This window comes from Mergibacter septicus, from assembly GCF_003265225.1.
Classification (GTDB): Bacteria; Pseudomonadota; Gammaproteobacteria; order Enterobacterales; family Pasteurellaceae; genus Mergibacter; species Mergibacter septicus.
The window spans coordinates 57,672-115,342 of the sequence record NZ_CP022013.1; the positions used below are offsets into that span (position 1 = coordinate 57,672).

The window sequence follows — 57,671 nt, forward strand, 5'->3', positions numbered from 1 at the left end:
GACCAAAGGTTGAATCGGTGACAAATTGTGTCCCACAAACCAAACTCAGTGGGCAAATCACGCCAAGGGAAACCCATACGAATATAGTATAAAACCCCTTCAACTGTATTACGATGTTCAGGTTTATTGTAAACACGCCCTATACGATCGAGTAAATAAGTGAAGCGTTTCCAAAGATAGTCTGTTAAAATAGGTCTAAATGACATAGTTTGTACGAGCTTGCTAAGTTGTAGCAAGCTAAATTATACCAAATTTCTATATCGTTTATTTTTTTATGCTTAAAATATCAACACGCCCTATTACTCATACTCAAGCGTTCAAGTTTATTCCATAATTTATTGAGCAGTTGAATTATATAATACATAATGGTAGGATAGGAATGCAAGTTTCAACTATTAATTAAGGTTTTCTATGAAAGATGTGACTAGAATAGCCCCCCCTATGTTTCCAGATGGAATAAGTATAGGTGTTACTGATGATAAAAATATTGTTATCGTGGATTTTTTGTCACGCAAAATTTTATCTAAGAAAGATTCTAGTGAATCTATTTTTTCAGTTGCACTAACAAAAAAACATCTTCGAGCCTTATTGCAGGCTTTGGAGGATATGGAAAATGACGAAACCTGAATACGTTAATCATTTTGAGAATTTATTACTATATTATGACGTAAAGGATTATGGGATCATTTCTAGTCATTTTCAGAATCACTCTTTTTCCGATAGTAAAGATAGTACCGAACGTGTTCAAAATGAACTAAAAAAAGCTATGAATAGTTTTAAACTTAGACTTAGACTAAAGGACATGTTGTATATCGATATAAGTTACAGCACTCCCGAAGATATACAATACCAGAAAAAATCTAGAGAAGATTGGGCAAATGAATATCAAAAGGTCATACAAAAACTATCCGGAATCGTTGGTAAAGAGTCTTTCTTAGAAGATTGTGCTAAAATTCTCAACAGATACCAACTAACAGAACTAGGTAATCTTATACTGAATTATGGGGACAGTATAACTGATAGTTCGGAATTTTTCTATTCTCTATCCAATTTATTGAGCAAATATTCTGAAATAAAAAATATAAGCTCAGAAATGTTTTTTAGTATAGTAAATGAAAATGAAATATCTCTGGTTTTATGGAAAAAAAATGAATGTATATTTGTAAAAAAAGAATACATATCTAAGTTAAATTTAATTTTTACGCCTGAAAATGATGTAAAATTTTCCTCGTCTGATTGTGACGATGAAGACTATTTTATATATGGAAGATATAACGCCCCTAGAAGTTTTATTGCAAATAAAAAAATAAAAAAATTATTAAGGATACTAGATGAATGACTTCCTTATTCCAACAAAAGAAATTCATTTTAGCCCAGATGAAGAGATTAAGTTTAATAAAATAATGCCTAATGTAATACATTTGCTACGCTATTCTAGGTTGGGCGAATGTATTCAAAATAATATTATCATGCCTGATGCTTTTCGTTTAAGAAAATTAAAAAGTGGAAAACTGGAAAAAACAATAAGCCTTTTTCAAATGTTACAAATATTCTCAACTCTAGAAGAAGAGTCTCAGAGTTTTCTTAATTTTTTGTCATCTAAACCCAACACATCCTTTATCTTTGATGATAAAACTCGAACTATACGACTAATAAGGGAAAAATTAAGAAAAGCCTGTATGAAAAACAAAGAAATGCTTGATCTGATTGAAATAACCCAAACCACCCCTTCCAAAAGTTCTCCGATCGCACATCATTGGGATATCAGATCTAATAATTTTGATGCAATTTACCACATATTGTCAGATTGTAGCGAAATAATCGATCATGTTTATTCCTATAATGCAGTAGGATCATCTATTGATAAACTCAAGATCGCCAATTAATGATTTTAGTTTTATTTAATAAATAATTTTCCACCAAAGTGACCTACCTGCATATAATTCTTGTATCGTTTATACTCAGATTTTAATGACAATTTCATTTTAGTCATTACGACTTCTTTATTATTTATAGGTAAATAATTAAACGTTACTTTAACAAGAAATAATTCCTAACATAGAAATATGCTTAAATTTTTTACTAAAAATCGCAGAAATAAAATATATTTAAGAAAAATTTTATTTTATACGCTGATAAATATCTTGTGGTAAGAAATAATGCATCTCTTTAGTTGAATAATATATAACACCATTAAGCTGAAAAATATCATCAAATCTTAGATTCTTAATCTCTATACCATGCAAACTACACAATGCCACATAAATCAACTCCATTTTTTCATTTTCTATGTAATCATCATAGAGTTTTCTAGCTAGTTCTTCTGGTATTTTATATTTCTTAATATATAAAATATTTATGTAGTATAAATCAAGTTTGGTTTCTACAGTACCAATACTATAATAATTAACAGTTTACATAAATTTTCCTATTAGTTAGAGGTGGTGTTCCTTATATTAAACTTATTTTTAAGTTTCCTTTAAATATCCAGTATCTTTTAGATTTGGATATTTAGCTCCATTTTTTGCTAGTCTATCACAAATTTCATTCTCCCTATGACCACTATGCCCTTTAATCCAGCACCATTCAATTTGATGACGAGTAACAGCCTTTTCTAAGGCTATCCATAAATCCTGATTTTGTACTGCTTTTTTCTGGCTATTACACCAATTATTTTGTTTCCATTTCATAATCCACTTTGTTATTCCATTTTTAACGTATTTACTATCACTGTATAGTTTAACTGAACACGGCTCGGTTAAACTATTTAGTGCGATAATAACTGCTCGTAATTCCATTCTATTATTAGTTGTAAAATAGTAGCCATGACTAATTTGTTTTTCTGTATTTTTATAATTGAGTAATATACCGATACCGCCTGGTCCTGGGTTACCTAAACACGAGCCATCAGTAAAAATAGATACATTTTTTAACATAAATTTTCCTTTATAATATGTATTTCATAAAAAATATTGCTATTGTTTTCATTAAAACTATTAACCATAATATTTGTATTGCGAAACGCTTCTTTAATTTTTAATTGGTTAATAGTAATTTGATCTGTTTGTACGTATTCGAGGTATTTAATTGCTATGTAACTTAATACAGCATTAGCATTTGCACTTTTTAGTAAATTTTCATAGTGTTTCTTACTGATTGTAACAGTCTCAATATGTTTCTCAGCCATAAATTAGTTCCTTAAATATTTGTTAATAAATCGTTCTAGTTTATATTTGACGGTATTAAAATTATTATCTTTAGTTTTAATACGTAATGTTCGAATACCACAAGAGTTAAATAATTGATCTCGTTGTATGTCGTATCTTTTTTTACTAGAATGGCTTGTATCATCTAGTTCAACAATAAATACGGTATTTAATCGTTTATCTAATACTACAAAATCAACTCGTTTTTGATTGATTTTCCAAAATAAACGTCGTTCATTGTTAATCGGTCTGATAATGCACGAAAACGGCACTTGAGCTAAAATGATATGATTAGGCAATATATTAATCAAATAACGAAATAGTTGTGATTCAGTTTTGGTTAAAATAAATCTTTTTTTATATTGATTATTACCATTATAATTTTTGGACTGTAATTTTGATTTTAAATAATTAACTATTTCATATAACACCATATATAAAAATATTAATGTTATTGCTATTAGTCCGATATAAATCAAATATTCATTAGACATTAATTATCTCCAGTTATTGGTAGACTTAATTCTCTGAATTTTTTATCAGAATCGGTTGGTGTATTGCTATCATATGAAGTTGATTGATTTGCAAAACGTTTATTTAAAATTACAGTAGCTGTGTTATTTGTTATAGAACGTTGTAAATCCATTTCTAATCTAATTTGTTCAATTTCTCTATCAATTAACATTAATGATTTTTCCAACTCTTTCTGTGCTTTCTCATTTACAGCTACATTAGGTTCACGCATACCTGCTAATAATGTTCTACGTGCTAAAATTGCTTTTTCTAGTATACGAGAAACAGCTATTTCACTGGCTAAACGATTAGATAATACAATTTGATCGGGATCTTCTTTTAATGCTTCAATTAATCCTCTTGTAACAGGAATCGATGCTGAACTCACCGATTTTAAATCTTCAGTGGAGGGTACTCTTTCATGTAATACCTTACTTAATTTTTCAGATACAGATTTTGTTTCTTTTTCAATTAAAGGTGATAAACCTGTCCCAGCTCTTGATTTTTCTTGACCACATTGATTACAAGTATTAATAGTTCTATCGCCGATAACTTCTGTTAGCCATTCGCTAGCTTCTCTTGGATTTTTCCATGTTTCACATAATAGTCCTGAACAGGAAGAGGTCGTAACAGATGCGTTACTCGTTGGTGTTCTACCATTTAGGATGTTAAAACCCGCTTTAGCCGTGTCTAAAATTACATTAATAGGTTGTTGACCACGACCACCTCGTTTTTGTCCACCAATCCATGTAATGCCCTTTTCTCCATCTTCTTTATCCGCATTTTTCGTTGCTCTAACTGCATCTCCACCACTTGATTGAATTTTTTCTTGTAGATTTTCTTTTTTAGCAATTATATTCCAGCCATTATCATCAATATAATCACCCGCTTTTTTAGATAAGGCTTCACAACTAGTTTTGGCATTAGCAAAATCCAATTTTCCTTGTAGTACACCGTTTGTTAGTAAATCGTAAAGCTGGGGGTTTGCTCGTTGAATGACCATTGCGGGTAAACTAGCAACTGCTCCTGTTGCTGATTGAATAATATTTCCCATTAGATCTTTAAATCCTTCAGTTGCATTATTCAACTGATTTCTCACTGTGGTTTTAATGTCAAAATTGCCACAGGTTAAATTCGCATTCCAGCCGAGTCCAACTGATAGTGCATAAGGGTTTTGTCGAGTAGGTGGAGTCATTATTGCATTACCTCCGCCAATTTGATAATAAACATTATCAGAGATTGCTGAGCCAGTAGCTTGAATATAATTTTGTGATGCAAAAGAATAGTTTGTTATAGCTACAATCAAGCTACTCATTAAAATAAATTTTACTTTTTTCATTATTAATTACTCCAATCAGTGGAACCTAAATATGTCTGACCACGACGTTTACAGCATTTATATGGTCTCCATAATGCCCATGTATAGTTACCTGTTTGAGAAAGTTTGTCAGAATACGTTTCATTTGCTGAAGTTCGATCAGGAAAGTTTGAACATGTTCTTTCCATTTTTGGGTATAGCATTTGCCATTTATGTGATGATTTTTTTTGTTCATCTACTGGTGGTGGAGGCCAGTAACCTTTTGATGGTTTGGGTTTTTGGGCAGCTGGTAAATAGATATGGATTTGTCCTGTTCTAGAGATAATATCAGCTGCTCGTTGAGCTACTACAGCCGCCGCTTTATAGTCGTGTATTTGAGTAACTGCTCCTGTTCGCGGATAAATATTTCCCCACAAATCGCCCCCTTTGTTTATTTCTCTTTTTCCTGGGATTAGAGCTTCTGGATAGAATGATTCAGGAATACCCATTCGCCATCCAATTACATCCAATCCACTTAAAAAATGTGTTTTCAATGGGAAACTTTGACTGCTACAGTAATAGCCTAATTTGCTTAATAAATTCGTTATTGCTCCCTGCGGATGCCCAATAATATCAACATTTTTAAATTTTAGTTGACGAGAGTATTGTGGATAACGTTCAACAATGTTACTAGCATTAATACTTCTACCAAAAGAAGCAACTTCTTTCCACGGATTATCTCCGTTATAGTTATAACTAGACACTACTTGTTCAGGTAGATAGTGTTTGACTTTTACAGATGTCTTAATAACGCAACCAAAAACTGAGCAGTATAACCAATAACACACGCCGATAATTTGATATTCAGTGCAAGATCTTGAAGCACTAGATTCCATTATTTTAATGGTATTAATGGTAGCATTTGATGTACCAATTGTTGTTGCTAGTAATATAGCGATACACGAGCGTTTCAATGTCTTCATTTCATCGCTCCCGCTTTTTTATAAATTTGTATTGCTTTTTTTATGTCTGTTACACCATAAATAACAGCATTATTGTGATTTTCAGAAATAAATAATATCGCAGGAACTTTTTTTATTCCGTTTTGAAAACCTTTTATTATCCCTTTATATGCATTAGTCAATTTCGCTTGATATTCATTAAATTCTGGACTGTGTATTAGTTTTCTTGCGATTATTTCCGCTTTCTTTGGATCATTCGGTAAATTAAAATATTGAGAGAAATTGTGCTCTAGTGTATTTAGTTTATCTAACTGATAAACTGCATTAGCTAACTCAGCATGATCAATATGATAATTTTGTGTAGTGAATACCTCAATTTTAATACCATCTATTTGTTCAGCAGACGCAATCTCTGAGAATACGGATGATAGTGAAAATAGCGTAATCAAAAATTGTAACGATTTATTCATTACAGTCTCCTGTATGTAATTTATGGGACTATTAGGATTATTAGTTTGAAGAAAATTTGCTAAAAATATATAGTTTTTTCATTATCCAAAAAAAACAAAAAACTATTGATTTTTAATTTTAAATTGTGTAATACTGGGTAGGACTTATTTATCATCATTTATGATAAATTAAAAAGAAAGGCAGTGTCTTAAAGCCTTTGTTTATCGTTGATAAATGACACGATACGGCACTTGGTCTGGAAAGTGCTATCCAAATGACCGCCCAACTCAACAACGCCTTAAGTTGAGTCTATCTAAAAGATAGTTAGGCGTTATTTTACATCACCCCGTAGGGAGTTTTTATTCCCTGCGGGAGTAAGCTCCCTACATAACCAATGAAAGGAGCTAATAGTGGAGTCAACTATGATAATTCAATTTGATAAACATCGTTTTATTAAAGGATTGTCTCGAGATAATCTCTATACTCTAGAACAAGCCGAACGGATGGCAGAGGAATTAGATGGGGCTTTATCTCAAAGTCAGCGTATGTTGGCGACAAAAGAAGATATTGCAGTAGTAAAAGCAGAGATTGCTGAAGTTCGTAGTGAAATGAAAGCAATGGAATTTCGTTTAGAATCAGCAATAACAAAATCACAAAATCGATTGATTTTAATCATTGGTTCGATGATGGTTGGATTTATAACAATTTTGCCATATCTACAAAAATTGCATTTCTAATTAAATACCATCTTACATTTTTGTATTTTGTAAGATAATTCCACCCTAAGGGGAAATGATTTCCCTATGGGTCGATCATTTTCCCTTTATTTTTTATACTAGGAGAATGATTATGACTCGTTCAATTAATTTAAATGACGACATTCAAAATGCCGTCGAATTTGTTGAATTTGATGAAAACAATTTCAACAGAATTGATTTATTAGATCAATATCAGAATAAAAAATCTCGTTTTTATAAAATGGGATATAAATTAGGTTCTATATTATCTAAATTGAAAGATAGCATGAAAGAGAGTGCTATGGTTCATCTAGGTGTTGATGAACATATATGTAATATTGTTGAGCAAATTCAACACGAATTAGAGCTCACTTATGAAAACCAATATAAAGAGAAACAAAGAGAGATCAAATTACAATATTTGCGAATTTGTATCAGTGTTTCCATTATAACATTTATATTTGGTATTGTAGTGAATAACTATTTAATTCACTAATATTCGTCCTTTCATTTATCTGTTCTCGTTTGTGGGAAATATTTTCCCGCAAGCGAGAAAGTATTTCCTGCATATATAAATAGGAAATACGTATGAGAGTTTCTATTCATCATCGAGTTTTAAGTGACTCTAATAATAACTTCAACTTTATTCAATCGTTAGAATCTGATGCCCTAGCTGCCTGGCAGTCGAGTGTAAACAAAAGGAATGTACGATTTTTGAAACAAATTCCTACTAATTACGGTTTGTATTTGCATTTTTTCTCCGTAATTAAACATTCTAAAAGCGATTGTTTATTAGTTAAATAATCCCAAAAGCCGTAAGATTTTATTTAAACTTACGGCTTTTTAGTTACTTGTATACTATACAAAATTTTCTCTGTAATTAAATAAATAATTTTCTATATATTTCTAACTAATGTTTTTATCTAATAAGTTTTCCCTACATTTTTATAACTTTTTAGATAGAGCTCAGATGAATAAAACGAAATTAGTATTAATTACCCCACTTTTTTTATCTTTATCCACATTGAACGCTACAGCTACAACGAATTTAGAACTAGGCAGAAATTCACTTGCAATTGGTGGGGGAATTTCGACGGGAACAAATACAATTGCGATTGGCAGAAATGCAGTTGCAACTGGCGATAATTTAACAGCAGATCAAATAAAACAACGTTTACGAGAAAACGCTGAACGACTAAACCAAATTACTGCAAAAGAGCGTGAGATCGCTCGATTAGATGCTGATTACAAACGTAAGTACAGAACAGCATTAGAAGTTAAGCAAGCACTGGCTCAAATTGCAGAAAAACGACAATACATTGAAACAGTTTTAAATCCTGCATTAGCTGATGCGACAAAAAATCTGAATGATTATCGTCCAATTTACGATGAAAAACGAAAATTAATTGATGCCAGAACACACGAAATACTAACGCTGGATGGATTCGATCTGGGAAAAGTTGCTCCGGTGGATCAAGGTGGAACAGAAAATGGTTTAGAGCTATTAGCTCAAGAACTAAAATCAAAAGCTGAAGATGGCTATAATGAAATTATTAATAATGATTTGAATTATTATAAAGATTATATTAATAATTACATTAAGGCTAAGGGAGATTTGGTTGATAATAAATTATTATATTCAAAATATTTTGATCATAAAAATTATTTTTTAATTAGTGATGATAATAAAATTTTGGGTAGAATTGGTTATGAAGTGATAAATAATAGAGGGGAAGTATCTAATGAACTAGTAGCAATTAATAATAATAACACCATCGGAGCCGGACATCTAAATTTTTACATTGATATTGATTACAATATTTCTCCTACTAGATTTGGGACTGAAAATTTAAGGTTTGATGAAAATTATCTCAGTAACAACATTAATGTAACAAAAAATAATGAGAAAGTTGGCAGATTATCTGATGAAGACAAAAGTAGCTTAATAAAAAAATTAGAGTCTGTTACAAATACACAGATACAAAATATAAATAAATTCTATTCATTGTCTCCAGCGTTAATTACCTCAGAGCAAAAAGAAGCAGCAAAAAATGCATTTCTAAAATTGAATGATTTTCAGAAACAAATAGCGAATTTGAAAATCGAGATATTAAATCATCAATATCACTATGATAATGATACAACAGAAAATGAGAAATTGAGAGCATTGCAAAAAAAAGTTATTGCTGAAGATGCATTAAGTAAATTGCTCGACGAAACCAGAGTATTTAAAATGGGAGAATTTAAAACCGCATTAATTCCATACAGATACAACCAACAAAATTGGTACAACAAAAATATTAAAGATGTTGAAGAATTAAATAGTAAATTTGTTACAGAATTTAAAGCCAATTTAGAGCGAGCCATTGCAAAAGAAACAGCTAAACTGAATGATTTAACAGAAAAACAAACTGCGGCAAATCGTGCTATTGAGAATGAAAATGCAGCTATTGCACGTTTAGAACCCACTGCGGATCAGAAAGAAACAGCGAGACAAGCTGATTCTGCATTGTCAACGTTAGAACGAGAAAAACAAGCGTTAGCAGCGTTGAAAGAGTCGTTAACGCTCAATAATGTGAATAATATCGGTGAGAACGCAATCGCGATCGGAGTAGCGAACAGAGTAACAGGACGAAACTCAATCAGTCTAGGTAATGCGAGTATTGTCACGAATGAGAATAATATCAGTATTGGCAATTTAAATACAATTACTGGCGTAAATAGTGTTGTTATCGGAAATAATTCAACAATTAATAGTGATGATAATATTGTTATTGGTAGCAATATTACTGTTCCCGCTGATATAACGAATAGTGTTGTTATCGGAAATAATTCAACTGCGAGTGAATTAAATAAAACCGCCAATTATTCTATAAATAATCATAATTATAATTTTGCTGGAGCAAATGCAATTAGTACGGTGAGTTTTGGTTCAGCTAATAATGAACGTATTTTGACAAACATCGGTGCAGGACGTATTTCAAATACTAGTACTGATGCAGTAAATGGTAGTCAATTATATGCAGTGATTAGTTATGCAAATGAATTAAAAAATTATACTGATACAAAATTTACTGCTGCTAAAACGTATGCTGATACTAAAGACAGTGAATTAAAAAACGAATTATTAAGTAAAGTTTCAAATTCAAATAGCTCAAATTCAAATATTAATTCTGATGATTTAAATAATCTCAAAACTGAATTAACAGAATTTGTCAAAACGTCAGATGCTAGTAATTTAGAGAATGCTAAAACACATACTAATAATAGTTTAGCAAATAAAGAGGTTGAGTTGAAAAAATATATTGATATTCATGATAATAAAACGCTAGAGAACGCTAATAAATATACAGACAATAAATTCAATAATTTATTATCTAATTTACCATCAAATACAATAACGCCAGCTCAATTAGATGAAATTAAATCTAATACAAATCGTCAAATTTCACACGCTAAAACTGAGTTAAAACATTATACAGACAACAGAATTAATACTGTACGTTCTGAAATGCACAATTTACATAAACAAAATCGTGCAGGTATTGCGTCAGCACTAGCAATATCTAGTATTCGAACAATTCCATCTCATCGAGTATCACTAGGGGTAGGAACAGGCTATTATCGAGGACAGTCTGCAGTTGCTGTTGCGTTAAATATTACTAGTGATAATCAACGTATTAATCTGAATTTAGCTACTAGTATTGATAGTTATAACAATGTAGGAGGTTCTGCAGGATTTAGCGTTGGTTTTTAAAAAGAAAAGGTAAGGGGAAACCCTGTCGGGTTTAAGGGTAAGCGTTTCCAAGGGAAACAGGCTTACCCGAAAAGGCCAAAAGGCTTTAACGAGAAAAGGCTACTATGTATTGGTTGAGATCATTATTTAAACGTAAAAATTTACCTGTTGCAAATATTAAAAATGAATTATCACCAGGATGGATTTATCCTGAACATGCAACAAAATTATTAGATACTCAATTACGTAAAAAATTAGTACGACTGATTTATCAGAATGTATCAATGTCTGAAAATTTGTTTAATACACTGTATAGAACGGCGATTGAGCGTTATGCTGAATTAGTACAATTATTGCCCGCTTCAGAAAATCATCACCATTCGTATGAGGGGGGAATGTTAGATCACGGATTAGAAGTTGTTAGTATTGCGGTTAAATTACGGCAGAGCTATCTGTTGCCTCCTAATTCGGCTCCTGAGGATCAGTCTAGACAATCTGAAATGTGGACTGCTGCTGTAATTTATGCAGCATTAGTTCATGATATAGCAAAAATTGTAGTTGATATAGAAATTGAGGTGCAAGGAGAGGGACGTTGGTTTCCATGGCACGGTACAATTAAAAAACCATATAGATTTAAATATATTAAAAATAGAGATTACAATTTACATCATGTGATGGGTGCTATGATTGGCAGCTATTTAATTCCCATAACAGGATTGAATTGGTTAGCTAAAAATAATGATGTATTTAATGCGTTAATGTATTTTGCAGCAGGACACTATGATAAAAGCGGTGTATTATCTGAAATAGTACAAAAAGCTGATCAGACTAGTGTAGCTCAATTTCTGGGCGGTGATGTTAGTAAAATTCAGCAACCAACTCGTTCTCTGTCTCAGCAAATTTTAATAGCATTACGCTATTTATTAGAGCACGAATTGCAACTGAATAATTCTAAAGGGGGAAGTGATGGATGGCTAACAGATGATTCTTTGTGGCTAATGAGTAAAACTGTCACAGATAAAGTTCGGGCATATTTACTGCAACAGGGCGTTAATGTACCGAGTCAAAATAGTCGATTATTTGATGAAATGCAATCGCATAATATTATTGAATCAACTCCTGAAAATAAAGCTATCTGGCACTGTAAAATTTCCTCTAATTCTGGTTGGCAACCCGAAAATTCATTTACATTATTAAAATTATCTCCATCAAAAATCTGGACCAATATAGAACAACGACCGGAGCTGTTTAATGGTACTGTTACAGTTGATATAAGTAAAACTGGGTCAGAAGATACAGTTGATATAAGTAAAACTGGGTCAGAAGATACAGTTGATATAAGTAAAACTGAACCAGAAGATAATAGTAAGGCTGAAAATAGTAAAACTGAGTCAGGAACTGATATAGATTTTACCCTAAACCTATTCAAATCTACCAATTCAGAATTAGATGTTGATACCAATTTTTGTGATGGTTCTCAAAATTTTAAAATAAATCAACAGGATATGCTAGAAGTTACATTGAATGATATTAATCATAGTAATAAACTAAATTTACCTGATTTGAATAATACAAATGAATTTCTAAATTGGATCAAAATGGGAATTTCATCTAGAAAATTATCTGTCAATGAAGCTAATGCAAAATTACATATTGTCAATCAATCTGTTTTTTTAGTTTCACCGGGCATTTTCCAAAAATATTCACTAGAAAAATTTGGCACAAAAGAACATTGGAAATGTATTCAAAAAAATTTCCAAAAGCTTGGACTACATAAAAAAAATTCAGATTTAAACATATGGACGTGTGAGATTATTGGACCGAGAAAACGAACTTGTGTTAAGGGATACTTAGTTAGTGATATGTCACTATTTTTCGGAGATAAACAGTGTTTTGATAATATGTATTTAACATTACTGGAGAATACTAATAATGGGTAATAATCATATCACATTTCGAGAATTATTAGATAAATACTGTCACTATAAATATTTACGTCCAGAAACTGAAACGTGTTATAAAAAAGCGGTGAATCAATTATTGAAATATTCATCTGAAACAATTTTAGTTAGTGAAATAACATTAGAATTAGTTATACAGTGGCGTACTGAATTAGTAAAACGAATAAAACCCGTCACATTTAATAATTATTTACGACATTGTAGGGCATTAATGTATTTTGCGATTAAATATAAATTTGTTGATAGAATAGATAATCCATTTAGTGGAGTATCATTACGAGAAGGAAAACGGGCAAAAAAAATTATCAATGATCAAGATTTAACTAAATTAGAATATATTTTAGACAGAGAAATTTTGCAGCCCGCATGGTTCATTAGATCGTTGATAATTACATTTCAGTGCACAGGATTGCGTAGTAGTCAGTTATTACAGTTGAAAATATGTAATATTGATATAAAAAATAGAACGATATTTATTTCCTCAGATATTAATAAAAACCATAATGATCATATTATTCCAATCTCAAATCGGTTATTACCGCATATAAATGAAATACTAATTCAGCACCAGAAATTACGTAGCAATAAACATGAGCAATTATTTAATATTAATAAATTCTCAGCTACTGTTTATAGGAAAAATCAGGATATGAATAGAAATCAATTGGGATATATTTTTAAACAGTTATCAAAATTATGTAAAACAAAAATATCTCCACATAGATTTAGGCATACTGTTGCAACGAATTTAATGCGTGATCCAGAGAAAAATTTATATATTACACAAAAATTATTAGGACATAATAGTATTAAAACAACATTGGGTTATATAGATCACAATGTTGAGATGTTAAGAAATTGTGTAGAAAAATTATAAAATTTTATTATTTTACAAAATAGGGTTTACATACACACAAAATAGTGTAGAATGAATTTCGATCTAAAAGATCGAACAGTCGAAATTAATAATACAGCAGAAAATGTGACTGTATTATAAGACAAAAGGAAATACAAGGGATTTAAAATCCCTCGGCTTTCGAGCTGTGCGAGTTCAAGTCTCGCCCCGGGCACCATTTATTAGTTAATCAGTTCTGCGGGAATAGCTCAGTTGGTAGAGCACGACCTTGCCAAGGTCGGGGTCGCGAGTTCGAGCCTCGTTTCCCGCTCCAAGTTTCTCGGCGTGTTAGCAAAGCGGTTATGCACTGGATTGCAAATCCATGTAGCTCGGTTCGACTCCGGGACACGCCTCCATTAGTAATCCCCCTTCTGTTTGTCTTAAAAGTCATTAAAATAAAAGTATCTTACATTTTTCTTAAATTTAGATCCCATAATTCCTAGATCATTATTTTTTTATTTAAGAAAATAACCCTATATTGTAAAGGGCATTTCTTTAGAATGAATTTAACAGGGGAGTTTGGTGGTACGTTCTCTCTTGCGAAAGATTTTAAGTATTGAAATACTTTAATTTCTACTCTGATGATTTTACTGTTAATTCCATTAAACGTTTAACTAGTGGTCCTGTGATTACAGCAGCAAAAAAAGCAATTGGCATAGCAATACAGTAGCTATGGAACATACGATTAAAGTACATCACATCAATGCCTGTATTGATTGCAACTAAAATTGAAGACATCACAAAAGCCATGATTGAAGCTCGATAAAAAGTAAATACTAGAGATGCGTATTTTTTGGGTATAAATCCTCGATTCATTTATTTTCCTTATTTAATAAAAAATTAATTTTTGAATATAGGGGTGATTATTACATATAAAATTATTTTATTTAAATGTATAATAATGATAGATTAATCTTTATAAGTGATTAATATTATGGAAATACGACATTTACGCTACTTTTTAGCAGTTGCAGAGGAGTTACATTTCGGTCGAGCTGCACAAAAAATGCATATAGTACAGTCTGCATTAAGTATGCAAATAAAAGCCCTTGAAGATGAATTAGGTGGATTATTGTTTGAACGAACCAGTCGTACGGTTTCGCTAACAGAAGCAGGACGTTTATTTCAAATTGAAGCAGAACGAGCTATTAAGCAATTTGAATACAGTCAAACAATTGCTAAATTAGCTATATCGGGTGAGTTAGGGACAGTACGAATAGGGGTGTTTAGCAGTTTGATGATCAATCAAACTTTTATACAATGTTTGCAGTATTTTCAAAAAATGTATCCGCAAGTGAAATTAATACTTAATGAAACTCTTCCTCAAAAAGCACCGCAAGCTTTATTACAAAATGAAATTGACGTTGCGTATATTCTATCTGATGATTTTAATAATAATTTTAATGATAAAAGAATCAAAGTTGATGGATTATCTCAATGGACATATATTGCTGTGTTACCTCATGATCATGCTTTGGTTGGTGCTAAGCATCTATCTCTGGAACAGATTAGCCGTTATCCCTTTGTTGCATATGGTCAAATTGAAAAAGTATTATTAGAACAGTTTAGACAACAAATAAACGTATCCCATTATGTTACGTCAGGTATGTTAGGTGTATTAGCCTGTGTTTCGGCTGGTTTTGGCGTAAGTATTTGTCCTAAAGAAGTTACTTCTTTTAACTATGAGAATGTTTGTTATCGCTCAATTAGTGATAACTCTCCAATCCTATATTTAAAGCAATTATCTCGAATTAATGAAAATAGTATATCAGTATTAAATTTTCTAAACTCAGTGTTATCTATAAAATGGTAAATAGGTATTACAGTATAATGTACATTCGGTACTGATAAGTAACAATATAGTTTAATGTTACGCTACCAGAATAGAATTAGTGACAGGAAGTTGATTAACTTTTCATTTTTATATGAATAATAGATCCGTTTACAACCCCATAATTCCTAGATCATTATTTTTTATTTAAGAAAATAACCCTATATTGCAAGGGTTATTTATTCAGAGTTAATGTAATTTTAATTTAGGGCGGATAATGCGATTAATTTGTCCTGATAGCATAATTAATCCAGTTTTAAAGATACCGTGTAAAGCTATTTGATGCATACGGTAGAGGGAGATATACATTATTCGTGCAAGATGCCCTTCAATCATCATTGAGCCTTTGACAAGATTTCCCATTAAATTACCAATAGTCGAATAATTACTGAGAGAGATTAAGGAACCATAGTCTTTATAGAGATAGTCTTTCTGTGGTTTGTTTTTTAATTTCGCTAAAATATTCTGGTAACAACAACTCGCCATTTGATGGGCAGCTTGTGCTCTTGGTGGTACAAATTTGCCATTTGGTTGTGGGCAAGCGGCTAAATCACCAATAACATAAATATCATCATCTTGTGTTGTTTGTAGTGTTGGTTTGACAAGTAATTGGTTAATTTTATTTGTTTCTAAACCCGGGATATTTTTAATAAAATCAGGAGCTTTGACACCAGCCGCCCAAACAATTAATTTGGCTGGTATGTGAGTACCAGTATGTGTTGTTAAGCCCGTTTGATCGATAGCTGTAACTTTAGTATTGGTATGAATATGAACTCCAAGTTTGGTTAATTCAGTATATACTGCATTTGAAATACGTTGTGGGAGTGCAGGAAGAATTGATTCTCCCGCTTCAATTAAATTAACATTCAAGCGAGAATTATCAAGATCCTTAAGATCATAATATTGGAAGGTATTAATAGAATGGAAGAGTTCAGCGGCTAGTTCCACACCAGTTGCACCAGCACCAACGATAGCAATATCAAGCGTTTTCATTTGTTGATTATTGTGTAATTTTAGAAACTGATTCGTCATTTCTTTTCTAAAATATTCAGCTTGTTCCACATCGTTTAGAAAAATGCAATGTTCTTTTGCTCCGGGCGTATTGAAATCGTTACAAACTGAACCGATAGCTAAGACGAGAATATCATATTCTAATTGCCGTTCAGGAAGGAGTAATTCATTATGTTCATCATACATTGCTGCTAGTGTGATTTTTTTGGCTTGTCGATCAATATTTTGTAATTTCCCGATTTGAAAGTGAAAATGATGTTTTTTGGCATGATCTCTAAAACTAATTGAATCAATATTGGCATCAAGTGAACCCGTTGCGACTTCATGTAATAGCGGTTTCCAAATATGGTTGGGCTTGCTATCTACTAAAGTAAGTTCAAATTCAGGATTTTTTCCCAGTTTATTTCCAAGTTTGGTAATAAGTTCCAACCCTCCGGCACCGCCGCCGACCACGAGAATTCGTTTCATCGTTTTTTCCTCTTAAAATGTAATAAAAAATTTGGTTCTGTCATTTGGCTTTTGGCGCTAATCCTACGCTTTTTAATTATGCTGTAAAGTAAGAAACGATTTATTTACAACTAAATAAAAATATTAAATGTTTTTACATAAGATTAACAAATAGGGTGGTGTGTTTGCAATCAAGCTAAAAGTCAGAAGGAATATCGTTTCCAATAGAGAAAAATAAAGTATTGTAATTAATGTAATAGTTAAAAATAGATAAAGAATAAACTTGTCGATAAAAAGAATTCTTTTTACAATCCCTTAATAATTGATAGTTAAGTTGATGAAATGTTTATGTTAAGTCAAGAAATAGCAGATAAAATTGTTGCTTTAGTACGTAAAGATGTAACACCAGCTTTAGGTTGTACAGAGCCTATCTCACTTGCCTTAGCTGCGGCTATTGCTGCTTCTTATCTTACTGCACCAGTCAAATGTATTCAGGCTAAGGTATCGCCTAATTTGATGAAAAATGGAATGGGAGTAACTGTGCCAGGTACAGGTATGGTTGGTTTACCGATTGCTGCGGCTGTTGGTGCTATTGCGGGTGATCCAAAAGCAGGGCTTGAAGTATTGAAAAAAATTCAAGTTAGTGATGTTGAACAAGCAAAGTTAATGCTAAAAAATCAACAAGTTAGTGTTGAAATAGCGGAGACGGATAATCCATTATATTCTGAAGCACTGCTTTTTTCGCAAGATAATGATTATGTTCGAGTATGTATCCAAGATAATCATACGAATGTGATTTCAATTGAAAAAAATGGTGTATTTTTATATCAACAACCAGTTAAACAAATTGAAATATCCGATCAGGAGAATATTTTTGAAGTGCTGACGGTAGAAAGTTTGTATCAGTTTGCAATCCAAGTTGAATTAGAAAAAATAGCCTTTATTGCTGAAGCAGAAAAACTTAACAGTGCTTTATCTGAAGAAGGTTTAAACCATCAATATGGTTTACATATTGGATTAACCTTGAAAAAACAAATTGAACGTGGCTTGTTGGCTGATGATCTCCTTTCAAAAATTATCATTGGGACAACCGCTGCTTCTGATGCACGTATGGGGGGAGCGTTATTACCTGCGATGAGTAATTCAGGTTCGGGTAATCAGGGCATCACAGCTACTATGCCAATAGTGATTGTGGCACGTTTTGTAAAGGCGAATGATGAAAAGCTAGTTAGAGCATTATTTTTGTCGCATTTAGTTGCAATTTATATTCATAGTAAGTTACCGAGTTTATCTGCCTTATGTGCGGTATCTACTGCAGCAATGGGAAGTGCGGCTGGTATGGCATGGTTGTTAGGCGGTGATTTTAAAACGATCAGTTATGCTATTTGCAGTATGATTGGGGATATTAGCGGAGTGCTATGTGATGGTGCAGCGAATAGTTGTGCAATGAAGGTTTCAACTGGTGTTTCCTCTGCATATAAAGCGGTATTAATGGCATTAGATCATACTCGAGTAACAGGGAGTGAAGGGATTGTAGAGCATTGTGTAGATCGTTCTATTAATAACTTATGTGCGATTGCTCGTCAGAGTATGGTTTATACTGATCGGCAAATTATCCAAATAATGACAGAAAAACCACAGGATTGTTAGCTAAAAAAACTAGCTAGATAACTAGCTAGTTTTTGTCATTTTAGTTTTTATCAGCAAGATCGTGTTGAATAAATGCAAAAAATAATTGAAGTAATTGCGGATAGAATTGGCTTTTTACTTTAATTTTTAATGCTTTTTCAATAAATTCAGGTAACCAACTTAGCAGTTGTTGTTGAATAAATTGCTGTTGTTTAGCTAGAGATTTTTGCTCAATAAGTTTAATCAAAACTTCTAAATAAACGCAAAGATGATCGCTCGGTTCATTTTTTTGTTTATTAATTGCTAGATGGTACTGTTTAAGGTACTTATCCATTGCCTGTAAGTTATCTTGTAATTGTTGCTGTTCAAGATATGCTGAAGCATAAGGTAAAGCACTACTGGTACTATCTAGAAGAAATAATTGTGCATAATCTGCTGCCAATTCTAAATAATTCAATGGCTGATCTTTTAATTCAGTCAATGCAGTTTCTAACGCATGAATCTGATTACTAAATCCAAGTTGCTTGAACAATTCAAATAGCGGTTGAAACATACCGCTATTGTATTGTTGTAATTGAGTTTCACTCAACTCGTTGCCAAGTAGATTGTTAAACCAAGTATAGAGAAAAACTCTTTCTTCACCAGTTAAGTTAATCATAGGGTTACTTCAATTGGACCATGGAAGCCATTTGGCTCTGGTGCTTCACCAATATATTTCTCAATATTTACGATACAGGTATTTGCACTAATTGCTTGTGCTAAGCGAGATGTACCAATATCAAGGGTCATAGTGTTTGGATCACCATAAGTATCAATAGAACCAATTTCTGCATTCAATGGTGAATACCATGCCCCTTCTTGTAAACGTAAAACCCCCGGTGGGAAGTTATCTGAGAGGTGTGCTCCCACAATCGCTTGTCCCCGATCATTATAAACACGGACTAAATCGCCATGAGCAATACCTAAACGTTTTGCATCTTGTGGATTGATATACAGCGGTTCACGCCCTTGAATACTATAAGTTTCACGTAACGTTTTTGACTCACATAATTGTGAATGCAAACGTTTATCTGGGTGTGCAGATTGTAGCCAGAATGGGAATTTATCTGAGTGTGGACCACCGTGAGAGCGTTCTTCTTTTTCAAACCACATTGGGTGTCCTTTACAATCAGGGTAGTTATAGCTTGCAATTTTATTGCTAAAGATTTCAATGAAACCTGATGGTGTACCTAATGCGTGTAATTCAGGATCTTCACGGAAGTCTGCGTGTCTGACCCAAGGTTTTCCTTCAGGGAATAAGACATAACCTTTTTCCCAGAATTCTTTAAATGGTGGCATATCAAATTTACCTTTATTTTCAGTACGACAACCTTCATAAAGGTATTCAATCCATTCCATTTCATCCATATTCCGACTGTATTCTTTTTCTTTACCGAAACGGCGGCAGAGATCTTTAAAAATCTCAAAATCAGGACGTGATGAATAGAGTGGATCGATTAATTTCTGCATTGCAATCACACCACGGTTACTATAAGAGCCATAAGCATCAATATCGTTACGTTCAAATGGTGTACAAGCAGGTAAGACAATATCAGAGAAACGACAAGTCGCCGTCCAACTATAATTGATTGAAACGATGGTTTCTAAACGCTGGAAGGCTTTTTTCATCTTGTTGCGTTCAGATTGGCGATGCCATTGGTTACAACCAGAGAAGATAGCCATTTTATATGGCGCATAAACGATTTCTTTTCCGTTATATTGAATTTTTTCACCCGGATATAACAGAGAATCTGTGACTCTTGCACAAGGAATAACAGGGCTATAACCATTATAATCAGTATTGTTGTAAATTGGTGTTTGCCCTTCATCAATATTGAGTGGGAATGCACCTGGCATTGCAGCACCAGAACTTGGAACACCAATTGAACTATAATGGTGAGCATAACTAATTCCTCCGCCCGGTAAACCAATTTGACCTAACATTGCGGAAAGAACTGCACCCATCCAGTATGGTTGTTCACCATGTTGCTGACGTTGAATTGCCCAACCAAAGATTAATTGGGTACGTTTTCCAGCTAATAAGCGAGCAAATTGACGAATTTCATCTGCTGGTATGCCGCAGATTTTTTCTGCCCATTCAGGTGTTTTAGCAATTTTATCTTCACTTTCACCGAGGAGGTAAGGCACAAATTTTTCAAAACCAATGGTATAAACATCAAGGAATTTTTTATCGTATAAATTTTCGGTATAAAGGGTATAAGCTAACCCTAACATAAACGGAACGTCAGTTTGAGGATTGACATATTGATGTTTACAGCCTAAGAAATTTTGGGTTTTACTTTTAACTGGATCGACACAGATAACATTAATTTCGTTATTTGCTACTTTTTGTTTTAATTGTTCTAAATAAGCGTAAGCTTCGTGGGTTTCACAGTTCCAACCTACTTGTAGATTTTTCACTGGATCACTTGCCCAGAAAATAATGTTGTTACTTTGGTTAAGTAAAATTTCCCACGATGTACCTTGAGAATATACTTCGGTTGAACCAAGGACATAAGGTAAGATGACTTGCCCAGCACCAGTGGAGTAATCACCACTGGTTGTAACGCTATTACCAAACATACTGATAGCACGAATCATATTGTTACCACAGCTATGGAATTGTCCTGTTGATCGCCAGCCAACTAATCCAGTATGTAATGCCCAAGGACCATAATCTTTTTGAATACGGTCTAATTCTTCATAGAAAAGATCAAGGGCTTGATCCCAAGTAACACGCACAAAGCGGTTATCACCACGTTGTGCAGTATTACTATTGTGTCTGTTTTTTAACCAGTCTAAGCGTACCATCGGATAGCGAATACGGCTCTCGCTATAAATTAATCCTTGGATCCCATTAATCATTTCTGTTGGGTATTGATCATATTCAAAAGGCTTAATTGCACTTACTCGACCATTTTCAACTTTGGCTCGAATCGCTCCCCAGTGAGACCCTGTAATTCTCCAGTCTGCTGGGTTATCGTTTTCACTAGCGAACGCTGTTTTTGAAACTAGGAAACTAGGCATTGCAAATGTTGCTGCCATAGCAGACATATTTTTCAGAAATTGACGACGTGATTGTTCCATTATTCGTTCCTATTTTTTCTCGCTATTATGTTGTTCAAAGGTTGATGAATGTAATTGCAAGTAACGCAATACTTCTTTGCTGGTTTGTTTATCCATATTAGTGAAACCAACCATACCGTTGAATAAACCGATCCAAGTATTCGCATCGAAATGAGCTATTTCAGGCTGTCTGTGGCAGGTACTACATTGTGTTTTGTAGTTTTCTGCTGCATCTTGCCATACGGCATGAATATCAGAAATTAAGCTAGATTTAGGCAACCAAATTTGGAGTTTTACATTTTGCCAAGTTAATCCAGTAAGCTCATCTTCTTTTTCACTAATCACTTCAAATTTTGGATTAGATTGCATAAATTCTTTGCTGAAAGTTGCATTGACGATGTTAATACCGAAATTGTTATACCAAACACGACCAAAGCCTTTTTTCTTCCGCCACATATCAATTTGGACTAAATCTGCATTTTTACCAGCTTTAATGAAGGTTACAGGTACAGCACCTTCAATATGTCCAATAATTTGATCAAAATTATCGCCATCAAAGATAGCTACGGTACCTTTGGTGTAGTATTGTTGTTCAGGTTTTAGTGAAGTAACAACTAAACCACCAAATTTATCAATATTGGCATTGTCATCACGTTGTGGTAAATGATGTGCAATTCCTTTATGACAATCAACACAGCTTTGATCACGTTTTGCTGCAGGAATCATCGCTTTTTGAGCGGCTAATGACATTTTGCTGAAGTTCATACGTTCATATTTATGACAAGCTTTACATTCTTTAGAACCATTTGCTGCAAATCTTGCCCACTCTTTTTCGGCGAGTTCACGGCGATGTTCTTCAAATGCTTTAGGATCATCATATTTTCCGCTTAATTCTGCCCAAATTTCTGTTGAGGCTTGAACTTTGCGAGCAAATTTTGCTGTTTTATCATGTGGTAAATGACAACTTGAACATGTTGCAGTTACACCAGAAGCATTTGACCAGTGAACAGTCTGTTTTAATTCTTCATAAGGTTGCTGCATTGAGTGGCAACTAATACAAAATTCTTCGGTAGCTTGTTGTTCTAAAATATCATTAAATTTTTGCCAGCTAATAATACCAGCAATAAAACCGATAAGAATTAAAATTCCTAAACCAAATCGAGCAGACGGTTTAAAAAATAAAGCCTTAAAAAAGGCTAAGATATTTTTGATAAGTTGAAATAATTTTTTCATTGTTGTTCCTATGTTAATTATGCGGTTGGTAATCCAATGACGAAAATTTGTAACAGCCATACCACCAGACCATAAGCACCCACACACATTACCAATAGAAGTGGTAAGATAATAAAAGATAAAAGTGCAATTTTTCCAAGTTCAACACTTAATTTTTCATTTTTGTTGTCTTCAGTTTTTTTCATTTTTACTGTCTCAAGATAGTTATTAAATAGTAATATTATACGTTAGATTACAAATCTTAACTTTGATTTGAAACAATTAGGCGTTAGTTGCTTTTGTAAACTTATTGTTTTGTATAATCAAAATTGAGAGTGATATATATTAGTAATTGATTTATAAATATAATTTTTGATTTTCCGTATAAATAGGAAATTTATGATCGCTTTAGTAGTAACTAAGTAAACTATTTTACGGAAATTTTTGTAAATATAAAAGAATTTTTGTCAAGTTATTAGAGTGATTACGAATATTTTCAATACTTTTTCTTTTAAGGGATAAACGAGGTTTAGATCTTGAATTGACAGCAAGCAGAACCAGTGTATTTGACAAAAGGTGATTTTACTGATTTATTAGAAATTCAATCAAGCTGATTAAATATTTGATTAATAGTGAAAGGTCGTGAACTTTTTTTGTGAGTTTTAATCAAAGTTAATATTGCTGTTAATTTAGGGTTATGTTGTTATGTTATTTTCAATGCGGAAAACGAAGTGGTGTTTATCATCGACTACGTTAATTGCTTTAGTCTCTCTTTATTTTACACTTATATTAAATTATCCCCTGTATAAAGTAATCTTAAAAGTTCACCCGTTTACGGGGTCAGCCGAAGATTATTTTTTATTTACGATTCCTCTTTTTATCTTTTTTACTCTTAATGCCGTTTTTCAGCTTTTCGCTTTACCCTGGTTACATAAGATTATTATGCCCTTACTATTAATAATTAGTGCATCTATTGGTTATAGTGAACTGTTTCTCCATGTTTATTTTAATACGGATATGCTAGAGAATGTTTTACAAACGAATATGGCAGAAAGTGTTAGATTATTGAGTATTCCTTATATCGCTTGGATTATATTATTAGGAATTGTGCCAGCGATATTGTATATAACTGTGAAGGTTGATTATCGTCTTTGGTGGAAAGAGATTTTAACTCGGATAGTGATGATTTTACTCTCTTTTTTAGTTATTTTCGGGATCGCAAAGTTTTTCTATCAGGATTATGCCGCTTTTATCCGTAATAATAAAAGTATTACCCATTTAATTTTGCCTTCTAATTTTATTGCTTCTGGTGTGAATGCAGTCAAAAGAATACGTGAGGCTAACCGCCCTTTTGTTCAGCTTGGACTTGATGCGCAATTAGTCAAAAGTAGTGAGAAAAGAAAGGTAATAATATTAGTTGTTGGTGAAACGACACGAGCTGAAAATTGGGGGTTAAATGGTTATCAGCGACAAACGACTCCGTTACTCAGTAAACAATCTAATGTGGTAAATTTTAAGCATACAATGAGTTGTGGAACCGCAACCGCAATTTCTGTGCCTTGTATGTTTTCTCATTTAGATCGAGTTGATTATGATGCTAGCATTGCTCGTAATACAGATAATGTCTTGGATATTCTCAAGCGTGCAGGATATGAAGTCGTTTGGTTTGAGAATGATGGCGGTTGTAAAGGCGTTTGTAATCGAGTTGAAAGCTATGAAATGACACAGTTAAATTTGCCGCAGTATTGCAAAGATGGTGAATGCTTAGATCAGATTTTATTACAAGATTTTGATAAGACTTTATTGCGTTCTAATCGGGATATTGTGGTGGTCTTACATACAATTGGTAATCACGGTCCAACTTATTATGAACGTTACACCCCAGAGTTCCGTCAGTTTACGCCAACTTGTGATACTAACCAGATTAACCGCTGCACTAATCAAGAATTAGTGAATACCTATGATAATGGGGTGTTGTATATAGATTATTTCTTAAATCAAACAATTGAAAATCTTAAAGTGTTAAGTGATAAGTATCATTGGGATACAGCCTTATATTATCTTTCCGATCACGGTGAATCGCTAGGGGAAAATGGTGTTTATCTGCACGGTACACCTTATGCCATTGCACCAAGCCAGCAAACTCATATTCCAATGATAATGTGGTATTCTGACAACTGGTTACAAAATCAGAAGTTAAACTTAACCTGTTTACAACAACAAGGTCAAAATAATGCTTATTCACAGGATAATTTTTTCCATACTGTCTTAGGTATGGCAGAAGTGGCAACAACGGTCTATCATAAAAATGCAGATATTACAGCGAGTTGTAAAGTGCAGTAGTTCTCTTCTAAACTAATAAAAAATAAAGCTAAGTTTACTTAGCTTTATTTTTTACGGCTTATTAAAATCTAGTGTACCAATCTCAAAATATAGCTTATCAATGATTATTGGTATCCAGTTTGGATAACAGTGCTATCACCTCATAGTGTGAAGTATGAGGAAACATATCAAACAGTTGGATTTTTTCTAGTTGGTAGCCATTCAGTTGGGCTAAATCTTTTCCCATTGTAACGGCATTACAGCTAGAGTAGAGTAAATAGTTGGGTGATAGTTGGTTAAGGTAAGCACATAATTCTTGACCAATACCACGTCTAGGCGGATTAACAATCACCAAATCAGGTTTGGTATTGGCTTGATAAGTGGTGGCATCTAAAGCACGAAAATCAACTTGAGAAAGTTTAAGTGTTGCAACTGAACGTTGTGCAGCGGTGATGGCAGCGGGTGAAATTTCAATACCTGTCAATGGAATAATGCGTGTTTGACCTAAACTGTCTAAATAGTTTTCTCTTGCAACTTTACAATGTAAGCCAAATCCGCCAACACCACAAAAAAGATCCCAAATTTGATAGATAGGTAAAGTTTTAATCCATTGTTGGGCGGTATGGTATAAAGCGGCTGCCACGCTTGGATTAGTTTGAAAGAATCCTTGTGGGCGAATAAAAAGAGGAATGTGATTAAAATTTTCTGCTAAATATTGTTGTTTGGTTAAAAAAATTTCTTTTTCACCTTCAAGAATCGCAGCATGGATTGGTTGAATATTAGCAGTAACGAGCGTAATTTGTGGTAGTTGGTGTAAAAATTGCGGTAACTCACGTTGTAATAAGTCTAATTTTATCTCACTGCGTAAGACAAAACGTAGCATAAAATTTCCACTATCCTGACTTTGAGTTAATAAAATGTATTTGAGTTCACCTTTCTTTTTAGCAGTGTTATATGGGACTAATCCTGCTCGTCCAATTAAGCGTTTCAGTTTGGTTAAAATATCCTGAAATATCGGAGGATAAAGAAGGCAGTCTGAGAGATCTACCGCAGAGGTAGGATCTTTAGGATCATTTATAATCCCTAGAATTGGTCGTTCCACCGTACCTGAAACTGCCATTTTAGCTTTATTGCGCATTGCAATTAAAGGGGAATGATAGGGAGCTAGCCACTGGGTTTGTGGAGTGATTGACGCCTTAATTTGTTGTTTTAAATCAGACTGTTTTTGCTGTAATTGCTGAGCATAGTCAAGGTTTATCCAATGACAAGAACGGCATTTACCTTGCTGGTAATGGTAACACTCAGGCTGAAAAGCAGGCATAAGATTTCCTTGTTAGTTTTCTCGAATAAAGAGACGATAGTTGACACTAATGGGTGTGGCGGGATTAAGTGGAATAGTAATAACTTGTTTAGCGGCTAAGGATAATTCATTCCATTCGATGGCTTGTTGCCAATGAGGCGGCTGAGTTACACCATTTTGATCATACCAAGTTAGTTTATAAGCTAAGCTAATTTGCTTTTCACTTTGATTTTTAATCCGAATATTGTGTTGATCTGTATTAACCTCAATCGCTTCGGCAATCGGAGCCGTGATATTAATCACTGGGCGTGAATAAATCAAATAAGTGTTTGGTGATGAAGTATTACAAGCGACAGTCGTTAGAGTGCAAATAAAGATAAGTAAGATAGCTGTTATTTGTTTCATAATCTTAGCCTTATTTTGGAGAATTAGGCAGTTTTAATCGCAAATGAAATGACATCTGCAATGTTATCTGTCCCTATTGCTAACATTAATAAGCGATCTATTCCTAATGCCACACCAGAGCTGGTTGGTATTCCTGCCTCTAGTGCCGCTAAAAAGTTATGATCAAGTTGTTGAGTTGGTAAACCTAATTTTTCTCTTTGGCGATTATCTTGTTCAAAACGAATTTTTTGTTCTTGGGCATCGGTGAGTTCGTGGAAACCGTTAGCTAATTCTAGTCCCTTATAGTAAAACTCAAAACGTTCGGCAACACGATGATCTTCAGAGCTAATTTGGGCTAAAGCAGCTTGTGCGGCTGGAAAATGGTAAATTGCGGTTGGGCGATCTTTACCGATATTGGCTTCAACAATTTCACTAAAGAGAAACTGTAATAATGTATCTCTTTCTTCTTGTTCAGCGTTTTGTAAACCATGTTTTTTAGCGAGAGTGGCTAATTCTGCGGTTGTTGCTGAGAGTGGATCAACGCCTACATATTCTTGAAAGGCAAATTGATAACTTAAACTTTCTGCTGGTGGGCAATCTAGGATAAATTGGAGTAGATCATCGACTTCATCAATCAGACGATACATATCAAAATATGGGCGATACCATTCTAACATCGTAAATTCAGGATTATGGTGTTTTCCTGCTTCTTCGTTGCGAAATACTTTGCAAATCTGAAAAATAGGTCCACTTCCCTCCGCAAGTAAACGTTTCATATGGTATTCAGGACTGGTAATGAGATGAAGTTGTTCACTTTGTCCAGAAAAAGGAGCAATAAATTGCGTATTGAAGGTAGAAAGATGAATATCTGTAACAGAATAGTGACTTAGGATTGGTGTTTCCACTTCAAGTAAGCCACGTTCAGTGAAAAAATGGCGAATTGCAGCAATTATTTTTGCTCGTTTTAATAAATTATTAATTGTTGAAGTTGATTTCCAATTTAGCGTATTTTCAAATTGTTCAGTTTGTGTCATAGCACGTTATCCCTGATCGTTATCAGCTTGAATTAGAGAAATAGGTTTCAAAAATAAGGAACTATTCTAGCTGAAAGGTAAAAATATACCAACTTTTGTCATTGTTACGAATCATTATCACTGCCTACTTATTTCTCCATTTTATTTTTTTGAGTTAGATCACGAAATCTAACTTTTATTAACATTTATTGACAAAAGGGCTTATTTCAAGCAAAAAATGGTGGCAAAATGCAGTTGCTAAGTTACTCAGCTGAGTAATTTTTTCTACTATACTACGTTAAAATTCTGGAGGAATATCGTGCAGACCGTTAATGTCGATATTGCAATTATTGGTGCTGGTGGTGGTGGCTTGAGAGCCGCAATTGCTGCAACAGAAGCAAACCCAAACTTGAAAGTTGCATTAGTATCTAAAGTTTATCCTATGCGTAGCCATACTGTTGCTGCTGAAGGTGGTGCTGCGGCAGTGATTAAAGAGGAAGACTCTTATGATAAACATTTCCATGATACAGTTGCTGGTGGCGATTGGTTATGTGAACAAGATGTGGTTGAATATTTTGTGAAGCATTCTCCGATTGAAATGACTCAATTAGAGCGTTGGGGCTGTCCTTGGAGTCGTAAGCAAGATGGGGAAGTGAATGTTCGTCGTTTTGGTGGTATGAAAATTGAACGAACTTGGTTTGCAGCAGATAAAACAGGCTTCCATTTACTGCATACGCTTTTCCAAACTTCAATGCAATATCCACAAATTCAACGTTTTGATGAGCATTTTGTGCTTGATATTTTAGTTGATGATCAACACGCTCGTGGTTTAGTTGCAATGAATATGATGGAAGGAACATTAGTTCAAATTAATGCCAATGCAGTCATAATTGCAACAGGTGGTGGCTGTCGAGCATTCCGCTTTAATACGAACGGTGGGATTGTAACTGGTGATGGTTTAGCGATGGCATATCGACACGGTGTACCATTAAGAGATATGGAGTTTGTTCAATACCACCCAACAGGCTTACCGAATACAGGGATTTTAATGACGGAAGGTTGCCGTGGTGAAGGGGGAATTTTAGTCAATAAAAATGGCTATCGTTATTTACAAGATTATGGTTTAGGGCCAGAAACACCAATTGGCAAACCAGAAAATAAATATATGGAACTTGGTCCACGTGATAAAGTTTCACAAGCCTTTTGGCAAGAATTACAAAAAGGAAATACTCTCAAAACCGCAAAAGGTGTTGATGTTGTTCATCTTGATTTACGCCATTTAGGTGAAAAATATCTACATGAACGTCTACCATTTATTTGTGAATTATCAAAAGCTTATGAAGGGGTTGATCCTGCAAAAGAACCGATTCCAGTTCGCCCAGTGGTACACTACACCATGGGAGGGATTGAAGTTGATCAGCAATGTGAAACTCGAATAAAAGGATTATTTGCTGTGGGTGAGTGTGCTTCTTCTGGCTTACACGGGGCAAATCGTTTAGGTTCTAACTCTTTAGCAGAATTGGTTGTGTTAGGGCGTGTTGCTGGAGAACAAGCTGCATTGCGTGCAGTCGAAAAACAACAAATTAATCAAGAAGCAGTTGATGCTCAAGCGAAAGCGGTTGTTGATCGTCTCAATAATCTCTTAAAACAAGAAGGAACAGAATCTTGGTCAACCATTCGTGATGAAATGGGAATGATAATGGAAGAAGGTTGTGGTATCTATCGTACGCAAGAGAGTATGCAAAAATCGGTTGATAAAATTCAGGAGTTGAAAGAACGTTATAAACGGATTGCTATTGCTGATCGTTCAAGTGTATTTAATACTGAAATATTATATACGATTGAATTAGGCTATATCCTTGATGTTGCGGAATCCATTGCTAATTCAGCACTAGAACGAAAAGAATCCCGTGGAGCTCATCAGCGTTTAGATTATACCGAACGTGATGATGTCAACTATCTAAAACATACTCTCGCTTTCTATAATCCAGAAGGTCGGCCGCAGATTGAGTATAGTGATGTTAAGATCACTAAATCACAACCAGCGAAACGTGTATATGGTGCAGAAGCAGAAGCTGCTGAAGCCGCTAAAGTAAAAGAGGGGCAAGCATAATGACACAGATGAATACAATGACGGTTGAAGTGTTACGTTATAATCCAGAAGTAGATGCTGAACCGTATTTAAAATCTTATCAAGTACCTTACGATAATCAAACATCTCTCTTAGATGCTTTAGGTTATATTAAGGATAAACTTGAACCTGAATTATCTTACCGCTGGTCTTGCCGTATGGCGATTTGTGGTTCTTGTGGAATGATGGTAAATAATAAGCCTAAATTGGCGTGTAAGACTTTTCTGCGAGATTATAGTGGCCATATGCGGATTGAACCATTAGCCAATTTCCCGATTGAGCGAGATTTGGTGGTAGATTTAAGCCATTTTATTGAAAGTTTAGAGTCTATTAAACCTTATATTATTGGTAATACTGCACCTGAGTTGCAAAATATACCACAATCTTCTTCTGAGTTAGCGAAATCTCGGACTCGTCAAACACCAGCGCAATTAGAGAAATATCGTACATTTTCAATGTGTATTAATTGTGGCTTATGTTATGCCGCTTGCCCACAATTTGGTTTAAACCCAGAATTTGTTGGGCCGGGGGCTTTAACTTTGGCACACCGATATAACTTGGATAATCGTGATCATGGTAAAGCAGAACGTATGAAAATCATCAATGGTAAAAATGGAGTATGGAGTTGTACCTTTGTTGGTTATTGTTCTGAAGTTTGCCCAAAACATGTTGATCCTGCCGCTGCAATACAACAAGGTAAAGTCGAAAGTACGAAAGACTATGTCATTGCAATGTTGAAACCACAACAATAAGGAGAGGAATAATGAGCGTAGTCAATCATTCAAGCAGTAGTAAACGCAAAAAATATGTGCGTGAAGTAAAAGCTTCTTGGTGGAAGAAACTCGATTTTTATAAGGCTTATATGCTAAGAGAAGCGACTGCTATACCAACAGTTTGGTTCTGTATTGTTTTGCTTTTTGGTGTGATTAATTTAAATACCAATGGATTAGAGGGAATAGTTACCTTTATTAGTTTTTTACGTAATCCAATTGTTATTATTTTAAATATTATTACGTTAGGTATGGTGTGCTATAACACCTATACTTGGTTTAATTTAACACCAAAAGCATTAAATATTATTTATAACAATGAGCGTTTGCCACAATCCTATATCAGAGTGGTAATGTGGGTGATTACAGTTGCAGTAACGCTTTTAACCCTAGTTCTAATTTATTTATAAGGAGAATGTGATGAAAGCAACACCAAAACGTTCTAACGAACCCGTTGTTTGGTTACTGTTCGGTGCAGGTGGAACAATTAGTGCAATTACATTCCCCGTATTAGTACTGATTGTGGGATTTTTACTGCCATTTAATCTGATTGAACCAAGTAGTATTTATAAAATCGCTATTTTTTTACAAACTTGGATAGGTAAGTTATTGTTACTAACACTACTCATTTTTCCAATTTGGTGTGGTTTGCATCGTATCCATCATGGTTTACATGATATTAAGGTGCATTTACCAATGAGTGGTTTTATTTTTTATGGTCTAGCAAGCCTTTATACTGTTTTAACATTCTTTGCAGTTCTAATTTAGAACGACTCTTTGTTATTGTAAAACCCATCGTTATCGATGGGTTTTTTATCAAGTTTGAGTATAAGTTTAAAAAAAATTAACAAAATGTTACATATTTTTAAAAAAGAAAAAACTTTTCATTACCTATTAATTTTATAAAGTAAAATAAATTTTATTACTTAGTTAGGATTAAAATTGTTAATCAAGCTAATTACAATTAGCATAAAAAAATTACCAGAATATTCGTTAGTTGTTTTTTTATACAGTTAATCAGTAAAACTGTGAGCTTTATCTCTTTTTATCAACTGTATTATATCGTTAAAAATAGATTTTCTTTAAAATCATTCCTAGTTCACTCTATTTGAAAAAATTTAAAATTATTAAACTTAAAAACTAAGGAGAAAGCATGAGTATTGCTATTATCATAGCGACCCATGGTGTTGCGGCAGAGCAACTTCTCAGAACAACTGAGATGTTAATTGGGGAACAAGAAAATGTTGCATTTATTGATTTTGTTCCCGGTGAAAATGCCGAAACTATTATGGAGAAATATCAAGCAAAACTTGCTGGTGAGTTATCTCACTGCACGCAAGTATTGTTTATGGTGGACACTTGGGGCGGAAGTCCGTTTAATGCGGCGAACCGTGTTGCTGACGGTAAAGACAATATGGAAATTGTAACCGGTGTTAATATCCCAATGTTGGTAGAAACCTTTATGGCTCGTGATGACAATCCTTCGTTAGAAGAATTGGCTGAAGTTGCATTAGAGACTGGGCGTGGTGGTGTACGTGCTTTGAAGCTAGAACAAAAACCACAAGCTCAAGCAGAAGCAAAAACGGTTGAACCAGCGGTTGTTAAAGAAGTTCCTTCCCAACCAACAACAGCGACAGCCGGGCAACATATGGCTATTGGGTTAGCTCGAATTGATGATCGGCTTATTCATGGACAAGTTGCAACTCGTTGGACGAAAGAAACCAAAGTAAATCGTATCATTGTTGTTAGCGATGAAGTGGTTAAGGATAGTGTACGTAGTACAATGCTAAAACAAGCTGCACCTCCGGGAGTTACAGCTCACGTTGTTGGAGTAGAGAAAATGGTTCGGGTTTATAATAATCCTGAATATAACGATGACCGTGTGATGTTACTCTTTACGAATCCGACAGATGCATTAAAGCTTGTTGAAGCTGGCTTGAATATTACATCGGTGAATATCGGTGGTATGGCATATCGTGACGGTAAAAAACAGATTACAAGTGCGGTATCGGTTGATCAAACTGATATTGATGCATTTAAGAAACTCGCAGAGTTAAATGTTGAGTTAGATGTGCGTAAAGTATCGAATGATCGTAAAGCAGATATGATCGATCTGTTGAAGAAAAATAATTTATTTTAGTTAGTTTACAATGTAAGGAAAACAAAATATGGAACTTACAAGCTTTCAGCTAGTGCTGATTTTTATTGTTGCCTGTATTTCAGGTATGGGATCTATTCTTGATGAATGGCAAACTCACCGCCCATTAATTGCTTGTACCTTAATTGGTTTAGTTTTAGGTGATCTAAAAACTGGCATTATGGTTGGTGGTACGTTAGAAATTTTAGCCTTAGGTTGGATGAACATTGGAGCGGCTTTAGCACCAGATTCAGCGTTAGCGTCTATCATTTCAACTATCTTGGTGATTGTCAGCAAACAAGAAATTAGTACAGCGATTGCATTAGCTATTCCATTAGCTGCTGCAGGACAGGTTTTAACTTATATCGTGCGTACCATTACTGTTGGTTTTCAACATGCGGCAGATAAAGCGGTTAGAACGGGTAATCTAAGTTATTTATCTTGGGTTCATGTTTTAGCATTGTTCCTTCAAGCAATGCGAATTGCAATTCCTGCGATTATCGTTGCATTAACAGCAGGTACTGAAGGGGTTCAAGAAATGTTAAATTCAATCCCAGCAGTGGTAACTAATGGTTTGAAAATTGCCGGTGGTATGATCGTAGTAGTCGGTTATGCGATGGTTATCAATATGATGCGTGCGGGTTATTTAATGCCATTTTTCTATGCGGGTTTTGTTGTTGCTGCCTTTACAAACTTCAACTTAGTGGCTCTTGGTGTATTAGGTGCTGTTATGGCGGTGCTTTATATTCAATTACACCCTAAATACAACCAATCAAAACAAGTAGTTCAGGTCGTTCAAGGTAACGATGATTTGGATAACAGATTAGACTAAGTAAGGATTTGAAAATGACAGAGAGAAAAGTAACAAAATCAGATTTGAATAGTGTTGTTCTCCGTTCAAATTTATTTCAAGGTTCTTGGAACTTCGAACGTATGCAGGCTTTAGGTTTTGCCTTCTCAATGGTGCCAGTAATTAAACGTTTATATCCAGATCCAAACTCACAAGAGCGTAAAGATGCGATTAAACGTCATTTAGAATTTTTTAACACCCAGCCTTTCGTTGCTGCACCTGTTTTAGGTGTTACTATCGCTTTAGAAGAAGAAAGAGCAAATGGAAAAGAAATTGATGATTCTGCAATTAATGGGATTAAAGTCGGTTTAATGGGACCATTAGCTGGTGTTGGTGATCCAATTTTCTGGGGAACAGCACGTCCAGTGTTTGCAGGTTTAGGGGCGAGTTTAGCACTTAATGGTAGTATTTTAGGGCCTATTTTATTCTTCGTTCTCTTTAATCTAGTACGCTTATTAACTCGTTACTATGGTGTACATTATGGGTATAGAAAAGGTCTTGATGTCGTTGGTGATATGGGCGGTGGTTTATTACAAAAACTAACTGAAGGGGCTTCAATTCTAGGTCTATTTATTATGGGGGCATTAGTTAATAAATGGACAACCGTGAATATTCCGATTGTTATCTCTAAAACCACCAACCAAGTTGGTGATGTTACTGTAACGACAGTACAGAATGTTTTAGATAGTTTAATGCCGGGATTAGTACCATTACTGCTAACCTTTGGTTGTATGTGGTTATTACGCAATCGTGTAAACCCATTATTAATTATCCTTGGTTTCTTCGTTATTGGTATTTTTGGTGCTTGGACGAAAATTCTAGCATAAAAATAAAATCATTTATTTTGAAGAGAATTATATTAAGACTTAAACAGCAACAATATTGTTGCTGTTTTTTTATTTTTTAAAAGATAAATGTTACCTAAAATAATAGTATTAATTGAATGGAATATATAAATATGGAGAGATAATTTTTATTTTCATCATTGATGAAGTTTTATTAGGATAAACAATATTTTTAGCTTATCTGATATGTAGATCATTATTTTATTTCTAGTGATTATTATTGTATAAATAGAGATAACATTATAGAATAATAGCTAAGTTGTTGTTTTATGAGGTGGTTATGTATCAAAAAATCCTGATTGTAGTAGGATTATTAGTAGGTGTTTTAGGTGGTGTTGAATATTTTAAACCAAACATACCTGATGAATATAGAAAAAGTTATCAAAATTTTTTAAAAAAATTACCTCAAGAAGTTACCACTTATTCCCAAGATTTATTAGCACGTTATTTTCCTGATTATTTTCATCAACAGACGCAATCCAATCGAAAAAAAGAAACGCATCGACTTGATGTAACAACTTTTAAACCGAAAGGGCACAATTTAGCGTATTGTAAAAATAATATTTACCAACAACAACCATTAATCAATTCAGCTTTCGAGCAAGGACGAGCGGGAAAAAATGAAATTACCACATTATGTTATTATGGTTATGCTTTACAGTATAAAGATGAATTTAAAATTCCATTATGGACGGCAGAAAAATTAACTAGACAACGTATTGAACAGGGTAAAAATGGTAATCGTCCTCCTCATTTTTATTCTGATCCAAATTTAGAAAAAAAATTTAACAGCGTGATCACCCATGAAGATTATACTGGTAGCGGTTATGATCGTGGGCATGTTGCACCTAGCCGTGATATGCCATTAGCTGATCGATTAGAATCTTTTTATATGTCAAATATTGTGCCACAAACAGCACAAAATAATCGGTTTATTTGGGCGAATATCGAACAAATTTCACGTTGTATGGCAACTAAATATAATACTGATGTCTATGTAGTAAATGTACCAGTAATTGATGTTGAGAAGGCTAAAAGAACTAAGAAATTAAAAATATTACAAACTAAAACAGGTAAACAAATCGTTATTCCTGATTATATGGCAAAAGCTATTTATATTCCGAAAAGAAATGAAATTGGGGTTTATTTAACCCAAAATAATACTTCTAAGACAAAGTATAAATTAGTTAGTATCAATCAATTAAAAAAACTTGCTTATATTGATGTTTTTCCAACTTTACCTTCATCATTAAAAAATAAAATAAGTAAATTGCCTAACCCTAATAACGTTGATACCTTTTGTGGATAAAGAAGGAAAAGAAGATGGAATATTTAAATATTTTAGAGAAAGTAGAAATAAAAAATATTCAATCCATTATTAATGAAACAATTTTATTATTAGAACAATTTCAGCCTTTTAGTTTACAAGAGTTACAGATTCCTGTAATTGAAGGGGATAATGGTAAAATTAATGTTATTTATGTTGATAATGCAACAGATCATTTAACTTTATCTTATTATCCTATTTCATCTGATCTTAACCAAGATCTACGTTTAGATTTTGCAATGAAATTAAGTTCTTATTCTTTAGTAAAAGAAATAAAACAAGAATTAGAGATGATAGGTGATAAATTATTACATTCTAATCAATCTATTTGGGCGAATAGTTTAAAGCTTTATATTAATAATAAAAATATTTTTCCATTATATCATTTAATTAAAAATATCTATCAACAGCTTTATAAAGTAAAAAAATCACAGCAATTTTTACCAGAAGATACACTTACACATTCAATAGTAACAAGTAAAAAAGTAGATTTTTCAGATTTTTGTATCAAGTAATTATCTCTTTATTTTGAAGTTTCAATTAGTGTGTAATTAATATAATTACTGTTTAAGTTGAAAAATTATTGTTAGAATAAAATCATTTTATTGTCTTACTTTGGAAATAAAAATTATGAATGTTTATATTTTATTCCTCATTATTTTATTTTTCTTCGGCTATGCTTTTTACGATCAATTTTTGATGGAAAAATTAAAGGGGAAAACCTGTTTAAAAGTACGACTTTATCAGCGAAATAAACTTGAAGGAACGGTACTTATTGCATTACTTGGAGTGGCGCTATATCAATCTTATCCTGATGAATTGACGCCTTTTTATCTATTTTTATTAGCTAGTTTTGGAGTATTAGTTATTTATCAATTCTTTATTCGCTGCCCTGTTCTTATTTTAAAACCCAAAGGATTTTTCTTTGCCAATTTATATGTTAGTTATGATCGAATTAATACCATTAATATTAGTGAAAATGGTTTTTTGCAATTTGTATTAAAAAATGGACGGGCATTACCAATTTATATTCAAGCGGTTGATGATATTGTTAAAGTATTAAACTTTTTTGTGGAAATTGGTCGAATTAATCCTAATCAAATGGAAAAAATAGCAGAAAAAATTATTAAAGAAAATAAATTAAGACAAAAACAGAAAGATACATCAGATAATTAATTATAGGAATTTAGATAATGATCTACCAGTTAGAAGGAAAAGCTCAAAATTATATTTGGGGTGGAAAAGAATATATTCCACATTTATTTCAATTTAAAGCAGAACAGCCTTATTATGCTGAATGGTGGCTAGGAACGCATCCCTTAGCACCTTCACAATTATTATTAGAAAATCAAGAAAGGTTATTATTAAGTGATTATATTGCTCAAAATCCAATCGTATTAGGGGAAAAAAGTCGCCAACTTTTTGCAGATGAATTACCTTATTTATTAAAAATTTTAGATGTCGCTCAACCTCTTTCGATTCAATTACATCCGACTAAAGAGCAAGCAGAACAAGGGTATTTAGTTGAAAATCAACAAGGTATTTTATTAACAGATGCTAAGCGTACTTATAAGGATCGTAATCATAAACCTGAAATGATGATTGCATTGTCTGATTTTTGGTTATTGCATGGTTTTAAATCTAAAACAGATATTGTTAAAACTTTATCATTACACCCTTCATTAAAAGTATTAGCTGAAAAACTATTGCAAACAGATATCCATTCTTTTTATGCTGAGATAATGCAGGCTAGTCAATCTCAATTAGCCGAATGGTTATTACCTATTTTTGATCAATATCAGATTGCTTATCAGGACGGAAAATTAAATTTGGATAATCCCGATTATTGGGTTTTATATACGCAAGAAGCAATGAATATTAGTCGAGAGAGATTAGATCCAGGGCTATTGTGTTTTTATTTGTTTAATTTAGTCCATTTAAAAAAAGGTGAAGGTATTTTTCAAGCTGCTGGTATTCCACATGCTTATTTAAGAGGACAAAATATTGAATTAATGGCTTGTTCTGATAATGTTATTCGTGGTGGGTTAACTCCGAAATATGTTGATATTCCACAATTATTATCTATTATTGATTGCCAAGAAATAACACCTAGTATTATTTCTCCAGCCTCTAATGAAAATGGAATATTTACTTATCAAACTCCAACTAAAGATTTTGCATTAAGTAATTTAAATTATCAGCAAAATATTAAGTTAGATTTTACTTCTTCTAGTGCAACTATTTTATTAGTTATGGAAGGGGAAATTGAAATAATTGCTGAGGAACAAAAGTTAGTTTTATCTCAAGGAAAAAGTATATTTATGGATGCAAAAACAGCTTGTCAAATAATAGCAAAACAAAATGGCTATGCAGTTTTAGCTCATTTACCAGATTTTAATTAAAGATCAAAGATAAAAAGAGGGAGTATTTTTTACTCCCTTTTTTATATTATTTATTTAGTAGATAATTTTTTAATTGTGAAAAATCATTTGGTAACACCTCTGATAAGAGAGGTAATTTTTCGTGTTTTGCTAAAGTTTCAGGCAGAGGTAATTTTAAATCTAAGATTCTTTCTACACTATCTTTAAATTTTGCTGGGTGAGCGGTACAAAGAAAAATACCTGTTTCATTAGCTTGTAAATTTTGTTGGAGTACTCGATAAGCAACGGCACCGTGTGGTTCACATAAATAGCCTTGCTGGTACATTTGTTTTAACGTTTCTTCTGTTTCTGGATCTGTTACTGCAGCGGAATGTAATTGTTCTAATTGCCAATTATTACGTTTAAACAATTCTTCTACTCGAGGCCAATTATTTGGTCGGCTAACATCCATTGCATTAGATAAGGTCGCAATAGTCTCTTTTGGTTGCCAGTTACCAGAGCGTAAATAACGAGGTATTGTATCGTTGGCATTGGTGGAGGCGATAAACCGTTTGATTGGCAATCCTAATGATTTAGCGATTAAGCCAGCAGTTAAATTGCCAAAATTACCACTTGGTACTGAGATCACCAAATCTTGTTGTTGATTTTCAGGAAGTTGTGCAACAGCTTCAAAGTAATAACAAATTTGTGCTAGAAGACGGCTAATATTGATGGAATTGGCTGAGTTTAATCCTATTGCTTGGCGAAGTTCACTATCATCAAATGCTTGTTTTACCAGTGCTTGACAAGCATCAAAATCACTTTGAATAGCAATGGTACGGATATTCCCTCCAAGAGTACAGAAAAGTTTTTCTTGTAATGGGCTGATTTTACCTTGCGGATATAAAATGACGACTTCAATATTTTCTAAGCCGTAGAAAGCGTGGGCAACTGCCGCACCAGTATCGCCCGAGGTGGCGGTGAGTATCGTAATTTTACCTTCGCCTCTGACATTTGCTAATGCTTGTGCCATAAAACGACCACCAAAGTCTTTAAATGCGAGTGTTGGTCCGTGGAATAGCTCAAGTGCATAGATATTCTCAGTTACAGCAGTTAATGGAGCAGGAAAGGTAAAGGCTTGTTGTACCATTGTCTGCATTGTTGCCGAAGGAATTTCATCACCAATAATAGCAGAAAGAATAGTTTGACTGCGTTCGACTAGCGGCATAGCCAATAATTGTTGAATTTGTTTACTTGAAAATTTTGGTAGTATTTCAGGAAAAAAAAGCCCTTGATCTTTGCCTAAGCCTTGGCGTACAGCTTGTGCAAAATTAACTTGTTCTTCTGGGTGTTTGATGTTGTATAAGTTCATATTTGTATATCCTAGTGCTTATTATATTATGCGAGCATTTTTGCTCCTTGGTTATCTACCTGACAGATATGGACAAATCCTTGGGAATTCTGAAGGTAGTTTTGATGTAAATAGTGTGCAATTTTATTAGCTGTTGTTAAATTATCTGCAATAGCAAACATAGTTGGACCTGAACCTGAAATACCACTACTTAAACCGCCGAGATCTTGGCAGCCTTGTTTGACTTGTAGAAACTGCGGTAACAGTTGTTGGCGATAAGGTTCTGCAATGAGATCTTGCAATAAATTTGCCGCTAATTTGGTTTGATTGGTGTGGCAAGCGTGAATGAATCCCCCTAAATTTCTTGCCTGCTCTATTAATGTTTGGCGTGGATAGTTAGGGGGTAAAATAGCACGAGCCTGGGCTGTTGGTACTTCAATACCAGAGTAAGCTAATATCCAGTACCAGTCAGTGAAATAAGGTAATGATTGGCAAATGGTATTACCTGTTTGTAGCATAAGTTGCATTCCGCCAAGATAACAAGGTGCAACATTATCATAATGGATTGAACCTGAAATTCTCCCTTCTAATTCTCCCATCATACTGAGAAGTTCAGTGCGGTTAAATGGTTCAGAATGAAAGGTATTTAAGCCTACGAGTGTTGCGACAATAGAACAGGCACTTGAACCTAAACCTGATCCAATCGGCATATTTTTTTCTAAAGTGAGGCGTAAAGGACGTGGCTTATTGCCTTGTAACTTTAACCGTTCGTTAAATAAAACATAGGCTTGATAAACAATATTTTTGTGCGGCTCTTGAGGTAAGTCTTTAACAAAATGCCCAACACAGTCAAAAGTAAAAGGCTGACTTGCGGTTTCTACCTGTACAATATCACCAAGTAATGTACCATCAATCGGAGAGAGTGCAACGCCTAAACTATCAAATCCCACATTGATATTTGCACTGGTGGCGGGAGCATAAATGCGTAACATATCCATTTTTTCTTCCTTGTTATTCACGTCCTGTTATTTGCGTAAAATTCTCAGTATATCGGCAAAAATTCCAGCTGCGGTAACATCATTTCCTGCACCATAACCACGCAATAATAGCGGAATTGGGGAATAATAACGAGTATAAAATGCTAAGGCATTTTCGCCATTTTTTACTTTATAGAGTGGATCATCACTATCTACTTCAAGAATAGCAACTTTGCATTTTCCGTGCTTAATTTGCCCGACATAGCGTAAGACTTTCCCTTGTTGTTTGGCATTATTGACTCTTTCGGCAAAAGCTTGATCGAGTTCTGGTAGCATTTGCATAAATTCTGCTGTGGATTTACATTCTGCAAAGTGGGGTGGTAATACCGCTTCAACCTCAATATCATCTAATTCCAGTTCTAAGCCAATTTCACGTGCAAGGATTAAGAGCTTACGGGCAACATCTTGTCCTGAAAGATCATCACGAGGATCGGGTTCTGTAAAGCCTTTTTCACGAGCTAAACGAGTAACCTCTGATAAAGGGGTGCCATTTTCTAATTCGCCGAAAATGTAAGATAAAGAGCCTGAAAGAATACCATTAAAGATTTCTACTTCATCGCCTGCAGCTAAAAGATTTTGCAGATTTTCAATAACAGGAAGCCCTGCACCGACATTGGTGTCATACATAAAACGGCGTTGGTTTTGTTGTGCTGCTTGGCGTAATTGACGATAGTATGCAATATTAGAGGTGTTGGCTTTCTTATTGGGAGTAACTACATGAAAACCTGCTTGTAGGAAATCGACATAATGATCGGCGATTTGTTGGCTAGAAGTACAATCAACAAAGACTGGGTTGACTACATGTTGATCTTTAACTGCGTTAAGGAGCTTATCTAGTTGAAAAGCCTGTTTAGTGTGAGCAAGTTTTTCTCGCCAGTTGGTTAAATCTAATCCTTCTGGATCAAGTAATAATTGACGAGAATTTGCAATTGCACATACTCGAATAGCAATATTTTTTTCGGCTAGAAAAGTTTGTTGACGACAGATTTGATCAATTAACTCTCCACCGACACCACCAGCACCGACTAAAAAAATACGAATAGAACGTTGACTATTAAAAAGTGCACGATGGGTCGATTTTACCCCTTCTATTGCACGTTGCTGTGGTATTACCACTGAAATTGAGCGTTCAGAAGAACCTTGTGCAATTGCAATAATGTTGACATTGGCTTTGGCTAGTGCAGAAAGGAATTTAGCTGCTATTCCTTTGGCTTGTTTCATACCATCACCAACCACAGAAATAATTGAGAGGTTGTCTAAAATTTCGATCTGTTCTAATGCTCCGCTACTTAATTCTTGTGCAAAAGTGTGTTGTAAAGCTTGTTCGGCTTTCGATGCTAATTTTTGTGGTACACAGAAACTAATACTATATTCAGAGGAGGATTGAGTGATGAGAATAACGGAAATACCCGCTTTCGACATAGTGTCAAAAACTTTGGCTGCCATACCGATTGTACCTTGCATAGCAGGACCAGCAATACTAAACATTGCAACTTCATTTAAGTGAGTAATACCTTTTACTTGTAATGTCTCTGAATGAATTTTACCATCAATTAATGTACCAGCGGCAGCTGGATTTGCAGTATTTTTAATCACACAAGGAATTTGACATTGAGCGATAGGGGCGATTGTTCTTGGATGAATGACTTTCGCACCAAAATAGGATAGTTCCATCGCTTCTTGGTAAGACATTGCTTGGAGCAAGTGAGCATCTGGTACAATACGAGGATCACAAGTATAAACACCATCAACATCTGTCCAAATTTCACAACAATTTGCCTTTAAACACGCTGCCAGAACTGCGGCGGAATAGTCTGAGCCATTTCGTCCTAAAACAACTAATTCACCACATTCATTGCCAGCGGTAAATCCAGCCATTAAAACAATATCGGAGCGAGGGATACTACTTGGATTAATTTTTTGAGTTGAACGTTCAATATCAACGGAGGATTCCAAATAGTCACCATAGGCAAGGAGTTTTTCAACTGGATTAATAACAGTAACGCTAAAGTTATTGGCTTCAAACCAAGCTTGCATTATTGTAATTGAAAGTTTTTCACCTCGAGAAATAATCGTTGCGTTAATATTGTCAGGACAAGGATTTTGAGCAGAGTATTGGGATAAGCATTGTTGAATTTGAGCAAATTCTGCATCGATCAAGGTTTTGCTATCAGCTAAATTAAAGGCATTATTTTGTTGATGTAATCCATCTAAAATAGTATGAAAAATTTGTTTGGCTTCGGATAAATCTTGCTGAAAATCCTGATCTTTATTTGTTTTTTCAACTAAACTGACAAGGTAATTAGTAATTTTAGCTGGTGCAGATAGTACTGCTGCGGCTTGATCTTGTCGGTGAGCTTGTTCAATCAGTGATGCTGCTTGTAAAAAGCGTTGTGGATTTGCTAGTGATGTACCACCAAATTTTAATACTCGCATGATGTTGTTTCCTTATGCCTGTTATTTACTAAAATTGTAAAAAAACCCGCACTTTTTGGTGCGGGTTTAAGATGAGTGTTTATTTTTCTAGCACTTACCCACACCATTAAGCATAATGGTAATAATCGTTGTAATGATGGTATGAGTCATTTGGATTGTGTGAAGATACATCTTGAAAAAATCCTACTAGAAAATAAGTAAAAGCGTTTTGTTTAAAAAATGAATGTATTATAAGTACCTAAATTCAATAACCTTGTCAAATAAAAAAATCAGATCTTAGAAAAAATCTATTTTATAATATCAGTAAGCAAAATTTGGAGTATAACAATGACAATTCAACAAAATTTGATTGGGATATTAGATAAAATTAAAGCGATTACTGTTCCTCAACCTGTTCACTTGTTAGCTGTAAGTAAAACTAAACCTTATACGGCGATTTTAGAAGCCTATCAAGCAGGGCAGATTGCTTTTGGTGAGAATTATGTTCAGGAAGGTGTTGAGAAAATTCAATGGTTTAAACAGCAAAATATACAGTTGGAATGGCATTTTATTGGTGCTTTACAATCCAATAAAACACGTTTAGTAGCAGAACACTTTGATTGGGTGCAGACTATTGATCGGGTTAAAATTGCTGAACGTTTAAATTATCAGCGTCCAACTGAGATGCCACCTTTAAATGTTTTAATTCAAATTAATATTAGTGACGAAAATTCAAAAGCAGGTATTGCACCAGCAGAGTTATTTGGATTAGCAGAACAGATAGTTACCTTCCCTAATCTCAGATTGCGTGGTTTGATGGCGATCCCCGCTCCGACATCAGATAAGCAAAAACAAACGGATACTTTTCAACAAATGAAACAGTTGTTTCTTCAGTTGCAACAATGTTACCCACAATTACAGTTGGATACTCTTTCAATGGGAATGAGTGAGGATATGCAAACTGCAATTCATTGTGGTTCTACAATGGTAAGGATTGGGACGGCTATTTTTGGTGGTCGAGTTTAATTTTTAGGTAAGTTGAACGGGAGAATTTATGATATTGCAATCTTTTTCGCTAGAACAACGATTACATCTTGCTGTTAGTCAGTTAGAACAACAATCTTTAGCTGATAAGTTATGGCAAATTTTACAGCAACAACAGTTTGTTGGGCGATTATCAGCACCAACAGTATTCCAATTGTGCCAACAATTACAATTAACCCGAGCACAATTAGCGTTAAACCTTCTACCTATTGCTGCCTGTTATGCGACTGTACCTATATCACAGTTTCGTGTAGGGGCGGTAGCTATTGGTGAGAGTGGTACATTTTATTTTGGTGCTAATCAAGAATTTAATCAGGTTGCGATTCAACAAACTATTCACGCTGAACAGAGTGCGATTTCTCACGCTTGGCTAGCAGGAGAGAGTAGATTAAGCGAGATTGCGGTAAATTATACTCCTTGTGGGCATTGTCGCCAGTTTATGAATGAATTAAATAGTGCTGAAAATTTATTAATTCATTTACCGCATAGTCAAAATAATTTATTACATAGTTATCTCCCCGATGCATTTGGTCCGCAAAATTTAGATCTTAAATCTCGTTTATTTGATCCGTATGATAATCAACTTAATACCACACAAGAGGTGTTCTTTAGAGATGACCCTGTATTTGCATTGGCATTTAATGCAGCTAATATTTCATATTCTCCTTATAGTCATAGTTATTGTGGTATTGGAATACAGACTGATGATGGACAATTATTCAAAGGTCAATATATTGAAAATGCTGCTTTTAATCCGAGTTTACCGGCGTTACAAAGTGCGTTAAATTTTGTCTATTTATCTGCAAAAAGTAATGAACAGATAAAGCGGGTGGTAATGGTTGAACGTGTCGGTAGGTTGCAACAAAAAGCCAGTGCAGAGCAATTATTATCTACGCTAAGTACGCTTAAACTTGAATATTATGCGGTTTAATTTGAGTAGTTTGAAATATGGTTGAATTTAATCAGGCTAATCAGAGTGGTTAGCCTGATTATTTTTATTTCAGTAAATTTTGAGATAATGTTACGCTTTTTTATCCTTATATTTATTCCATAGCCATTTTATTAAAATGAAAATAATGACTAATGCGATAACAAAGTAAATTCCAGCCTGCCCTTTATGAACCTGTGCTTTAATCCAATCTAAATTGTGAGCGCCATAATGTCCAAGATAAACCCAAATTGGAACAGAAATAATGGCAGCAAAAAAATCCATTAAAAGAAAGTGAAGATAACTAACTCGGCGGGTTATTCCTGAGACCATATAGATCGGTGCTCGTAATCCGGGCAAAAATCTGGCAAAAAAGAGTACTCTACTCCCATATTTTTCAAATTTTTCTCGCACAAGTTTCATAACCTTAGGTTTTAAAATACGTCTTAATGGACGAAAACGTAAAATTTTCACACCAAAAATTCTACCTAACCAATACATTATGCTATCGCCGATTAATACACCAAGCATACTCACAATTAACATCATATGCGGATTAGCATAACCTAGACCAGCAATAATACCACCTGAAACTAGGGTTATATCTTCAGGAATAGGGACACCAAAACCACAAATAATTAGCACTAAAAAAACGGCGATATAGCCATATTCACTGAAAAACTCAATTAAAGTTTGCACATTAATATCCAAGGTTGATAGTTAGGTGAATGTAGAAAATTAAGGCTGTTATTTTGCCTGTTTCATTTTAAAATTACTACTAATTAAATAGGTTAATTAGGAAAAGATTGATCTGGTTATGATATTTTTTCTTATTCTTTGCGATCTCTTGTTCAAAAAAAGAAAAGGCTTTAATCTTGATTGGAATTCATCTATAATCTTCTGCTCCAAATTTTAGTTTGGAACTATTTCTTACAAAGTTGTCGGGTCGCCAACGACTTTGTTTTTTATTAATTTTTAACTTTAGAGAACTGAAAAATGTTTAAATTTAATGCTCAAGTTCGTCAGTCGCAAGGTAAGGGTGCGAGCCGCCGCCTGCGTCATAATGGTCAAATTCCTGCTATTGTTTATGGTGGTAGTGAAGCACCAGTTTCAATCGTATTAAATCACGATGATGTGAATAACGCACAAGTTCACGAAAATTTTTATACTGATACTATTACTTTAGTGATTGATGGCAAAGAAGTTGCAGTAAAAGTTCAAGCAATGCAACGTCATCCATTCAAACCAAAATTGGTTCATGTTGACTTTAAACGTGTTTAATTTCTAGTTTAAAGTAAGAAACACCAACAGTTTTGTTGGTGTTTTTTTATTTATATCGAAAATATAATTTAGCAAAAGCATTAACAAAAAATGAAAGCATTTTGGAGCAATAATGATAAAGATCGCATTGGGAATTGAATATGATGGTAAGCGTTATTTTGGTTGGCAAAAACAACAAAATGTAATTAGTATTCAAGCTGAATTAGAACGAGCGATTTCTAAGGTTGCTGCCGAAGAATGTCAGATTTTTTGTGCGGGGAGAACGGATTCAGGGGTACATGCAACAGGGCAAGTGATTCATTTTGAAACATCAGCTACTCGTAAACTCCAAGCTTGGACGTTAGGGGTGAATGCTAATTTACCTTCAGATATTGCAGTAACTTGGGCAAAAGAGGTGTCTGAAGATTTTCATGCACGTTTTAGTGCTACCGCTCGGCGGTATCGTTATTTAATTTATCCTAATCCTCTGCGTTCAGCTATTTTACCACAAGGGGTTACTCATTTTACTGGTGAGTTAGATCCGATATTGATGCACCAAGCAGGGCAGGCTTTATTAGGTGAAAATGATTTTAGCGCTTTTCGAGCGGCACAATGTCAATCGCATAGTCCGTGGCGGAATGTTCACCACCTCCGTGTTTTTCAACAAGGACGCTATATTGTGATTGATATTCAAGCTAATGCGTTTGTACATCATATGGTTCGCAATATTGTAGGAAGTTTATTAGAAGTGGGGAGTGGTAAGCAATCGCCAGAATGGATTGCTTGGTTATTAAAGCAGAAAGATCGTAAATTGGCTGCACCCACGGCAAAAGCAGAAGGATTATATTTAGTGAATGTTCTCTATCCCGATCATTATGCTTTACCTCAGAATAATTTAGGGCCGTTATTTTTACTTGAAGAGTAAATTACTAAGAAACAGTATAAAATCATTTTTTTTTATGTTTTAATACCGCAAAATTAAGTCGCTTCGGAATGTATTTTTAATTTAAAAAAGGTTTAAAATGAGTTGGATTGAAAGAATTTTTAATAGAAACCCTATTTCAGCAGTCAGAAAATCAAATGTTCCAGAAGGTATATGGACAAAATGCACAGGCTGTGAACAGATATTATATCGTGAAGAATTAACACGGAATTTAGAAGTGTGTCCTAAATGTGGGCACCATATGCGAATCGATGCTCGTACTCGTTTATTATCTTTGCTCGATCCTGATTCAGCGGTAGAAATTGCATCTGAATTAGAGCCAAAAGATGTATTAAAATTTAAAGACTTAAAAAAATATAAAGATCGTATTATCGCAGCTCAAAAACAAACGGGTGAAAAAGATGCGTTAGTTGCTTATTTTGGTAAGTTGTATGGTATGCCGATTGTCGCTGCAGCATCAAATTTTGCTTTTATGGGTGGATCTATGGGATCGGTTGTTGGTGCAAAATTTGTTAAATCTGCAGAAAAAGCATTAGAACAGGATTGCCCTTTCGTGTGTTTCTCTGCTAGTGGTGGTGCAAGAATGCAGGAAGCGTTAATTTCGTTAATGCAGATGGCTAAAACAAGTGCGGTGTTAGCTAAAATGAGAGAACAAGGTGTACCTTTTATTTCTGTTTTAACTGATCCAACATTAGGTGGTGTGTCAGCAAGTTTTGCTATGTTAGGTGATATTAATATTGCTGAACCTAAAGCTCTAATAGGTTTTGCAGGGCCGAGAGTGATTGAACAAACTGTACGTGAGAAGTTGCCAGAAGGTTTCCAACGAAGTGAATTCTTATTAGAAAAAGGGGCAATTGATATGATTGTGCCAAGAAAAGAAATGAGAGCAACTTTAGCGAGTATTTTAGCGAAACTAACATCACAACCATCACCATTTAAAGTAGCTGAAGTGGCGGTTGAAGGTAATGAAACGTTATAAAATAATATTGGTTTAGATTGAAAAGGCGCTAAATAAGCGCCTTTTTGCTTAAGTATTTTTTATATTCGTCTGTGACAGAAAAAAGCAGGATATTATTCTATTGAATAGCGTAAAAACGCTAATCTAGCAGATAAAAAATAATGGGGTTTTAAAGGGAAAGAGAGCTTAAAACTAAGCTCTCGTATCTCTTATTTAATAATTTTTACGTAGATCTAATCCTGTATAGAGTGAAGCGACTTGATCGGCATAACCATTGAATAACAAAGTTGGTTGCCGTTTGATGCTAAATAATCCTCCAGATCCAATCACTCGTTCTGAGGCTTGTGACCAGCGAGGGTGATCAACGTTAGGGTTTACATTGGCATAGAAACCATATTCTTGTGGTGCTAACTTATTCCAAGTTGTTAATGGTCTTGTTTCAGATAGTGTGATTTTTACGATAGATTTAATACTTTTGAAACCATATTTCCATGGTACGGCTAAGCGTACAGGTGCACCATTTTGCGGTGCAAGGCTTTTTCCGTAGATACCTACTGCTAGTAAGGTTAATGGATTCATTGCTTCAGCAATGGTTAGTCCTTCAATATATGGGTAATCAATTCCACCACCAAAAAAATAATTTTTTTGTCCCGGCATTTGTTCTGGATCATATAGAGTTTCAAAGATCACATATTTAGCTTTAGAAGTAGGCTGTGCCTGTTTAATAAGTTCTGAAAGTTGAAAACCAATCCAAGGAATAACCATAGACCAAGCTTCAACACAACGAAAACGATAGATGCGTTCTTCTAATGGAAATTTTTTATGTAGATCATCCCAATCTAAAACCATCGGTTTTTCTACTTCCCCTGTGATTTCTAATTGCCAAGGATTTGTTTTGAAGTTTTTTGCATATTGAGAGGGAGAGCCTTTATCAACACCAAATTCATAAAAATTGTTATAACCTAAAATTTTATCTTCAGGTGTTAAAACTAAATCATTTTTATCCTGAGTGTGATAAGTCAGATCAATTCGACTATCATCTTGAGTATTTGCTAGAGAGAATTTAGGCAAGCTACCTGCAACGGTTGCAGCACCAAATGCAGCAATAATTTGGCGACGTTTTTTAAAAATACTTTCTGGGGTAATATCATTTTCAGTTAGCTTCATAATATCTCCTGAGATTGTTATTTAAAATGGTTTTTCACTTTATAGTAAAAACTTATCTAATCTACTGAATTTACACAACTTTTCTCATTTGTTTATAACTATTTCTCTAATTGCTAAAAGAGTAATAATTTAAGACGAATTAATAGGATATGTAGATGAATTAAGAAGGAATATTATTTTAAGTTACATTTTATTTAAGAGAAATGAATAAACCCACCGCTAGAGGTGGGCTTATTTTTTAGGTGGTTAGTAATATGCTAATACTGCTCGGCGATCTTTGGCATAGTCTGCTTCGCTATTGCCTAAAACTGCAGGTTTTTCTTCACCATAGGAAAGTGTAGAAAGTTGGTTATTTGGTACACCTTTTTGGCTGAGATAATTTTTCACTGCATCTGCACGGCGTTGTCCAAGTGCAATATTATATTCTGGCGTACCTCTAGGATCGGTATGTCCTTCAATCACAACATTTTTTGCACTTTGAAGTAAATATTGTGCTTGAGCATCTAATAATTGATTATATTGTGGATCAACATCAAATTTATCGAAGCCAAAGTAAACGGTGTTGTAGCGTTGTTGTAGTTCAGTTGCTGTCATACCTTGGTAAAGCTGGTTTTGACTATTATCCGCATTTTTTTGTGTTAATTGGTTACTACAAGCCGATAAAAATAATATCGGTGCAGTAAGTATTAGTGCTTTAGCAAGTTTTTTCATGATTTCTCCTTAGTTGTGAGTGAGGTATGGTGACCAAGCTGGAAATTTAATTTGTCCATTTCCGGGTAGTCTTGCTTTGAAACGTCCATCAGACGAAACTAATTGTAGCACTTTTCCCACTCCTTGGGTTGAACTATAGAGGATCATTATCCCATTTGGAGAGAAACTAGGGCTTTCATCTAAAAAAGTAGAGGTGAGTGCTTGGATATTTCCAGTCGTTAAGTCTTTTTTTATTAAGTGATCTTGATTGATCATAATAACTTCGCTGCCGTCAGGTGAAATTTCACCACTATAACTTCTTCCTGCTGGACTGATTAATTGAATATTACTACCATCTTTATTCATCATATAAACTGATGGCGTACCAGATCTATCGGAGGTAAATAAAATAGATTGGCTATCTGGTGACCAACTTGGTTCAGTATTATTCCCTGCATTCTGGGTTAATTGTTGTAAGTTATTGCCATTTATATCTGTGAGATAGATATTTAATACTCCATCTTTGTTCGATGAAAATGCTAGGAGCGAATTATCTGGTGAAAATGCAGGTGCACCATTATGCCCCGGTAATGCAGCAATGACTTTGCGAGTCCGATTACTAATATCTTGTAAGACTAATAATGATTTGTGATTTTCAAAGATACTATACGCAATCTTTTTCCCATCAGCAGACCAAGCGGGAGACATAATTGGTTGATTACTATGGAAAATTGTTGCCTGATTATATCCGTCATAATCTGCTACTCTGAGATCGTAATCACCCGAATTAAGTTGTACAACATAAGCAATTCGAGTGCGGAAAGCACCACGAATACCAGTTAAACGTTCGAAAACATAATCACTGATTGTATGTGCTGCCCAACGTAACCATTTTATTGAGGTGGTAAAACTATTTTGGGATAGAATAGCACCTGTTTGTCCTGTTGCACCAATAGTATCAATGAGCTGATAAGATACTTTAAATTGTCCGTTTTCAGGAGTTACTTCTCCAATTACAATCGCATCAATGCCTAATTTAGCCCACACATTTGGGGTAACTTCGGCTGCAGTTGTAGGTAGTTGTGGCATACTAGAAGTTGGAATAGGATTAAATTTTCCACTATTACGCAAATCATCTGCAATAATAGTTGCAATATTCATAGGGGCTTCGCCTGGGCCATTCCATTTAAATGGAATTATTGCAATTGGGCGAGTGCTATCAACACCTTCATCAATTACAATCCGCACATTAGCTAATCCTGTTTGACTAAAACTAATTAGAAAGAGTAACCCTAAAAAATAGGCTAATATCTGCTTAAATTTTCTTTTTTGCATAACCAGTTTCCTTATATCATTTCAGGCGGAAATCAATAATTGGTTGACGATACTTTTCATAAATTGCATCTGAAGGGGCTACTGGTACTTTCTGCGTAAGACCAACAGCCCTGAGTGCAGAATTACAGATTTCATCATCACCGCTAACCTTATGATAGTTTAGAATTGTACCATCTCTCCCAAGTTCAATTTGAATAGAACAGGCTTTATTGTTAAAGCTCGTTTCTCTAATCCAACGGCGTTGAATTTCTTGTTTGATTAACGCTGCATATTGTTCACCGAGTTTACTGCCATTACCCGTACCGTCACCACCACTTTGCCCCGATGATCCTTGGCGGGTTTGATTACCACCTTGACTATTACCTCCAATATCTCCGCTATTGAGAAAATCATCTAGTGCATTTTGTTGGGCAATTTGCTCAGCTTTTTTCTTTGCCATTTCAGCTTTGCGTTTTGTTTCTTGTTCCGCTTTTTTCTTTGCTATTTCGGCTTTACGTTTTGCCTCTTGCTTAGCTTTTAATTTAGCTTCTTGTTCAGCTTTTAATTTAGCTTCTTGTTCAGCTTTTAATTTAGCTTCTTGTTCAGCTTTTAATTTAGCTTCTTGTTCAGCTTTTAATTTAGCTTCTTGTTCAGCTTTTAATTTAGCTTCTTGTTCAGCTTTTAATTTAGCTTCTTGCTCGGCTTTTAATTTAGCCTCTTGCTCGGCTTTTAATTTAGCCTCTTGTTCGGCTTTTAATTTAGCCTCTTGTTCGGCTTTTAATTTAGCCTCTTGTTCGGCTTTTAATTTAGCCTCTTGTTCGGCTTTTAATTTAGCCTCTTGTTCGGCTTTTAATTTAGCCTCTTGTTCGGCTTTTAATTTAGCCTCTTGTTCAGCTTTTAATTTAGCCTCTTGTTCAGCTTTTAATTTAGCCTCTTGTTCAGCTTTTAATTTAGCCTCTTGTTCAGCTTTTAATTTAGCCTCTTGTTCGGCTTTTAATTTAGCCTCTTGTTCGGCTTTTAATTTAGCCTCTTGTTCGGCTTTTAATTTTGCTTCCTGTTCAGTTTTTAGTTTTCCCCATTGGGTGGTATTGAGATCTGTATTGATCATAACTACACCGAGTAATTCTCCATTACCATCACCACCTCCCATAGCTTCAATTTTATTATTAAAAAATGATCCAAGAATGAATAATCCTATTAATAGAATATGTAGTAGGATTGAGAAGATAAGGGCGAGATAAAAACTTTTTTGTTGATTATTTTGCACAACAGATCCTATGATTAGAGCGGATTAGTCATTAGCCCGACACTTTTGATACCAGCTGAATGTAGTAAATTTAGTGCGTTAATTACTTCTTCATAAGGGACAGTTTTTTCACCACCTACTAGGAAAAGCTGTTGTGGATTTTTATCAAAAACTGTTTTTGCCATCTGAGTAACCATTTCACTTGTAAGCTGTTCGTGACGGATACCATCAATAGATAAAGTATAATTGCCTTTATCAGCAACTTCTAAAATAACGGGTTTTTGATCCTGATTTGAAACGGTTTGACTATCGTTAGAGTCAGGGAGATTAACTTGTACACTTTGGCTAATAATGGGGGCTGTTGCCATAAATATAAGTAATAATACTAACAACACATCTAAAAAAGGAATAATATTAATTTCCGATTTTATAGCACGGCGTTGACGGCGATTTGACATATTCCCTCTCTTTTAATTCAGCTAAATTAATTTTGGCTAAACACTTTACGGTGAAGAATTGTAATAAATTCATCAATAAAATTATTATAGTTTTGTTCTAGTTTATTAATTCTAAGGCTTAATCTGTTATATGCCATAACAGCAGGGATTGCAGTAAAAAGACCAATAGCAGTAGCGATTAATGCCTCGGCGATACCCGGTGCAATAACTTGTAATGTTGCTTGTTTTATACTTCCTAACGCAATGAAAGAATGCATAATTCCCCAAACAGTACCGAATAAACCAATATAAGGACTGATTGACGCAACTGTTGCTAAGAAAGGAACATTATTTTCTATTTGTTCAATTTCTCGATTCATCGTAAGATTCATCGCTCGGTGACTTCCTTGGATAATTGAATTGGGCGAATCAGTATTTTTTAAGCGACTAAATTCTTTAAAACCGACAAAAAAGATTTGTTCACTTGCCGATAGCCGATCTCTTCGATTAGATAAACCTTCATATAAACGGTTTAAATCTTCACCAGACCAAAAACGAGCTTCGAAAGAAACAGAATCTTTAAGCGCTTTATTAATAATTTTACTTCTTTGAATAATAATTGCCCAAGAGATAATTGAAAAGGCAACTAAGATTACAATAACAAGTTGGACAATAAGACTTGCTTTTAAAAAGAGTTCAAAAAAATTCAACTCTGCCATATAAACTCCATTATGTTTCAATATTTTATAGAAGTGCTTGTTTTATTTCACAAGGTAACACTATAGGTTTCATACTGTTTAGGTCAACACAAGCAATTTTTACTTTTGCTGTACAAATAATTTGATCATCTCGGATAAGTTGTTGTTCAAAGAGTACGCTTGCTTTTTTTACATTAGTTAAATATGTCTGTACACATAATTCATCATCAAGTTTAGCCGCTTGTAGGTAGTCTATTTCTATCTTTCGGACGACTAAAGCTAGTTGTTGATTATTTAATAAGTTTTGCTGTGAGAAACCTTTTTCACGTAAAAATTCCGTTCTAGCTCGTTCAAAAAAGCGTAAATAACTAGCGTGATAAACGATACCTCCCGCATCGGTATCTTCATAATAAATACGAATTGGAAGTTGAGAATATGTTGTCATTGATGAAGTTACCTTGTTAATCAAGCGTTAAAATTATTTCATTGTAATGAAGGCTAAAAATAACTGCAATGAATAATTATTGTCTATGTAATTCTAGTTTATGCTAAAAATAGCAATAGAGTACAAGAATGTAATAAATTTCAACCACTGTACTGACTGTTGTTAGTACAGTGGGATTTTTTAAAGTTTGAAATGAATGTTATTTAGTATTTTTATTCTCAAGTTGTGGAATAAAACTTTCTTGACTGGTAGTTAATAATCCAGCTTGAGTATAAACAGCTAATTTATCTCGAGTATCAGTAATATCAAGATTTCTCATAGTGAGTTGTCCGATACGATCCTGTGGTGTGAATGGGGCATTTTCGACTTTTTCCATACTCAAACGTTCTGCTTGATAAGTAAGGTTTGGCGATTCTGTATTGAGAATGGAGTAGTCGTTACCACGGCGTAATTCAAGGGTTACCTCACCTGTAATAGCACGTGCAACCCAACGCTGAGCGGTTTCTCTTAACATTAATGCTTGTGGATCAAACCAGCGTCCTTGGTATAGTAAACGCCCTAAACGTAATCCGTTGATTCGGTATTGTTCAATGGTATCTTCATTATGAATACCTGTTACTAAACGTTCGTAAGCGATATGTAAAAGAGCCATTCCCGGGGCTTCATAAATACCACGGCTTTTAGCTTCAATAATACGGTTTTCAATTTGATCACTCATTCCTAAACCGTGGCGTCCACCAATTTGATTGGCGGTAAGGAATAGAGCGACAGGATCAGTGAAAGTTTTTCCATTAATTGCAACTGGAATACCTTCTTCAAAACGAATAGTAACTTCCTCGGGTTTTATTACTACATCATCTCGCCAAAAAGCGACTCCCATAATAGGGTTAACAATCCGAATACCAGTATTTAAAAATTCAAGATCTTTGGCTTCGTGGGTTGCGCCTAACATATTAGAATCAGTTGAGTAGGCTTTTTCAACAGACATTTTGTAATTAAAGCCATTGGCAATTAAAAATTCAGACATTTCGTGGCGACCACCAAGTTCATCAATAAATTGTTGATCTAACCAAGGTTTATAAATTTTTAATTGTGGATTAGTCAGTAAACCGTAACGATAGAAACGTTCTATATCATTTCCTTTAAATGTTGAACCATCTCCCCAAATATTGACATCATCTTCTTTCATTGCAGTTACGAGCATTGTACCTGTAACCGCACGCCCTAAAGGAGTAGTGTTAAAATAGGTAATACCACCTGTACTAATATGGAATGCACCACATTGAATTGCTGCAATACCTTCGTGAGCTAATTGAGAACGGCAGTCAATTAAACGTGCTTTTTCTGCACCATACTCTAAAGCTTTGCGTGGAATAGCTTGATAATCATCTTCGTCAGGTTGCCCTAAATTTGCTGTATAAGCATAAGGAATAGCGCCTTTTTTCCGCATCCATAATAAAGCGGCACTGGTATCTAACCCACCAGAGAATGCGATACCTACTTTTTGTCCTAGGGGTAGAGTTTCAAGAATTGTTGTTGACATAATTATTCCTATTTTAGTTGTGTTAACGAACGGTATTTAAGTGCTTGCTTGAATAGAAAACAGTGATCGGATTTTTGATCGGTCTATTATTATTCAAATTAACAACGCTGTCTATAATAAATAAAAATTCAATAAAGTGAATAATTATTCATTGATAAATGATTTTAGCTTGAATATAGGCAAAATACTAGGGCATTTTAGTACAAGAATTATGCAGTGATAGGATAAAGTGTAGATATAATAAAGGTGGACTTGTAAAGATATACTGTTTTTAGCATATCCAGTGGTATTGCTGATTCTGATACTATTTTATTAAGTATTTAAAATCTCTTATAGCAATGGTAATAAAATCTTTTGGGATATGATATGTATTTAATATGCTACTCTTTTAAAATACATTTTTATATTTAAAACTATAAAATATTATCTCATTTAAACTAAATATCCTATTATTGAATAATAATTAATAATATCTCTAACACAGATAAATTTAAGCATAATGTCAATAAAATATAAATTTTTATAATTTATAAAAATATATGTAAATAATGTATTTTTATTTTTATAAATGATAAGGATTAAACAACCTGAAATGGGTATTGTTTTCTAATTAATAAAGCAGTCTAATTTAATCGAAATATTTATTTCCAGAAGTTATTTTATTAAGGAAAATGATTATGAAATTACTAAATAAAGAACAATGCTCAAAAATCTATGGTGGTGGAATTGGATTTGGAGAAGCCGTTGAAGGATTAATTGAAGGAATTATCAATGCTGCTCATGGTTCAGAAGGTGTTTTATCTTTTGCTGAAGCTTTGGGGGTATTTGAGTCTGAAGAAAAAGTAGATAAATATACTACTGATCCTGATATTCTTAAGATTGATGAAAATATTGCAAATACTTATTTATCTGAACTTCAACATCATAATGGCAGTGATAAAATAACGGATCAACAACGTGAAGATGCTATTGTCACTCTGCAACATGATGGAAGAGTATTTTTTAATCCAGAAAGTGAAAAATTTGAAGCATTAGGTGGTTCACCTCAGCATGGAGCATATTCATCAGCGGATATTAAAGATCCTTTTACACATAGAGAATTAGAGTATATTTTGAAGGCAAGTTTGTCTGATATTCATTCAACTGATTTAAATAAAGTGGCTAAAGGAATGGAAGAGTTAAAAAATGGTACCCGTGAAGGTGCATTCCATTACGATCCTAACGAGGGAAAATTTGTTGTTGGCTAATAATATAGAATTTTAATTAATAATAATTATATAAAATTTAAATATATGAATATGCCGTTATCTGATAAAAAAGGCTATTTTAATGATGTAGTTATTCCTAATAGGATAAATTATAATTTATTTTTTATTTTATTAACAACATTATTTATCTTAACCTTATTATTTTTATTTTTCGCAAAGTTTACATCAGAAATAAAAATAGATGGGTTAGTCTATCCAGATAAGGGCATTTTTTCTGTTCATTCTCCTATCTCTGGCTATGTTTATTTGCCTCAATATAAGAATAATACTATTAAAAAAGGAGAGGTATTAGCTTTTATTAATGATTCTAGAACATCAAGTTTATTTGCAAATGATGATAAAAATTATCAAGAAATTACAAAAAAATTAGCAAGCCTAATTTCAGATGATTCTTTAATTATCCAGAAAAAAGATGAAATATTAAAATATAATCAAATTAATGAAAGTAATATTAATAATGAATTAGATGTTTTAGCTAAACAAAAAGAACTTTTAC

56 protein-coding genes, 2 tRNA genes and 1 pseudogene (2 of these 59 cut by a window edge) are annotated in these 57,671 nt (G+C 33.9%); 31 read left to right on the forward strand and 28 right to left on the reverse strand.

What is annotated here, in order from left to right:
* A pseudogene (locus CEP47_RS00320) lies at window positions 1-206 on the reverse strand (IS5 family transposase); it reaches 507 nt to the left of the window's first position.
* Between the two features lie 205 nt (window positions 207-411).
* Here CEP47_RS00320 and CEP47_RS00325 point away from each other — a divergent pair.
* From CEP47_RS00325 to CEP47_RS00335, 3 genes are read left to right on the forward strand one after another with little or no spacing between them, the layout of a single operon-like run.
* Window positions 412-627 carry a hypothetical protein gene (locus CEP47_RS00325; RefSeq protein WP_261919940.1) on the forward strand — a complete coding sequence of 72 codons (216 nt, stop codon included), beginning with the start codon at window positions 412-414 and terminating at the stop codon, window positions 625-627.
* Complete coding sequence (locus tag CEP47_RS00330) at window positions 614-1,339, forward strand: hypothetical protein (protein ID WP_261919939.1); 726 nt, start codon at window positions 614-616, stop codon at window positions 1,337-1,339. The genes CEP47_RS00325 and CEP47_RS00330 overlap by 14 nt, the downstream gene beginning before the upstream one ends.
* Window positions 1,332-1,886, forward strand: a complete 555-nt coding sequence (locus CEP47_RS00335) for a hypothetical protein (protein ID WP_261919938.1) — start codon at window positions 1,332-1,334, stop codon at window positions 1,884-1,886. The genes CEP47_RS00330 and CEP47_RS00335 overlap by 8 nt, the downstream gene beginning before the upstream one ends.
* Window positions 1,887-2,468: 582 nt before the next feature.
* On the opposite strand, the gene rnhA is transcribed toward CEP47_RS00335, so the two are convergent.
* Genes rnhA through CEP47_RS00365 form a run of 6 tightly spaced genes read right to left on the reverse strand, consistent with a single transcriptional unit; the run spans window position 2,469 to window position 6,448 of the window.
* Complete coding sequence (gene rnhA / locus CEP47_RS00340; RefSeq protein WP_261919937.1) at window positions 2,469-2,936, reverse strand: ribonuclease HI; 468 nt, start codon at window positions 2,934-2,936, stop codon at window positions 2,469-2,471.
* Entirely contained in the window at window positions 2,930-3,187 is a 258-nt protein-coding gene (locus CEP47_RS00345) for a hypothetical protein (RefSeq protein WP_261919936.1), read from the reverse strand. Before CEP47_RS00345 ends, rnhA begins: the two co-directional genes overlap by 7 nt.
* A gap of 3 nt (window positions 3,188-3,190) precedes the next feature.
* Window positions 3,191-3,700, reverse strand: coding sequence for a DUF2726 domain-containing protein (locus CEP47_RS00350; protein WP_265482656.1), 510 nt, complete (start codon window positions 3,698-3,700; stop codon window positions 3,191-3,193).
* A complete protein-coding gene (locus tag CEP47_RS00355; protein WP_261919935.1) occupies window positions 3,700-5,058 on the reverse strand; it encodes an integrating conjugative element protein in 1,359 nt (452 codons plus the stop codon). Before CEP47_RS00355 ends, CEP47_RS00350 begins: the two co-directional genes overlap by 1 nt.
* A 2-nt stretch (window positions 5,059-5,060) precedes the next feature.
* Window positions 5,061-5,999, reverse strand: coding sequence for a TIGR03756 family integrating conjugative element protein (locus CEP47_RS00360; RefSeq protein WP_261919934.1), 939 nt, complete (start codon window positions 5,997-5,999; stop codon window positions 5,061-5,063).
* Window positions 5,996-6,448 (reverse strand): TIGR03757 family integrating conjugative element protein, encoded by a 453-nt coding sequence (locus CEP47_RS00365; protein ID WP_261919933.1) that lies wholly within the window; start codon window positions 6,446-6,448, stop codon window positions 5,996-5,998. Before CEP47_RS00365 ends, CEP47_RS00360 begins: the two co-directional genes overlap by 4 nt.
* A gap of 402 nt (window positions 6,449-6,850) precedes the next feature.
* On the opposite strand from CEP47_RS00365, the gene CEP47_RS00370 reads away from it, so the two are divergent.
* The 7 genes from CEP47_RS00370 to CEP47_RS00400 all read left to right on the forward strand — a co-directional run bounded on the left by CEP47_RS00370 (window position 6,851) and on the right by CEP47_RS00400 (window position 14,113).
* Window positions 6,851-7,165, forward strand: coding sequence for a hypothetical protein (locus CEP47_RS00370; RefSeq protein ID WP_261919932.1), 315 nt, complete (start codon window positions 6,851-6,853; stop codon window positions 7,163-7,165).
* 112 nt (window positions 7,166-7,277) lie between these two features.
* A complete protein-coding gene (locus CEP47_RS00375) occupies window positions 7,278-7,661 on the forward strand; it encodes a hypothetical protein (RefSeq protein ID WP_261919931.1) in 384 nt (127 codons plus the stop codon).
* A gap of 474 nt (window positions 7,662-8,135) precedes the next feature.
* Window positions 8,136-10,922 (forward strand): YadA-like family protein, encoded by a 2,787-nt coding sequence (locus CEP47_RS00380; RefSeq protein WP_261919930.1) that lies wholly within the window; start codon window positions 8,136-8,138, stop codon window positions 10,920-10,922.
* A 104-nt stretch (window positions 10,923-11,026) separates the two neighbouring features.
* The gene (gene mobH, locus CEP47_RS00385; RefSeq protein ID WP_261919929.1) at window positions 11,027-12,841 is read left to right on the forward strand and encodes a MobH family relaxase; all 1,815 of its coding nucleotides are present in this window, start codon (window positions 11,027-11,029) and stop codon (window positions 12,839-12,841) included.
* Window positions 12,834-13,739 (forward strand): tyrosine-type recombinase/integrase, encoded by a 906-nt coding sequence (locus tag CEP47_RS00390; RefSeq protein WP_261919928.1) that lies wholly within the window; start codon window positions 12,834-12,836, stop codon window positions 13,737-13,739. Before mobH ends, CEP47_RS00390 begins: the two co-directional genes overlap by 8 nt.
* A gap of 216 nt (window positions 13,740-13,955) precedes the next feature.
* A tRNA-Gly gene (locus CEP47_RS00395) sits at window positions 13,956-14,031 on the forward strand.
* Window positions 14,032-14,039: 8 nt separating this feature from the next.
* Window positions 14,040-14,113: transfer RNA gene (locus tag CEP47_RS00400), tRNA-Cys, on the forward strand.
* Between the two features lie 217 nt (window positions 14,114-14,330).
* Here the strand turns inward: CEP47_RS00400 and CEP47_RS00405 are convergent.
* Entirely contained in the window at window positions 14,331-14,573 is a 243-nt protein-coding gene (locus CEP47_RS00405; RefSeq protein ID WP_261919927.1) for a DUF2798 domain-containing protein, read from the reverse strand.
* Window positions 14,574-14,691: 118 nt separating this feature from the next.
* On the opposite strand from CEP47_RS00405, the gene CEP47_RS00410 reads away from it, so the two are divergent.
* Window positions 14,692-15,570, forward strand: a complete 879-nt coding sequence (locus CEP47_RS00410) for a LysR family transcriptional regulator (protein WP_261919926.1) — start codon at window positions 14,692-14,694, stop codon at window positions 15,568-15,570.
* A 207-nt stretch (window positions 15,571-15,777) separates the two neighbouring features.
* On the opposite strand, the gene CEP47_RS00415 is transcribed toward CEP47_RS00410, so the two are convergent.
* Window positions 15,778-17,067 (reverse strand): NAD(P)/FAD-dependent oxidoreductase, encoded by a 1,290-nt coding sequence (locus CEP47_RS00415; protein WP_261919925.1) that lies wholly within the window; start codon window positions 17,065-17,067, stop codon window positions 15,778-15,780.
* Between the two features lie 327 nt (window positions 17,068-17,394).
* On the opposite strand from CEP47_RS00415, the gene CEP47_RS00420 reads away from it, so the two are divergent.
* Window positions 17,395-18,696, forward strand: coding sequence for an L-cysteine desulfidase family protein (locus tag CEP47_RS00420; RefSeq protein ID WP_373463116.1), 1,302 nt, complete (start codon window positions 17,395-17,397; stop codon window positions 18,694-18,696).
* 40 nt (window positions 18,697-18,736) lie between these two features.
* Here the strand turns inward: CEP47_RS00420 and torD are convergent, their stop codons facing one another.
* Genes torD through CEP47_RS00440 form a run of 4 tightly spaced genes read right to left on the reverse strand, consistent with a single transcriptional unit; the run spans window position 18,737 to window position 23,198 of the window.
* Entirely contained in the window at window positions 18,737-19,333 is a 597-nt protein-coding gene (gene torD, locus CEP47_RS00425) for a molecular chaperone TorD (RefSeq protein WP_261919923.1), read from the reverse strand.
* A complete protein-coding gene (gene torA / locus CEP47_RS00430) occupies window positions 19,330-21,801 on the reverse strand; it encodes a trimethylamine-N-oxide reductase TorA (RefSeq protein ID WP_261919922.1) in 2,472 nt (823 codons plus the stop codon). The genes torD and torA overlap by 4 nt, the downstream gene beginning before the upstream one ends.
* A 9-nt stretch (window positions 21,802-21,810) precedes the next feature.
* The gene (torC, locus tag CEP47_RS00435) at window positions 21,811-23,013 is read right to left on the reverse strand and encodes a pentaheme c-type cytochrome TorC (RefSeq protein ID WP_261919921.1); all 1,203 of its coding nucleotides are present in this window, start codon (window positions 23,011-23,013) and stop codon (window positions 21,811-21,813) included.
* 17 nt (window positions 23,014-23,030) lie between these two features.
* Window positions 23,031-23,198: a nitrate/trimethylamine N-oxide reductase NapE/TorE gene (locus CEP47_RS00440; protein WP_261919920.1), complete on the reverse strand. Its 168-nt coding sequence runs from the start codon at window positions 23,196-23,198 to the stop codon at window positions 23,031-23,033.
* A 511-nt stretch (window positions 23,199-23,709) separates the two neighbouring features.
* On the opposite strand from CEP47_RS00440, the gene CEP47_RS00445 reads away from it, so the two are divergent.
* Entirely contained in the window at window positions 23,710-25,335 is a 1,626-nt protein-coding gene (locus CEP47_RS00445; protein ID WP_261921026.1) for a phosphoethanolamine transferase, read from the forward strand.
* Window positions 25,336-25,432: 97 nt separating this feature from the next.
* On the opposite strand, the gene rlmC is transcribed toward CEP47_RS00445, so the two are convergent.
* From rlmC to epmA, 3 genes are read right to left on the reverse strand one after another with little or no spacing between them, the layout of a single operon-like run.
* Window positions 25,433-26,635 (reverse strand): 23S rRNA (uracil(747)-C(5))-methyltransferase RlmC, encoded by a 1,203-nt coding sequence (rlmC, locus tag CEP47_RS00450; RefSeq protein ID WP_261919919.1) that lies wholly within the window; start codon window positions 26,633-26,635, stop codon window positions 25,433-25,435.
* A 12-nt stretch (window positions 26,636-26,647) separates the two neighbouring features.
* The gene (locus CEP47_RS00455) at window positions 26,648-27,019 is read right to left on the reverse strand and encodes a YcfL family protein (protein ID WP_261919918.1); all 372 of its coding nucleotides are present in this window, start codon (window positions 27,017-27,019) and stop codon (window positions 26,648-26,650) included.
* 23 nt (window positions 27,020-27,042) lie between these two features.
* Window positions 27,043-28,032 (reverse strand): elongation factor P--(R)-beta-lysine ligase, encoded by a 990-nt coding sequence (epmA, locus tag CEP47_RS00460; RefSeq protein ID WP_261919917.1) that lies wholly within the window; start codon window positions 28,030-28,032, stop codon window positions 27,043-27,045.
* 298 nt (window positions 28,033-28,330) lie between these two features.
* Between epmA and frdA the strand changes: the two genes are divergently transcribed.
* From frdA to manA, 11 genes are all read left to right on the forward strand, one after another.
* Window positions 28,331-30,124: a fumarate reductase (quinol) flavoprotein subunit gene (frdA, locus tag CEP47_RS00465; protein WP_261919916.1), complete on the forward strand. Its 1,794-nt coding sequence runs from the start codon at window positions 28,331-28,333 to the stop codon at window positions 30,122-30,124.
* A complete protein-coding gene (locus tag CEP47_RS00470; RefSeq protein ID WP_261919915.1) occupies window positions 30,124-30,894 on the forward strand; it encodes a succinate dehydrogenase/fumarate reductase iron-sulfur subunit in 771 nt (256 codons plus the stop codon). Before frdA ends, CEP47_RS00470 begins: the two co-directional genes overlap by 1 nt.
* An 11-nt stretch (window positions 30,895-30,905) precedes the next feature.
* Window positions 30,906-31,322, forward strand: a complete 417-nt coding sequence (gene frdC, locus CEP47_RS00475) for a fumarate reductase subunit FrdC (RefSeq protein ID WP_261919914.1) — start codon at window positions 30,906-30,908, stop codon at window positions 31,320-31,322.
* 10 nt (window positions 31,323-31,332) lie between these two features.
* On the forward strand, window positions 31,333-31,680 hold the full coding sequence (gene frdD, locus CEP47_RS00480) for a fumarate reductase subunit FrdD (RefSeq protein ID WP_261919913.1): 348 nt from the start codon (window positions 31,333-31,335) through the stop codon (window positions 31,678-31,680).
* A 385-nt stretch (window positions 31,681-32,065) separates the two neighbouring features.
* Complete coding sequence (gene manX / locus CEP47_RS00485; protein WP_261919912.1) at window positions 32,066-33,052, forward strand: PTS mannose transporter subunit IIAB; 987 nt, start codon at window positions 32,066-32,068, stop codon at window positions 33,050-33,052.
* Between the two features lie 28 nt (window positions 33,053-33,080).
* Window positions 33,081-33,881, forward strand: coding sequence for a PTS mannose/fructose/sorbose transporter subunit IIC (locus CEP47_RS00490; protein ID WP_261919911.1), 801 nt, complete (start codon window positions 33,081-33,083; stop codon window positions 33,879-33,881).
* A gap of 14 nt (window positions 33,882-33,895) precedes the next feature.
* Window positions 33,896-34,726, forward strand: coding sequence for a PTS mannose transporter subunit IID (locus tag CEP47_RS00495; RefSeq protein ID WP_261919910.1), 831 nt, complete (start codon window positions 33,896-33,898; stop codon window positions 34,724-34,726).
* A gap of 298 nt (window positions 34,727-35,024) precedes the next feature.
* Window positions 35,025-36,053 carry a DNA/RNA non-specific endonuclease gene (locus tag CEP47_RS00500; RefSeq protein WP_261919909.1) on the forward strand — a complete coding sequence of 343 codons (1,029 nt, stop codon included), beginning with the start codon at window positions 35,025-35,027 and terminating at the stop codon, window positions 36,051-36,053.
* A gap of 14 nt (window positions 36,054-36,067) precedes the next feature.
* Entirely contained in the window at window positions 36,068-36,586 is a 519-nt protein-coding gene (locus CEP47_RS00505; protein WP_261919908.1) for a hypothetical protein, read from the forward strand.
* 115 nt (window positions 36,587-36,701) lie between these two features.
* Window positions 36,702-37,247: a YobD family protein gene (locus tag CEP47_RS00510; protein ID WP_261919907.1), complete on the forward strand. Its 546-nt coding sequence runs from the start codon at window positions 36,702-36,704 to the stop codon at window positions 37,245-37,247.
* A 17-nt stretch (window positions 37,248-37,264) separates the two neighbouring features.
* Window positions 37,265-38,473, forward strand: a complete 1,209-nt coding sequence (gene manA, locus CEP47_RS00515) for a mannose-6-phosphate isomerase, class I (protein WP_261919906.1) — start codon at window positions 37,265-37,267, stop codon at window positions 38,471-38,473.
* Window positions 38,474-38,519: 46 nt separating this feature from the next.
* Here manA and thrC read toward each other — a convergent pair whose 3' ends face one another.
* The 3 genes from thrC to thrA are packed head-to-tail and all read right to left on the reverse strand — an operon-like array spanning window position 38,520 to window position 43,255.
* Window positions 38,520-39,803 (reverse strand): threonine synthase, encoded by a 1,284-nt coding sequence (thrC, locus tag CEP47_RS00520; RefSeq protein WP_261919905.1) that lies wholly within the window; start codon window positions 39,801-39,803, stop codon window positions 38,520-38,522.
* 26 nt (window positions 39,804-39,829) lie between these two features.
* The gene (gene thrB / locus CEP47_RS00525; protein ID WP_261919904.1) at window positions 39,830-40,780 is read right to left on the reverse strand and encodes a homoserine kinase; all 951 of its coding nucleotides are present in this window, start codon (window positions 40,778-40,780) and stop codon (window positions 39,830-39,832) included.
* A gap of 27 nt (window positions 40,781-40,807) precedes the next feature.
* Window positions 40,808-43,255, reverse strand: coding sequence for a bifunctional aspartate kinase/homoserine dehydrogenase I (gene thrA / locus CEP47_RS00530; RefSeq protein WP_261919903.1), 2,448 nt, complete (start codon window positions 43,253-43,255; stop codon window positions 40,808-40,810).
* Window positions 43,256-43,582: 327 nt separating this feature from the next.
* On the opposite strand from thrA, the gene CEP47_RS00535 reads away from it, so the two are divergent.
* On the forward strand, window positions 43,583-44,260 hold the full coding sequence (locus CEP47_RS00535; RefSeq protein WP_261919902.1) for a YggS family pyridoxal phosphate-dependent enzyme: 678 nt from the start codon (window positions 43,583-43,585) through the stop codon (window positions 44,258-44,260).
* A 28-nt stretch (window positions 44,261-44,288) separates the two neighbouring features.
* Complete coding sequence (cdd, locus tag CEP47_RS00540) at window positions 44,289-45,209, forward strand: cytidine deaminase (protein ID WP_261919901.1); 921 nt, start codon at window positions 44,289-44,291, stop codon at window positions 45,207-45,209.
* 90 nt (window positions 45,210-45,299) lie between these two features.
* Here cdd and CEP47_RS00545 read toward each other — a convergent pair whose 3' ends face one another.
* Entirely contained in the window at window positions 45,300-45,905 is a 606-nt protein-coding gene (locus CEP47_RS00545) for a DedA family protein (RefSeq protein WP_261919900.1), read from the reverse strand.
* Window positions 45,906-46,202: 297 nt separating this feature from the next.
* Between CEP47_RS00545 and rplY the strand changes: the two genes are divergently transcribed.
* The 3 genes from rplY to accD all read left to right on the forward strand — a co-directional run bounded on the left by rplY (window position 46,203) and on the right by accD (window position 48,388).
* Window positions 46,203-46,487, forward strand: coding sequence for a 50S ribosomal protein L25 (gene rplY / locus CEP47_RS00550; RefSeq protein WP_261919899.1), 285 nt, complete (start codon window positions 46,203-46,205; stop codon window positions 46,485-46,487).
* Window positions 46,488-46,602: 115 nt separating this feature from the next.
* Window positions 46,603-47,391, forward strand: coding sequence for a tRNA pseudouridine(38-40) synthase TruA (truA, locus tag CEP47_RS00555; RefSeq protein ID WP_261921025.1), 789 nt, complete (start codon window positions 46,603-46,605; stop codon window positions 47,389-47,391).
* Between the two features lie 97 nt (window positions 47,392-47,488).
* A complete protein-coding gene (gene accD / locus CEP47_RS00560) occupies window positions 47,489-48,388 on the forward strand; it encodes an acetyl-CoA carboxylase, carboxyltransferase subunit beta (protein WP_261919898.1) in 900 nt (299 codons plus the stop codon).
* A gap of 192 nt (window positions 48,389-48,580) precedes the next feature.
* Here accD and msrP read toward each other — a convergent pair whose 3' ends face one another.
* The 8 genes from msrP to argG all read right to left on the reverse strand — a co-directional run bounded on the left by msrP (window position 48,581) and on the right by argG (window position 55,907).
* Window positions 48,581-49,537, reverse strand: a complete 957-nt coding sequence (gene msrP / locus CEP47_RS00565) for a protein-methionine-sulfoxide reductase catalytic subunit MsrP (RefSeq protein ID WP_261921024.1) — start codon at window positions 49,535-49,537, stop codon at window positions 48,581-48,583.
* Window positions 49,538-49,780: 243 nt separating this feature from the next.
* Window positions 49,781-50,245 (reverse strand): peptidoglycan-associated lipoprotein Pal, encoded by a 465-nt coding sequence (gene pal / locus CEP47_RS00570; protein WP_261919897.1) that lies wholly within the window; start codon window positions 50,243-50,245, stop codon window positions 49,781-49,783.
* Window positions 50,246-50,254: 9 nt separating this feature from the next.
* Window positions 50,255-51,559, reverse strand: coding sequence for a Tol-Pal system beta propeller repeat protein TolB (tolB, locus tag CEP47_RS00575; protein ID WP_261919896.1), 1,305 nt, complete (start codon window positions 51,557-51,559; stop codon window positions 50,255-50,257).
* A gap of 16 nt (window positions 51,560-51,575) precedes the next feature.
* Window positions 51,576-52,805 (reverse strand): cell envelope integrity protein TolA, encoded by a 1,230-nt coding sequence (gene tolA, locus CEP47_RS00580; RefSeq protein WP_261919895.1) that lies wholly within the window; start codon window positions 52,803-52,805, stop codon window positions 51,576-51,578.
* A gap of 14 nt (window positions 52,806-52,819) precedes the next feature.
* Window positions 52,820-53,242, reverse strand: coding sequence for a colicin uptake protein TolR (gene tolR / locus CEP47_RS00585; RefSeq protein ID WP_261919894.1), 423 nt, complete (start codon window positions 53,240-53,242; stop codon window positions 52,820-52,822).
* Between the two features lie 26 nt (window positions 53,243-53,268).
* Window positions 53,269-53,940, reverse strand: coding sequence for a protein TolQ (gene tolQ / locus CEP47_RS00590; protein WP_261919893.1), 672 nt, complete (start codon window positions 53,938-53,940; stop codon window positions 53,269-53,271).
* A gap of 25 nt (window positions 53,941-53,965) precedes the next feature.
* Complete coding sequence (gene ybgC / locus CEP47_RS00595; protein WP_261919892.1) at window positions 53,966-54,364, reverse strand: tol-pal system-associated acyl-CoA thioesterase; 399 nt, start codon at window positions 54,362-54,364, stop codon at window positions 53,966-53,968.
* 199 nt (window positions 54,365-54,563) lie between these two features.
* A complete protein-coding gene (gene argG / locus CEP47_RS00600) occupies window positions 54,564-55,907 on the reverse strand; it encodes an argininosuccinate synthase (RefSeq protein ID WP_261919891.1) in 1,344 nt (447 codons plus the stop codon).
* Window positions 55,908-56,584: 677 nt separating this feature from the next.
* Here argG and CEP47_RS00605 point away from each other — a divergent pair.
* Both CEP47_RS00605 and CEP47_RS00610 read left to right on the forward strand, forming a co-directional pair.
* On the forward strand, window positions 56,585-57,154 hold the full coding sequence (locus CEP47_RS00605) for a hypothetical protein (protein WP_261919890.1): 570 nt from the start codon (window positions 56,585-56,587) through the stop codon (window positions 57,152-57,154).
* Window positions 57,155-57,199: 45 nt separating this feature from the next.
* Window positions 57,200-57,671 carry the 5' portion of an HlyD family secretion protein gene (locus CEP47_RS00610; RefSeq protein WP_261919889.1) on the forward strand. It continues 746 nt past the right edge of the window, so 472 of the gene's 1,218 nt are visible here — the first part of the coding sequence; its start codon is at window positions 57,200-57,202; the stop codon falls past the right edge of the window.

Excerpts from the sequence above, each read along its gene's own strand:
- CEP47_RS00325 (WP_261919940.1), top strand. The coding sequence starts at position 412 with ATGAAAGATGTGACTAGAATAGCCCCCCCTATGTTTCCAGATGGAATA.
- CEP47_RS00330 (WP_261919939.1), top strand. The coding sequence starts at position 614 with ATGACGAAACCTGAATACGTTAATCATTTTGAGAATTTATTACTATAT.
- CEP47_RS00335 (WP_261919938.1), top strand. The coding sequence starts at position 1,332 with ATGAATGACTTCCTTATTCCAACAAAAGAAATTCATTTTAGCCCAGAT.
- rnhA (WP_261919937.1), bottom strand. The coding sequence starts at position 2,936 with ATGTTAAAAAATGTATCTATTTTTACTGATGGCTCGTGTTTAGGTAAC.
- CEP47_RS00345 (WP_261919936.1), bottom strand. The coding sequence starts at position 3,187 with ATGGCTGAGAAACATATTGAGACTGTTACAATCAGTAAGAAACACTAT.
- CEP47_RS00350 (WP_265482656.1), bottom strand. The coding sequence starts at position 3,700 with ATGTCTAATGAATATTTGATTTATATCGGACTAATAGCAATAACATTA.
- CEP47_RS00355 (WP_261919935.1), bottom strand. The coding sequence starts at position 5,058 with ATGAAAAAAGTAAAATTTATTTTAATGAGTAGCTTGATTGTAGCTATA.
- CEP47_RS00360 (WP_261919934.1), bottom strand. The coding sequence starts at position 5,999 with ATGAAGACATTGAAACGCTCGTGTATCGCTATATTACTAGCAACAACA.
- CEP47_RS00365 (WP_261919933.1), bottom strand. The coding sequence starts at position 6,448 with ATGAATAAATCGTTACAATTTTTGATTACGCTATTTTCACTATCATCC.
- CEP47_RS00370 (WP_261919932.1), top strand. The coding sequence starts at position 6,851 with ATGATAATTCAATTTGATAAACATCGTTTTATTAAAGGATTGTCTCGA.
- CEP47_RS00375 (WP_261919931.1), top strand. The coding sequence starts at position 7,278 with ATGACTCGTTCAATTAATTTAAATGACGACATTCAAAATGCCGTCGAA.
- CEP47_RS00380 (WP_261919930.1), top strand. The coding sequence starts at position 8,136 with ATGAATAAAACGAAATTAGTATTAATTACCCCACTTTTTTTATCTTTA.
- mobH (WP_261919929.1), top strand. The coding sequence starts at position 11,027 with ATGTATTGGTTGAGATCATTATTTAAACGTAAAAATTTACCTGTTGCA.
- CEP47_RS00390 (WP_261919928.1), top strand. The coding sequence starts at position 12,834 with ATGGGTAATAATCATATCACATTTCGAGAATTATTAGATAAATACTGT.
- CEP47_RS00405 (WP_261919927.1), bottom strand. The coding sequence starts at position 14,573 with ATGAATCGAGGATTTATACCCAAAAAATACGCATCTCTAGTATTTACT.
- CEP47_RS00410 (WP_261919926.1), top strand. The coding sequence starts at position 14,692 with ATGGAAATACGACATTTACGCTACTTTTTAGCAGTTGCAGAGGAGTTA.
- CEP47_RS00415 (WP_261919925.1), bottom strand. The coding sequence starts at position 17,067 with ATGAAACGAATTCTCGTGGTCGGCGGCGGTGCCGGAGGGTTGGAACTT.
- CEP47_RS00420 (WP_373463116.1), top strand. The coding sequence starts at position 17,395 with ATGTTAAGTCAAGAAATAGCAGATAAAATTGTTGCTTTAGTACGTAAA.
- torD (WP_261919923.1), bottom strand. The coding sequence starts at position 19,333 with ATGATTAACTTAACTGGTGAAGAAAGAGTTTTTCTCTATACTTGGTTT.
- torA (WP_261919922.1), bottom strand. The coding sequence starts at position 21,801 with ATGGAACAATCACGTCGTCAATTTCTGAAAAATATGTCTGCTATGGCA.
- torC (WP_261919921.1), bottom strand. The coding sequence starts at position 23,013 with ATGAAAAAATTATTTCAACTTATCAAAAATATCTTAGCCTTTTTTAAG.
- CEP47_RS00440 (WP_261919920.1), bottom strand. The coding sequence starts at position 23,198 with ATGAAAAAAACTGAAGACAACAAAAATGAAAAATTAAGTGTTGAACTT.
- CEP47_RS00445 (WP_261921026.1), top strand. The coding sequence starts at position 23,710 with ATGCGGAAAACGAAGTGGTGTTTATCATCGACTACGTTAATTGCTTTA.
- rlmC (WP_261919919.1), bottom strand. The coding sequence starts at position 26,635 with ATGCCTGCTTTTCAGCCTGAGTGTTACCATTACCAGCAAGGTAAATGC.
- CEP47_RS00455 (WP_261919918.1), bottom strand. The coding sequence starts at position 27,019 with ATGAAACAAATAACAGCTATCTTACTTATCTTTATTTGCACTCTAACG.
- epmA (WP_261919917.1), bottom strand. The coding sequence starts at position 28,032 with ATGACACAAACTGAACAATTTGAAAATACGCTAAATTGGAAATCAACT.
- CEP47_RS00470 (WP_261919915.1), top strand. The coding sequence starts at position 30,124 with ATGACACAGATGAATACAATGACGGTTGAAGTGTTACGTTATAATCCA.
- frdC (WP_261919914.1), top strand. The coding sequence starts at position 30,906 with ATGAGCGTAGTCAATCATTCAAGCAGTAGTAAACGCAAAAAATATGTG.
- frdD (WP_261919913.1), top strand. The coding sequence starts at position 31,333 with ATGAAAGCAACACCAAAACGTTCTAACGAACCCGTTGTTTGGTTACTG.
- manX (WP_261919912.1), top strand. The coding sequence starts at position 32,066 with ATGAGTATTGCTATTATCATAGCGACCCATGGTGTTGCGGCAGAGCAA.
- CEP47_RS00490 (WP_261919911.1), top strand. The coding sequence starts at position 33,081 with ATGGAACTTACAAGCTTTCAGCTAGTGCTGATTTTTATTGTTGCCTGT.
- CEP47_RS00495 (WP_261919910.1), top strand. The coding sequence starts at position 33,896 with ATGACAGAGAGAAAAGTAACAAAATCAGATTTGAATAGTGTTGTTCTC.
- CEP47_RS00500 (WP_261919909.1), top strand. The coding sequence starts at position 35,025 with ATGTATCAAAAAATCCTGATTGTAGTAGGATTATTAGTAGGTGTTTTA.
- CEP47_RS00505 (WP_261919908.1), top strand. The coding sequence starts at position 36,068 with ATGGAATATTTAAATATTTTAGAGAAAGTAGAAATAAAAAATATTCAA.
- CEP47_RS00510 (WP_261919907.1), top strand. The coding sequence starts at position 36,702 with ATGAATGTTTATATTTTATTCCTCATTATTTTATTTTTCTTCGGCTAT.
- manA (WP_261919906.1), top strand. The coding sequence starts at position 37,265 with ATGATCTACCAGTTAGAAGGAAAAGCTCAAAATTATATTTGGGGTGGA.
- thrC (WP_261919905.1), bottom strand. The coding sequence starts at position 39,803 with ATGAACTTATACAACATCAAACACCCAGAAGAACAAGTTAATTTTGCA.
- thrB (WP_261919904.1), bottom strand. The coding sequence starts at position 40,780 with ATGGATATGTTACGCATTTATGCTCCCGCCACCAGTGCAAATATCAAT.
- thrA (WP_261919903.1), bottom strand. The coding sequence starts at position 43,255 with ATGCGAGTATTAAAATTTGGTGGTACATCACTAGCAAATCCACAACGC.
- CEP47_RS00535 (WP_261919902.1), top strand. The coding sequence starts at position 43,583 with ATGACAATTCAACAAAATTTGATTGGGATATTAGATAAAATTAAAGCG.
- cdd (WP_261919901.1), top strand. The coding sequence starts at position 44,289 with ATGATATTGCAATCTTTTTCGCTAGAACAACGATTACATCTTGCTGTT.
- rplY (WP_261919899.1), top strand. The coding sequence starts at position 46,203 with ATGTTTAAATTTAATGCTCAAGTTCGTCAGTCGCAAGGTAAGGGTGCG.
- accD (WP_261919898.1), top strand. The coding sequence starts at position 47,489 with ATGAGTTGGATTGAAAGAATTTTTAATAGAAACCCTATTTCAGCAGTC.
- pal (WP_261919897.1), bottom strand. The coding sequence starts at position 50,245 with ATGAAAAAACTTGCTAAAGCACTAATACTTACTGCACCGATATTATTT.
- tolB (WP_261919896.1), bottom strand. The coding sequence starts at position 51,559 with ATGCAAAAAAGAAAATTTAAGCAGATATTAGCCTATTTTTTAGGGTTA.
- tolR (WP_261919894.1), bottom strand. The coding sequence starts at position 53,242 with ATGTCAAATCGCCGTCAACGCCGTGCTATAAAATCGGAAATTAATATT.
- tolQ (WP_261919893.1), bottom strand. The coding sequence starts at position 53,940 with ATGGCAGAGTTGAATTTTTTTGAACTCTTTTTAAAAGCAAGTCTTATT.
- ybgC (WP_261919892.1), bottom strand. The coding sequence starts at position 54,364 with ATGACAACATATTCTCAACTTCCAATTCGTATTTATTATGAAGATACC.
- argG (WP_261919891.1), bottom strand. The coding sequence starts at position 55,907 with ATGTCAACAACAATTCTTGAAACTCTACCCCTAGGACAAAAAGTAGGT.
- CEP47_RS00605 (WP_261919890.1), top strand. The coding sequence starts at position 56,585 with ATGAAATTACTAAATAAAGAACAATGCTCAAAAATCTATGGTGGTGGA.